The organism is Kribbella sp. NBC_01505 (assembly GCF_045040285.1).
Classification (GTDB): Bacteria; Actinomycetota; Actinomycetes; order Propionibacteriales; family Kribbellaceae; genus Kribbella.
Genome location: NZ_CP109425.1, coordinates 230,687 through 286,817, shown reverse-complemented (window position 1 = coordinate 286,817; position 56,131 = coordinate 230,687). Strand labels below are relative to the sequence as shown.

Annotated in this window: 56 protein-coding genes (1 of these 56 only partly in view); 37 read left to right on the top strand and 19 right to left on the bottom strand. The window is 67.3% G+C overall.

Translation table 11 applies throughout. The features are described from left to right. The first annotated feature begins 127 nt into the window (after positions 1-127). Positions 128-661: an orotate phosphoribosyltransferase gene (locus tag OG474_RS01080; RefSeq protein WP_405060257.1), complete on the top strand. Its 534-nt coding sequence runs from the start codon at positions 128-130 to the stop codon at positions 659-661. 330 nt (positions 662-991) lie between these two features. On the opposite strand, the gene OG474_RS01075 is transcribed toward OG474_RS01080, so the two are convergent. From OG474_RS01075 to OG474_RS01065, 3 genes are all read right to left on the bottom strand, one after another. Then, positions 992-1,240, bottom strand: a complete 249-nt coding sequence (locus OG474_RS01075) for a hypothetical protein (protein ID WP_405060256.1) — start codon at positions 1,238-1,240, stop codon at positions 992-994. 37 nt (positions 1,241-1,277) lie between these two features. Continuing rightward, on the bottom strand, positions 1,278-1,775 hold the full coding sequence (locus OG474_RS01070) for an FBP domain-containing protein (RefSeq protein WP_405060255.1): 498 nt from the start codon (positions 1,773-1,775) through the stop codon (positions 1,278-1,280). A 73-nt stretch (positions 1,776-1,848) separates the two neighbouring features. Continuing rightward, the gene (locus OG474_RS01065) at positions 1,849-2,289 is read right to left on the bottom strand and encodes an SRPBCC domain-containing protein (protein ID WP_405060254.1); all 441 of its coding nucleotides are present in this window, start codon (positions 2,287-2,289) and stop codon (positions 1,849-1,851) included. Positions 2,290-2,423: 134 nt separating this feature from the next. Between OG474_RS01065 and OG474_RS01060 the strand changes: the two genes are divergently transcribed. After that, positions 2,424-2,909, top strand: coding sequence for a hypothetical protein (locus OG474_RS01060; RefSeq protein ID WP_405060253.1), 486 nt, complete (start codon positions 2,424-2,426; stop codon positions 2,907-2,909). A gap of 95 nt (positions 2,910-3,004) precedes the next feature. On the opposite strand, the gene OG474_RS01055 is transcribed toward OG474_RS01060, so the two are convergent. Further along, positions 3,005-3,556 (bottom strand): hypothetical protein, encoded by a 552-nt coding sequence (locus OG474_RS01055; RefSeq protein WP_405060252.1) that lies wholly within the window; start codon positions 3,554-3,556, stop codon positions 3,005-3,007. A 186-nt stretch (positions 3,557-3,742) separates the two neighbouring features. Between OG474_RS01055 and OG474_RS01050 the strand changes: the two genes are divergently transcribed. Genes OG474_RS01050 through OG474_RS01035 form a run of 4 tightly spaced genes read left to right on the top strand, consistent with a single transcriptional unit; the run spans position 3,743 to position 6,586 of the window. Continuing rightward, positions 3,743-4,303 (top strand): hypothetical protein, encoded by a 561-nt coding sequence (locus tag OG474_RS01050; protein ID WP_405060250.1) that lies wholly within the window; start codon positions 3,743-3,745, stop codon positions 4,301-4,303. A 12-nt stretch (positions 4,304-4,315) separates the two neighbouring features. Beyond that, entirely contained in the window at positions 4,316-5,542 is a 1,227-nt protein-coding gene (locus tag OG474_RS01045; RefSeq protein WP_405060249.1) for a sensor histidine kinase, read from the top strand. Next, positions 5,539-6,195 (top strand): response regulator, encoded by a 657-nt coding sequence (locus OG474_RS01040; RefSeq protein ID WP_405060248.1) that lies wholly within the window; start codon positions 5,539-5,541, stop codon positions 6,193-6,195. Before OG474_RS01045 ends, OG474_RS01040 begins: the two co-directional genes overlap by 4 nt. A 4-nt stretch (positions 6,196-6,199) precedes the next feature. After that, complete coding sequence (locus OG474_RS01035) at positions 6,200-6,586, top strand: MmcQ/YjbR family DNA-binding protein (RefSeq protein ID WP_405060247.1); 387 nt, start codon at positions 6,200-6,202, stop codon at positions 6,584-6,586. Here OG474_RS01035 and OG474_RS01030 read toward each other — a convergent pair. Then, on the bottom strand, positions 6,545-7,213 hold the full coding sequence (locus OG474_RS01030) for a maleylpyruvate isomerase N-terminal domain-containing protein (protein ID WP_405060246.1): 669 nt from the start codon (positions 7,211-7,213) through the stop codon (positions 6,545-6,547). The two genes, OG474_RS01035 and OG474_RS01030, sit on opposite strands and share 42 nt — an antisense overlap. A 95-nt stretch (positions 7,214-7,308) precedes the next feature. Between OG474_RS01030 and pgm the strand changes: the two genes are divergently transcribed. After that, positions 7,309-8,934 carry a phosphoglucomutase (alpha-D-glucose-1,6-bisphosphate-dependent) gene (pgm, locus tag OG474_RS01025; protein WP_405060245.1) on the top strand — a complete coding sequence of 542 codons (1,626 nt, stop codon included), beginning with the start codon at positions 7,309-7,311 and terminating at the stop codon, positions 8,932-8,934. Here pgm and OG474_RS01020 read toward each other — a convergent pair. After that, a complete protein-coding gene (locus tag OG474_RS01020; protein WP_405060244.1) occupies positions 8,931-9,314 on the bottom strand; it encodes a DUF3037 domain-containing protein in 384 nt (127 codons plus the stop codon). The two genes, pgm and OG474_RS01020, sit on opposite strands and share 4 nt — an antisense overlap. Then, positions 9,311-10,048: a HipA family kinase gene (locus OG474_RS01015; RefSeq protein ID WP_405060243.1), complete on the bottom strand. Its 738-nt coding sequence runs from the start codon at positions 10,046-10,048 to the stop codon at positions 9,311-9,313. The genes OG474_RS01020 and OG474_RS01015 overlap by 4 nt, the downstream gene beginning before the upstream one ends. 42 nt (positions 10,049-10,090) lie before the next feature. On the opposite strand from OG474_RS01015, the gene OG474_RS01010 reads away from it, so the two are divergent. Next, positions 10,091-11,149 (top strand): glutamate--cysteine ligase, encoded by a 1,059-nt coding sequence (locus tag OG474_RS01010; protein WP_405060242.1) that lies wholly within the window; start codon positions 10,091-10,093, stop codon positions 11,147-11,149. Positions 11,150-11,204: 55 nt separating this feature from the next. Here OG474_RS01010 and OG474_RS01005 read toward each other — a convergent pair whose 3' ends face one another. The 4 genes from OG474_RS01005 to OG474_RS00990 form a co-directional block, all read right to left on the bottom strand. Continuing rightward, a complete protein-coding gene (locus OG474_RS01005; RefSeq protein WP_405060241.1) occupies positions 11,205-12,986 on the bottom strand; it encodes a glycerophosphodiester phosphodiesterase family protein in 1,782 nt (593 codons plus the stop codon). 86 nt (positions 12,987-13,072) lie between these two features. After that, positions 13,073-13,801 (bottom strand): hypothetical protein, encoded by a 729-nt coding sequence (locus tag OG474_RS01000; RefSeq protein WP_405060240.1) that lies wholly within the window; start codon positions 13,799-13,801, stop codon positions 13,073-13,075. A gap of 215 nt (positions 13,802-14,016) precedes the next feature. Next, positions 14,017-14,631, bottom strand: coding sequence for a hypothetical protein (locus OG474_RS00995; protein ID WP_405060239.1), 615 nt, complete (start codon positions 14,629-14,631; stop codon positions 14,017-14,019). A 28-nt stretch (positions 14,632-14,659) separates the two neighbouring features. Beyond that, entirely contained in the window at positions 14,660-15,109 is a 450-nt protein-coding gene (locus OG474_RS00990; protein WP_405060238.1) for a pyridoxamine 5'-phosphate oxidase, read from the bottom strand. Positions 15,110-15,190: 81 nt separating this feature from the next. On the opposite strand from OG474_RS00990, the gene OG474_RS00985 reads away from it, so the two are divergent. The 4 genes from OG474_RS00985 to OG474_RS00970 all read left to right on the top strand — a co-directional run bounded on the left by OG474_RS00985 (position 15,191) and on the right by OG474_RS00970 (position 18,241). After that, positions 15,191-15,700 (top strand): MarR family winged helix-turn-helix transcriptional regulator, encoded by a 510-nt coding sequence (locus OG474_RS00985; RefSeq protein ID WP_405060237.1) that lies wholly within the window; start codon positions 15,191-15,193, stop codon positions 15,698-15,700. 2 nt (positions 15,701-15,702) lie between these two features. After that, on the top strand, positions 15,703-16,107 hold the full coding sequence (locus OG474_RS00980; protein ID WP_405060236.1) for a hypothetical protein: 405 nt from the start codon (positions 15,703-15,705) through the stop codon (positions 16,105-16,107). A gap of 99 nt (positions 16,108-16,206) precedes the next feature. Next, positions 16,207-17,319 carry a GNAT family N-acetyltransferase gene (locus tag OG474_RS00975; protein ID WP_405060235.1) on the top strand — a complete coding sequence of 371 codons (1,113 nt, stop codon included), beginning with the start codon at positions 16,207-16,209 and terminating at the stop codon, positions 17,317-17,319. Beyond that, on the top strand, positions 17,291-18,241 hold the full coding sequence (locus OG474_RS00970) for a potassium channel family protein (protein ID WP_405064529.1): 951 nt from the start codon (positions 17,291-17,293) through the stop codon (positions 18,239-18,241). Before OG474_RS00975 ends, OG474_RS00970 begins: the two co-directional genes overlap by 29 nt. Before the next feature lie 505 nt (positions 18,242-18,746). Here the strand turns inward: OG474_RS00970 and OG474_RS00965 are convergent. Further along, a complete protein-coding gene (locus OG474_RS00965) occupies positions 18,747-19,886 on the bottom strand; it encodes an LLM class flavin-dependent oxidoreductase (RefSeq protein WP_405060234.1) in 1,140 nt (379 codons plus the stop codon). 15 nt (positions 19,887-19,901) lie between these two features. Further along, positions 19,902-21,215 carry an MFS transporter gene (locus OG474_RS00960; protein ID WP_405060233.1) on the bottom strand — a complete coding sequence of 438 codons (1,314 nt, stop codon included), beginning with the start codon at positions 21,213-21,215 and terminating at the stop codon, positions 19,902-19,904. A 159-nt stretch (positions 21,216-21,374) separates the two neighbouring features. On the opposite strand from OG474_RS00960, the gene OG474_RS00955 reads away from it, so the two are divergent. From OG474_RS00955 to OG474_RS00890, 14 genes are all read left to right on the top strand, one after another. After that, positions 21,375-22,592 carry an MFS transporter gene (locus OG474_RS00955; RefSeq protein ID WP_405060232.1) on the top strand — a complete coding sequence of 406 codons (1,218 nt, stop codon included), beginning with the start codon at positions 21,375-21,377 and terminating at the stop codon, positions 22,590-22,592. Between the two features lie 206 nt (positions 22,593-22,798). Continuing rightward, positions 22,799-23,782, top strand: a complete 984-nt coding sequence (locus OG474_RS00950) for a LacI family DNA-binding transcriptional regulator (RefSeq protein ID WP_405060230.1) — start codon at positions 22,799-22,801, stop codon at positions 23,780-23,782. Then, on the top strand, positions 23,779-24,672 hold the full coding sequence (locus OG474_RS00945) for a carbohydrate ABC transporter permease (protein ID WP_405060229.1): 894 nt from the start codon (positions 23,779-23,781) through the stop codon (positions 24,670-24,672). Before OG474_RS00950 ends, OG474_RS00945 begins: the two co-directional genes overlap by 4 nt. Then, positions 24,669-25,502: a carbohydrate ABC transporter permease gene (locus tag OG474_RS00940; protein WP_405060228.1), complete on the top strand. Its 834-nt coding sequence runs from the start codon at positions 24,669-24,671 to the stop codon at positions 25,500-25,502. The genes OG474_RS00945 and OG474_RS00940 overlap by 4 nt, the downstream gene beginning before the upstream one ends. Before the next feature lie 21 nt (positions 25,503-25,523). After that, on the top strand, positions 25,524-26,792 hold the full coding sequence (locus OG474_RS00935) for an ABC transporter substrate-binding protein (RefSeq protein WP_405060227.1): 1,269 nt from the start codon (positions 25,524-25,526) through the stop codon (positions 26,790-26,792). Further along, positions 26,792-27,919, top strand: coding sequence for an ADP-ribosylglycohydrolase family protein (locus OG474_RS00930; protein ID WP_405060226.1), 1,128 nt, complete (start codon positions 26,792-26,794; stop codon positions 27,917-27,919). The genes OG474_RS00935 and OG474_RS00930 overlap by 1 nt, the downstream gene beginning before the upstream one ends. Then, positions 27,919-29,208: an ADP-ribosylglycohydrolase family protein gene (locus tag OG474_RS00925; RefSeq protein WP_405060225.1), complete on the top strand. Its 1,290-nt coding sequence runs from the start codon at positions 27,919-27,921 to the stop codon at positions 29,206-29,208. The genes OG474_RS00930 and OG474_RS00925 overlap by 1 nt, the downstream gene beginning before the upstream one ends. Beyond that, the gene (locus OG474_RS00920) at positions 29,198-30,097 is read left to right on the top strand and encodes a ribokinase (protein WP_405060224.1); all 900 of its coding nucleotides are present in this window, start codon (positions 29,198-29,200) and stop codon (positions 30,095-30,097) included. The genes OG474_RS00925 and OG474_RS00920 overlap by 11 nt, the downstream gene beginning before the upstream one ends. Further along, complete coding sequence (locus OG474_RS00915; RefSeq protein WP_405060223.1) at positions 30,094-32,082, top strand: SUMF1/EgtB/PvdO family nonheme iron enzyme; 1,989 nt, start codon at positions 30,094-30,096, stop codon at positions 32,080-32,082. The genes OG474_RS00920 and OG474_RS00915 overlap by 4 nt, the downstream gene beginning before the upstream one ends. Further along, positions 32,079-33,266 (top strand): CaiB/BaiF CoA transferase family protein, encoded by a 1,188-nt coding sequence (locus OG474_RS00910; protein ID WP_405060222.1) that lies wholly within the window; start codon positions 32,079-32,081, stop codon positions 33,264-33,266. Before OG474_RS00915 ends, OG474_RS00910 begins: the two co-directional genes overlap by 4 nt. A 20-nt stretch (positions 33,267-33,286) precedes the next feature. Continuing rightward, a complete protein-coding gene (locus tag OG474_RS00905; protein WP_405060221.1) occupies positions 33,287-34,108 on the top strand; it encodes an HpcH/HpaI aldolase/citrate lyase family protein in 822 nt (273 codons plus the stop codon). 2 nt (positions 34,109-34,110) lie between these two features. Then, positions 34,111-35,706, top strand: coding sequence for a phytoene desaturase family protein (locus tag OG474_RS00900; protein WP_405060220.1), 1,596 nt, complete (start codon positions 34,111-34,113; stop codon positions 35,704-35,706). Beyond that, positions 35,703-36,143, top strand: a complete 441-nt coding sequence (locus tag OG474_RS00895) for a TIGR03668 family PPOX class F420-dependent oxidoreductase (protein WP_405060219.1) — start codon at positions 35,703-35,705, stop codon at positions 36,141-36,143. The genes OG474_RS00900 and OG474_RS00895 overlap by 4 nt, the downstream gene beginning before the upstream one ends. Before the next feature lie 1,412 nt (positions 36,144-37,555). Further along, the gene (locus OG474_RS00890; RefSeq protein ID WP_405060218.1) at positions 37,556-38,791 is read left to right on the top strand and encodes an RNA polymerase sigma factor; all 1,236 of its coding nucleotides are present in this window, start codon (positions 37,556-37,558) and stop codon (positions 38,789-38,791) included. Here OG474_RS00890 and OG474_RS00885 read toward each other — a convergent pair. Then, positions 38,788-40,284, bottom strand: a complete 1,497-nt coding sequence (locus tag OG474_RS00885; protein ID WP_405060217.1) for an IMP dehydrogenase — start codon at positions 40,282-40,284, stop codon at positions 38,788-38,790. The genes OG474_RS00890 and OG474_RS00885 overlap by 4 nt on opposite strands. Positions 40,285-40,388: 104 nt before the next feature. Here OG474_RS00885 and OG474_RS00880 point away from each other — a divergent pair, with 104 nt between their 5' ends. From OG474_RS00880 to OG474_RS00870, 3 genes are all read left to right on the top strand, one after another. Further along, positions 40,389-41,852 (top strand): hypothetical protein, encoded by a 1,464-nt coding sequence (locus tag OG474_RS00880; RefSeq protein ID WP_405060216.1) that lies wholly within the window; start codon positions 40,389-40,391, stop codon positions 41,850-41,852. Between the two features lie 94 nt (positions 41,853-41,946). Continuing rightward, a complete protein-coding gene (locus OG474_RS00875; protein ID WP_405060215.1) occupies positions 41,947-43,263 on the top strand; it encodes an acyl-CoA dehydrogenase family protein in 1,317 nt (438 codons plus the stop codon). Then, positions 43,263-44,474: an acyl-CoA dehydrogenase family protein gene (locus tag OG474_RS00870; RefSeq protein ID WP_405060214.1), complete on the top strand. Its 1,212-nt coding sequence runs from the start codon at positions 43,263-43,265 to the stop codon at positions 44,472-44,474. Before OG474_RS00875 ends, OG474_RS00870 begins: the two co-directional genes overlap by 1 nt. A 40-nt stretch (positions 44,475-44,514) precedes the next feature. On the opposite strand, the gene OG474_RS00865 is transcribed toward OG474_RS00870, so the two are convergent. Next, positions 44,515-45,726: a tyrosine-type recombinase/integrase gene (locus tag OG474_RS00865; protein WP_405060213.1), complete on the bottom strand. Its 1,212-nt coding sequence runs from the start codon at positions 45,724-45,726 to the stop codon at positions 44,515-44,517. A 480-nt stretch (positions 45,727-46,206) separates the two neighbouring features. Between OG474_RS00865 and OG474_RS00860 the strand changes: the two genes are divergently transcribed. Then, a complete protein-coding gene (locus OG474_RS00860; protein WP_405060212.1) occupies positions 46,207-46,422 on the top strand; it encodes a hypothetical protein in 216 nt (71 codons plus the stop codon). Here the strand turns inward: OG474_RS00860 and OG474_RS00855 are convergent. The 3 genes from OG474_RS00855 to OG474_RS00845 form a co-directional block, all read right to left on the bottom strand. After that, on the bottom strand, positions 46,409-46,600 hold the full coding sequence (locus OG474_RS00855; protein ID WP_405060211.1) for a S41 family peptidase: 192 nt from the start codon (positions 46,598-46,600) through the stop codon (positions 46,409-46,411). The two genes, OG474_RS00860 and OG474_RS00855, sit on opposite strands and share 14 nt — an antisense overlap. 560 nt (positions 46,601-47,160) lie before the next feature. Continuing rightward, positions 47,161-48,237 carry an alpha/beta hydrolase fold domain-containing protein gene (locus OG474_RS00850; RefSeq protein ID WP_405060210.1) on the bottom strand — a complete coding sequence of 359 codons (1,077 nt, stop codon included), beginning with the start codon at positions 48,235-48,237 and terminating at the stop codon, positions 47,161-47,163. Positions 48,238-48,756: 519 nt separating this feature from the next. Next, entirely contained in the window at positions 48,757-49,044 is a 288-nt protein-coding gene (locus OG474_RS00845; RefSeq protein ID WP_405060209.1) for a hypothetical protein, read from the bottom strand. Between the two features lie 867 nt (positions 49,045-49,911). Here OG474_RS00845 and OG474_RS00840 point away from each other — a divergent pair. From OG474_RS00840 to OG474_RS00830, 3 genes are all read left to right on the top strand, one after another. Then, the gene (locus OG474_RS00840) at positions 49,912-50,079 is read left to right on the top strand and encodes a hypothetical protein (protein WP_405060208.1); all 168 of its coding nucleotides are present in this window, start codon (positions 49,912-49,914) and stop codon (positions 50,077-50,079) included. A 605-nt stretch (positions 50,080-50,684) separates the two neighbouring features. Next, a complete protein-coding gene (locus tag OG474_RS00835; RefSeq protein ID WP_405060207.1) occupies positions 50,685-51,734 on the top strand; it encodes a tetratricopeptide repeat protein in 1,050 nt (349 codons plus the stop codon). A gap of 325 nt (positions 51,735-52,059) precedes the next feature. Continuing rightward, positions 52,060-52,389, top strand: coding sequence for a hypothetical protein (locus tag OG474_RS00830; RefSeq protein WP_405060206.1), 330 nt, complete (start codon positions 52,060-52,062; stop codon positions 52,387-52,389). Positions 52,390-52,739: 350 nt separating this feature from the next. Here OG474_RS00830 and OG474_RS00825 read toward each other — a convergent pair whose 3' ends face one another. Continuing rightward, entirely contained in the window at positions 52,740-53,177 is a 438-nt protein-coding gene (locus tag OG474_RS00825) for a hypothetical protein (protein WP_405060205.1), read from the bottom strand. 197 nt (positions 53,178-53,374) lie between these two features. Between OG474_RS00825 and OG474_RS00820 the strand changes: the two genes are divergently transcribed. The 4 genes from OG474_RS00820 to OG474_RS00805 all read left to right on the top strand — a co-directional run. Then, complete coding sequence (locus OG474_RS00820) at positions 53,375-54,427, top strand: DUF4185 domain-containing protein (protein ID WP_405060204.1); 1,053 nt, start codon at positions 53,375-53,377, stop codon at positions 54,425-54,427. A 15-nt stretch (positions 54,428-54,442) separates the two neighbouring features. Beyond that, complete coding sequence (locus tag OG474_RS00815; protein WP_405060203.1) at positions 54,443-54,634, top strand: twin-arginine translocase TatA/TatE family subunit; 192 nt, start codon at positions 54,443-54,445, stop codon at positions 54,632-54,634. A 112-nt stretch (positions 54,635-54,746) separates the two neighbouring features. Then, on the top strand, positions 54,747-55,367 hold the full coding sequence (locus OG474_RS00810) for a class I SAM-dependent methyltransferase (RefSeq protein WP_405060202.1): 621 nt from the start codon (positions 54,747-54,749) through the stop codon (positions 55,365-55,367). A 252-nt stretch (positions 55,368-55,619) separates the two neighbouring features. After that, a protein-coding gene (locus OG474_RS00805; RefSeq protein WP_405060201.1) for a right-handed parallel beta-helix repeat-containing protein crosses the window boundary here: on the top strand, positions 55,620-56,131 show its 5' portion. 2,023 nt of this gene lie beyond the right edge of the window; only the first 512 of its 2,535 coding nucleotides appear in the window; its start codon is at positions 55,620-55,622; the stop codon falls past the right edge of the window.

Genomic DNA, 56,131 nt, shown 5'->3' with positions numbered 1-56,131 from the left:
CTTGAACAAGTTCGGGGAAGGGCTCTCGCCGGGGTTGATCGGGGTTGAGATCGTCTCGGTGGATGCGTTCCGGCGACTGCTACCGCCGGAGGAGATACGGCAGCAGCACGCGAGTTAGGGTGCGGGCGTGGAGATTGCTGAGCTGGGGCGACGGGTTTATCAGACTGCGCATCTGACCGGGGAGTTTCTGCTGCGGTCGGGGCAGGTGACGGGGGAGTACTTCGACAAGTACCAGTTCGAGGCTGATCCGGTGCTGCTGGATGAGCTCGCCGCGGCGATGGTCGCGCTGGTGCCGGCCGACACCGAGGTGCTGGCCGGGCTGGAGCTCGGCGGGATCCCGGTGGTGACGGCGCTCAGCCGGCACACGGGTTTGCCGTGCGCGTTCGTCCGCAAGCAGGCGAAGCCGTACGGAACGCTCCGGCTGGCCGAGGGTGCGGCTGTCGGCGGCCGGCGTGTGACGATCGTCGAAGACGTCGTGACGACCGGCGGTCAGATCGTCCTGTCGACGAAAGACCTCCGCGCCGAAGGTGCCGAGATCAACCACGCCGTCTGCGTCATCAACCGAAACCCCACCACGCCAACCCCCTTGACCGAAGCCGGCCTCACCCTCCACCCACTGCTTACGCCTGCCGACCTCGGTCCCACCCAGCAAGCCAAATAGGCAACCACCGCCACCCCCGCTTCGCTGTCCCGGGCCGTAACTGGTGGCCGGGCGTCGGGCGTGGTGGCTTGAGACAGGTTGTGGTGGCAGGAGACTCCGCACCACAGGTCTCCGGGCCTGACTGTCTGTCCCAGGCCATCGCTGGTGGCCGGGGCGGGGTCAGGCGCCGGTTGTCGGGGGCGTCGACATCGCGGGGTGGGCTTGAACAAGTTATGACTTGTTCACGCCCACCAGTTCCTGTTCCAACCCCCGGCTGTTCCAACCCCCGGTTGTTCTGACCCCCGGTTGTTCTGACCCCCGGCTGTGTATTCGGGCGGGGGATGTGTGCGGTCAGTCTTCGGCTTCTTCTATTTCGAAGCGGAGTTGTTTGCCGGAGCGGATGCGTTCTACGGCGGCAAGGCAGGCGGGTTCGCTCATGTGGACGCCGATCTCGGCGAGCTTGTGCAGGAGCACTCGGGCGGCGTCTTCGGCGGAGCGGGCGCTGGTCTCGTTGATCGCCTCGATGGTGGTGGCGGTGAGTCGCTCGCGGATGTCCGGGTGCGCCTCGTGAACCTCGTGGGTGATCCTGAACTCCGTCATGCGAGCAGCGTAGTGCCCAGATCGTCGGTTCAGGTGCTCAGGCCAGGACGCGTGCCACGAAGGTGTCGAGGCGAGTGCTGAGGCGGTCGACGCGGAGCTCGGACGAGATGGTCTCGCCCTGCGGTACGGCGAGCTCGCGGAGGCCGCGGAGGTAGAGGGAGCAGGCGAGGTCGGCGCAGATGTAGGAGCCGACCGTGTTGCCTTCGCGGCCCGCTGTCCCGGCGCGGCGGGCGGCGAACAGGGCGACGTCGGTGACCGGGTGGGCGGTGTTGCAGAGGTCGCAGAGGCCGGTGCCGCGACGGGGCTTGCCGGTCGCCTGGGTGCTGAGGGCGATCGCGGTCACCGCACCGTCCCGCCGTACGACGAGGTAGCCGCGGTTGGGGGCCTTCGCGTCACGCCAGCCGAGGAAGTCGAGCGACTCCCAGGGCAGCTCGGTGAAGCCGTGGGGTGGCGTCATCGCCTTCGCCTGACTCTTGGTCGAGTTGACGAAGGAGCGTCTGATCTCGTCGATGCCGATCGGTTCCACGCCGCCCATGAGACCCAACCGAGCGCCTCGGCCGCAACCGAATTAGCCGCACCACAAAGACCGCAGGTGGTTGCCGACGGCATCAGCCGTCGAGATAGCCGGTACTGCGGGAGCCGTCGTGGTTGCGGAGGTCGACCCCGAAGTCGACCCAGGCCTTGAGCCGCAGCAGGACCGAGATGTCGTCGCTGAGGTGCGGTCCGGCCTGGCCGGTCACGGTGAGGTCGGTCCCGCCGGTCTCGTCCGGGAGCAGGTCGAAGCTGAGGCTCCGCTCGCCGTGCCAGGTGAACCGGTAGCGCCGGTCCTGGATCGCTTCCTCGATCCGGGCCTCGGTGCTGTGGCCGCTGGGGAAGCTGAAGTTGATGACTCCGTCGACCTCCGGGGCGTCGGCCCAGTACCGCGACCGGCCGCCCGGCGTACTGAGCGCGCGGTAGACGTCGCTCGGGCCGGATTTGAAATGCAGTTTCCAGGTGGGCAACTGGAACACCTTTCGCTTGTCGACGTCGTCGATTGTCGCCGACCGCACCGGACGAGGTTGTGGCCTAGACCAAGATTACGCCGTTGTGTGGCGGTGCGGTCACGATCGGAGTGGCCGCGTTCGGCCTCGCGAACCGCTGGGAACACTTGACCACAAGTGCGACGAGGGCGAGGGGTCCGCCGATGTTCGACACACAAATCACACGTTGGCTGTTCGGTCGTGCGCGGGGAAGGCAGGAGCGGTTTCCGCCGCGGGGGACGAGTTCGCGGGTCAGCCGGCTCGCGGACCGGTACGACGCCGAAGTCGATGCCGCGTTGCAGCGGCTCTGGCCGAAGGCGCGGATCTATCACGACCGCGAGTTCACCCGGGATCGGGCCGACTTCCTGCTCGTCGTGCGTGGGCGCGGGGTGATGGTCGAGACCAAGGTGAAGAGCGATCCGGGCGTGTTCCGCGGGTCGACGCTGCCGCCGTTGCTCGATCGGCTGCAACGGGACGGGCGGCGGCTGATCGTCGTACTGAATCAGGGCGATCCGACTCCGGCAAGAGCGCTGGTCGCGGACAAGCTCGGCGACAAGGGATGCGTGGTGGTCTGGTCGGGACCGCAGCACGACGCCGACCTGCACGGTGCTGTCGAGGCACTCCTGCAGCAGATGGTCCGCCACCAGTAGGCCGAAGTGAAGCGGCGCGGAGAGGGGCGTCTCCGCGCCGCTGGCTTCGGACCGCGAGGTGTGCCGATTGGCGGCGAACCGAAGGTCTGACTCCGCTAGCAGGATGTCGGTGCGGTGCTGCCGCCGTCGACGATCCAGCGGGAGTTCTGCTGCTGGACGCGCATGTGGTCGAGCCAGCGGGTGGGCGTGGCGGTCGGGAGGACCGAGCGGCCGGTCGCGTCCACGGTCCGGGCGGCGGTGGTGTCGTAGCAAGCGGTCACGATGACGCCGTTGGAGGCGAGGGTGCGCTTGGCCCAGAGGACTGTGGTGACACCGGTGTTGCGCAGCTGCTTGGAGCGGTAGTACTTCGCCTGGACGCTGATCGACTGGAAGAGCTTCGTCGTCATCAGTGGTTTGAGTTGCGCGGTCTGGACGCCGCCGCTGCGCATCATCTCGTCGAGTGCGACGCGATAGTCGTAATACGCGTTGACGACGGGGTCGTCGGAGCTGACAGCGGGACCGCTGACCTGCTCGGTGAGACCTACTTTGGACACCTTCTGGGCGCCCGCGGACGAGGCGGCGACGTCGGACGACGCCTCGTTACCGCAACCGGCGAGAACCATCACCGGGACGAGAACGGCGGAAACTGCCAGACTCCGAATGCGCATGCCGATCCTCCACTCTGGCCGCGCGCCGTCGACGCAGAACGTCATTCGGCACTGACCGTGTAACGCGATCGCACGGACCGTGGTCACTGTGACCTGGGTCACATCGCACCCCCTACCGGGGTACTGGACCGGAGTTGGCTCTCTGGCTGGAGGTGCCGGCGGCGCCCGATTCCTAGGCTCGACGACATGACACAGACACTGGTGAACCACCGGACCCGGTCGGTGCCGAGGCGGGGCGCCGGAACCGCTCGCCGGGTGCTGAGCTGGATCAAGTGCGACGTACTGCTCGTCCCGACCGGAATTCTGACGATGGCCGACGCCATCACCGGCGAGACCGCGGAGACGAGCCGCCGCTGGGGCAGACCGGCCGACAAGCCGGCCCGTGGATCGGCTGTGTTCGGGATGGGGCTGGCCAGCGCGGTGATGGGACTGATGAGCTGGTTCCTGCTGATGCTCCTCCTGATCTCCGTCGTCCGCGGGCCGTTCTACGGCTTGGTCGAGCACGGCCCGTACGGCCCGGGCACCTGGGGCGGTCCGACCCGAGCAGGCGCCTGGGCGGTGCACGCGGCCGTCTCGATCCCGATCATCGTGCTGATCCCGTTCGTCCTGCGCGGTGTCGCCGCACTGCACGCCGCCCTGGTCCGCACGGTCTACGGCGCCAGTACGGCGAAGTGGGTGCTCCCGGCAACTATCGTGTTCTGCGCCGGGGGCATGCTGTTCTTCTGGTCGTGGATCCAGCAGCTGTGAAAGAGTCCGATCGTGACCGCTGAGCAGCAGACCCGCGGCGCTTGGCCGCGGGGCCGATGGCGCTGGATAGCGGCCGCGGGTGTTGTGGTCCTGTTCGGGCTGTCAGCGCTCGACCTCTACCAGCACTACACCCTGGGCTACGGGTCGTTGGCCGGGGCGTTCGATATCGACCTGGACGCCGGGCCGTTGGCGCTGGGGCTCGGTCTCGGTCGGGCGATCAGTCTGGCGCTGGCCTGGTCGCGGCCACGGCTGGGACTGCTGATCGCGTTGCTGACCACCGCTGTCACAGCGGCCGTCGGTGACGCGGTCAGCCCGAGCGAACCCTGGCCGTGGGCCGCCACGGCCGTTTTCGGATACGCGACCGTCCTCGCTATCGGTGGTGCCCGCGGCCTGACGAGAGGCCAGCTCATCCGCTGGTGGTTCGTCGCCCAGCTGCTGTCCGTCGTCGCCTATGCGCCGAGCTGGACCACCACCAACCTCGCACCCGGGATCGTCATGGCCGTCGTCTCGGCGACCGGGGCGGTGCTCGGCAGTCTGCTCAGGTCGCGGTCCGAGGCACGGTGGCGGCTGGCCGAGCAGGAGGTCATCAGTGAGACCGAACGCAGTGAGCGGGCTCGCCTCCAGGAACGCGCCCGGATCGCTCGCGAGCTGCACGATGTCGTCGCCCACCACCTGTCCGTGGTCGTCGTGCGAGCCGACAGTGCGCCACACCGGTTGACCGCGTTGCCGGCCGAGGTTCAGCAGGAGTTCGCCGAGATCGGTGAGGCCGCCCGGGCGTCGCTGACCGAGATGCGCCGCGTACTGCGCCTTCTCCGCGATGACGAGCCGGAGCCCGAACTCGAACCGCAACCCGGTCTCGCCCAGATCCCGGAGCTGATCAACAGCGCTCGCCAGGCCGGCGCCGACGTACAGCTGAAGGGTGTGGTCGTCAGCGAGGTCGACCCGGCGGTGCAGCTGACCGCGTACCGGGTCGTGCAGGAGGCCTTGAGCAACGCAGTCCGGCACGCGCCGGGGGCGACGGCCCAGGTCGCCATCGGCCGCTCCGCGAGTGCGCTCATCGTCAGGGTGGAGAACGGGCCCGGCACACCCGCGCCGATCGTGGCCGGGAGCGGGCACGGGTTGATCGGAATGCGAGAGCGCGTCGAGCTGGTCGACGGCACCATGACAGCAGGCGCGACCTCCGACGGTGGTTATCTGGTCGAGGTCGCCCTACCCATCGGAGAGGACGGCGGTTCGTGACGATCCGCGTGCTGGTCGTGGACGACCAGGAGATGGTGCGGGCGGGCTTCGGCGCACTGCTGAACGCCCAGCCCGATATCGAGGTGGTCGGTCAGGCCGGCGACGGCGCCGAGGCGATCAAAGTGGCGGCCGAGCTCAGTCCGGACGTGATCCTGATGGACGTGCGGATGCCGGTCATGGACGGTCTGGCGGCGGCTCGCGAGATCCTGTCCGGTCCGGACGCGCCGCGGGTGATCATGCTGACCACCTTCGACCTCGACGACTACGTTTACGCCGCTCTGCGCGCAGGCGCGAGTGGGTTCCTGCTGAAGCACTCGACCCCGGATGAGCTGGCAGGAGCGGTCCGGGTGGTCGCGGCCGGTGACGCATTGCTCGCGCCGTCGGTGACCCGCCGGCTGGTCGAGGACTTCACCCGCGCCCAGCCGGTCGCCACGACCGCCCCGGACAAGCTCACTCCGCGCGAGACCGACGTACTGCGGCTGGTTGCGCGCGGGCTGTCCAACCGGCAGATCGCGGCCGAGCTGGTGGTCGCCGAGCAGACGGTGAAGTCGCACGTGAGCAATATCCTCACCAAGCTCGACCTGCGGGATCGCGCGCAAGCGGTTGTTTTCGCCTATGAGGCCGGTGTCGTGGTCCCGGGTCCGCGACACTGAGGTCATGGACGTACTGGAGCGGCTCCGGGCGCTATGCCTGGCGATGCCGGAGGCGACCGAGCGGTTGAGTCATGGCGAGCCGACGTGGTTCGTGCGGGACAAGAAGGTGTTCGTGATGTTCGCGAACCAGCACCACGACGACCGGGTCGGGCTGTGGTGCGCGGCGCCGCCCGGCGTCCAGGAGTCGCTGGTCGCTGACGACCCCGAGCACTTCTACCGCCCGCCGTACGTCGGTCATCGCGGCTGGCTCGGGGTCTACCTGGACGTCGACGACGTCGACTGGGACCACCTGGCGGACCTCGTCGAGAACGCCTTCCGCCAGATCGCCCCGAAGACGCTGGTCGCGCAGCTAGTCGACGAGCGGGAGCGGCGTCTGGGGGAGCCGCGGTAGCTCGACACTCCACGCCGCGGCATGCTCGGGGTCGGTCCACGCCCAGGACTCGATCTGCGCCGGGCTGCGCCGCCCGAAGAGCGCACGGAACAGCTCGTACGACGACGTGCGCACTTCGGCAGGTGGTGCGTCGCCGGCGAGGTGGAAGGTGCCGTCCGGCGTGATCACGGTCAGCGGGCCGGACGCGTGGCTCTCGACCCAGGCGATGGTCGCGAGCCAGAGTTCCGCCGGCGGACGACCGGTCCCGAGCAGGCCGTGCAGATCCGCTTCATGGGTACCCGCGTCGACCCACGGATTACAGACCAACGGATGCGACGTCGTACCGCCCGCGACGACCTGCTCCAAGGCACGGCCGCTAAACGCCCACTCGTCGAGCACCTCTGCGATCGGGCGGTCGCGCCGCTCATCCACCTGGACGGCCGTCCAGGGCGGCTGCGGTGCTCCGTCCAGGTTGCCGGCGGTGAAGTCGGCCGCCACCCCGGCGAGGTGCGAGACGAGGTTGTGCACCGTCCACTCCGGGCAGGCCGGCACGGTCTGATTCAGGCTCGCGGCGTCGAGTTCGCGGACCGCCGCGATCACCCGCGCGCGGGCCTCGGCGTACAGGGTGACGCTGGTTGTCGGGTCCATTGGTTGCCTCCCCAAATAATCGACACTGCCCACCTGACGAACGAGCGTAGGCGAGATCGACACACACCGGCCGGATGGTGTGCTTGCATGTGGTCATGCACCCACGCGCAGGCCAGCCCGCCCAGCCCGGCGATCTCGTCGACGTCGACGCACTGCTCACGGCGTACGACAGCATCACGCCGGACGTCGAGAATCCCGCCCAGAAGGTCGTCTTCGGTACGTCGGGCCATCGTGGCTCGAGTTTGGACGGAGCCTTCAACGAGGCGCACATCCTGGCCATCACCCAGGCGATCTGCGAGTACCGGGCCGGTGAGGGGACCAGCGGTCCGCTCCTGGTCGGCCGCGACAGCCACGGTCTCTCCGAGCCGGCCTGGCGGACGGTCCTCGAGGTGCTCGCGGGGAACGACGTACAGACGCTGGTCGACAGTGAGGACCGGCTGACGCCGACTCCGGGCGTCTCGCACGCGATCCTGCGGCTGAACCGCGTCGAGAGCGCGGGGGCGGACGGCATCGTCATCACGCCGTCGCACAACCCGCCGCGCGACGGCGGCATCAAGTACAACCCGCCGCACGGTGGCCCGGCCGACTCCGATGCGACCGGCTGGATCGCCAACCGGGCGAACGAGCTGATCGCCGGCGGCAACCGCGAGGTTCGTCGCAAGCCCTTCGAGCAGGCGCGGCAGCACGCCGGTTCCTACGACTTCCTCGGTCACTACGTCGACGACCTGCCGTCCGTGCTGAACCTGGACGCCATCCGCGAGGCCGGGGTCCGGATCGGCGCCGACCCGCTCGGTGGGGCGAGCGTCGACTACTGGGCCGCGATCGCCGAGCGGCATCGCCTCGACCTGACCGTGGTGAACCCGCGGATCGACCCGGCGTGGTCGTTCATGACGCTGGATCACGACGGCAAGATCCGGATGGACTGCTCCTCGCCGTACGCGATGGCGTCCCTGGTCGCCCAGAAGGACCGGTACGACGTCGCCACGGGGAACGACGCGGATTCGGATCGGCACGGCATCGTCACCCCGGACGCCGGGCTGATGAACCCGAACCACTACCTGGCCGTCGCGATCTCGTATCTCTTCGCCAACCGGCAGTGGGGTCCGGACGTGGCCGTCGGCAAGACGCTGGTGTCGTCGTCGCTGATCGACCGCGTGGTCGCCGATCTCGGCCGGCGGCTGTGGGAGGTTCCGGTCGGCTTCAAGTGGTTCGTGCCGGGCCTGATCGACGGGTCGGTCGGCTTCGGTGGTGAGGAGTCGGCGGGCGCGAGCTTCCTGCGCTTCGACGGCACGGTCTGGACGACGGACAAGGACGGCATCCTGCTCGCGCTGCTGGCGAGCGAGATCACCGCGGTCACCGGCGAGACGCCGTCCCAGGCGCACGCCAAACTCGTCGAGCGGTTCGGAGCCTCGGCGTACTCGCGGGTCGATGCACCGGCGACCCGCGATCAGAAGGCCAAGCTCTCGGGGCTGTCGGCCGACGCGGTCACGGCGACCGAGCTGGCCGGTGAGCCGATCGTCGACCGGCTGACCAGCGCACCCGGGAACGGTGCCGCGATCGGTGGGCTCAAGGTGACGACCGAGTCGGCGTGGTTCGCCGCGCGGCCGTCCGGCACCGAGGACCTCTACAAGATCTACGGCGAGTCGTTCAAGGGCGCCGAGCACCTCGAAGAGGTCTTCGTCGAGGCCCGCGACGTCGTGTCGAAGGCCTTGGAGAGCTAGCGAACAAACGCTTCGAGTAGCCGATCCAGATCCGCGGCGGGCGCGTTGGTGAGCCCGCTGTGGATCGGGCTCGGGTGCACGACCGTACTGCGCGGTGCGGCCAGCCACCGGAATCGCTCACCGATCCGGGTTGCCGCAGCCGGGCCGCCGGCGGGATCACCGGCGCAGATGGTCCGGATGTGTTCCAGTGACGCGCACACAACCTCCACGTCAACGGCCGGGTCCAGCGCGCGGAGCCGGTCCGGTTCGACGTCCCAGGCGGCGCCGAGGAAGTCGAGCCCGCGGCAGTAGAGCACCGCGCCCACGTTGACGAACTCGCCACGATGGATGCGCGGCGCGGCGCGCAGGATCACGTAGTCGAACGGAACCAGATCGCTCATGCCGCACCACCCGGCTGCCAAGCGGCCCGCTGCTCCAGCCGCGCGAGGAGATGCCCGAGATAGCGCTCTCTGTCGCCTTCCCCGAGCCACTCGTCCGGCACCAGCGCGATCACCTCGGTGAGCAGTTCAGGCGTGATCGCAGCGGCCAACTCATCCGCGATCGCCGGTACGCCGGGAGCTGCCGACGAGAACACGTGGTCATCGGCGTCGTACGCGAGCGTGGCGAACTTCTCCTCCGACATCCAGGAGTGGTGGAAGTACAGGGCCGCGCCGTGATCGATCAGCCAGAGTTGTTTGTGCCAGACCAGCAGGTTGGTGTTGCGCCAGGACCGGTCGACGTTCGCGACGAAGGCATCCAGCCAGAGGATCTTGGCCATGCCCTCGTCACCAGGGTTGCCGGCCGAGCCGTCGTACCCGAAGGAGCCGGGCAGGAAGTCGACGGCCAGGTTGAGCCCGGCGCTGTTCGTGAGCAGCGTCTGCACCTCGTAGTCCGGCTCCGACTTGCCGATCACCGGATCGAGCAGGATCAGCTTCAGCTCCGGCACCCGCAGGCCGAGCCGCCGGAACAGCTCACCGACGATCACCTCGGCGACCAGCGCCTTCGGGCCTTGGCCGGCGCCGTGGAACTTGATCACGTACGTGCCCAGATCGTTGCCCTCGACAACACCGGGCAGCGACCCTCCTTCGCGCAGCGGCAGCACGTACCGGGTAGCGGTGACGATCGGCAGACTCACGGCGCCGAGCCTACTTCGTTTCCGGACGGGTACCGGTCACGGGTGAAGCATCCGTCCATCGGCGTCGAAGAAGAACTCCTGCTGGTGTCCGCCACCGGCGACCCGTTACCCCGCAGTCAAGCCGTCGTCGACGAACTCCCCGACCTCGACGTCACTCTCGAACTCACCCGCGCCCAGATCGAGATCAACAGTCCGGTCTGCGACTCCGCGGCCGACCTGCACCGCGCGTTGACGAGTATGCGCGCCGAGCTTGCCACCGCCGCACATGGCGAGGGCGCCCGCCTGCTGGCGATCGCCGTACCGCCGGCTGGTGAGGCTGCGCAGCTGGTGACCAAGCAGCCCCGGTACCGCGAGATGGCGGATAGGTACGGTCTGCTCGCTCGGGAGCAGGGTGTCTGTGGATGCCACGTGCATGTGGATGTGCCGGACGAGGAGGCTGCGGTCCGCGTTTCTAATCACCTGCGGCCGTGGCTGCCTTCCCTGTTGGCGCTGACGGCCAATTCGCCGGTCTACCTCGGGCAGGACACCGGGTTCGCGAGTTGGCGGTGGGTGATGTGGTCGCGTTGGCCGAGCGCCGGACCGCCGCCGTACCTGGAGTCAGCCGAGCACTATCGGGCTTTGGTCGCGATGCACGTCGCGGTCGGAACGGTCATGGACGAGCAGATGATTTATTGGGACGTCCGTCCCTCGTCCCATCTGCCCACGATCGAGCTGCGCGTGAGCGACGTACCGATGACTGTCGACGAGACCGTGTTGCTTGCGACGCTGAGTCGCGCGCTGGTGATGACAGCGCTCGCCGATGGCGGTCTGGGGCCGACCGTGCAGCCGGAGATTCTCCGCGCGGGCTACTGGTTGGCCGCGCGCGACGGACTGACCGGAGGCTCGGTCGACGTCGCGACGGGGGACTTGCTGCCCGTGGCCGAGCTGCTGACGAAACTGACGCAGTACGTCGGTCCGGCGCTGCAGGAGTTGGGTGAGGAGGAGCTGGTCGCCGACGGGATCGCGCGAGCGCTCTCCGAAGGCAATGGCGCGATTCGGCAGCAGCAGATGTTCCGCGCGGGCGGCGATGTCGTTGCGCTGACCGAGGTCGATCCCAGCTAGGTGAGCGGCTCGACACACGGGTCGTGCCGGCCGCACACCTCTACCAAGTCCGGTACTAACGGTCCCGCAGGAACGACTCGAGGCCGTGGAGGTCGTCGGTGTTGATGTGGTCCACGCCGGCTGCTGCGAGCTCGGACCAGAGTGCGTCGCGGGCGGCGCCGCGGGTGTCCGGGGTGGCCCAGAAGCGGACGCGGTAGCCGGCGTGGTGGGCGGTCAGGACGATCTCGCGGAGCTTCGCCTGCTCGGCGGTCGGCATCGGGCCGACGCCGGTCCAGGTGAAGTTGTTGGTCCAGTTGTCGCTGACCAGGGGCATCAGTGACGCAGGCATCCCCGAGCTGAGGTCGCTCAGGCGGCCGTCGTACCCGGCGTACCGGATCTTCTGGGCCTTGAGGACGTCGAGCGGCCGGTTGCCGCTGATCACCGAGGTGACCGCGCCCTTGAGGACGTGGCCGTTGGCGTAGATCGTGCTGATCCCGCGGTACTTGCGCAGGGCCGCATCGACAGCGGCGTACGTCGACGGTCCGTCGCTCTTGATGTCGATCAGCAGCTGGAAGTCGCGGCCGTGGCTATAGACCTGACCGTGGTTCGCCCGGACCCGATCAGCCAGCGGCTTCAGGTACAGGCTCTCCAGCGTGCGACCCGGCTGCGCGTCCTGCTCGTCGTGGGCGACCCGCAGCTCGCCGTCGATCAGCCAGACGTCCGCCTCGACACTGTTGAACCCGCGATCCAGCGCGTCCTGCAACGGCCGCCGGTGGTCGTAGTCGTTGTGCGCATGCGCCGACGGCAGCGCCCGAACCGCCGGAGCGTCGTACGTGCGCGGCAGCCGGAAGCCGTTCTCCTGTACGACGGCGCGCAGCCGATCGGGGTAGTCCGTGATGATCCCGTCGACGCCCTTGTCGATCAGCGACTGCATCGTGGCCGGGTCGTCAATCGTCCACGGGACAACCTTCATGCCGGCCTTGTGCGCCGACTTCACCATCTCCGCGGTCACGTACGGCTTGTAGCCCGGGTCGGTGACCTTGCCGCCCTGCGGGAAGCCGTGCACCGGCGAGATCGCCGACGCTCCGAACGACTTGGTCGCCTTGACCAGGTCACCGCCGAAGTCGTCGATGTCGAGGCCGCCCAGCCAGGGCGACTTGCCCGGCTGACCGGTCTGCAGGAAGTCGTAGTTGGTCAGCGCGACCAGCGGCAGCTCGGGCGCGACCTGGCGCATCCGCATCAGCGAGCCCCAGTCGAAGCTCTGGATCGTCACCTGGCGGCCGATCCGCGCCTTGCGGATCTCCCGCGCGACAACCTGGACGAACTGCTCGCGCGGCGCGGTCTCGCTCGGGGCGCCGGCCTCGACCTTGGTCTCGATGTTCAGCTTCACGCCGTCCGCGTGGTAGCGGTGCACGAGCGCGAAGACCTCGCGCAGCTCGGGCATCTGCGCGCCCGGGTCGGGCTGCTGGAGCGGGAACTCCGGCTGCGGCAGCGAACCGCAGTCGAGCTGCTTGACCTGCTTCAGGCTGAGCGTGTTGATGTACTTGCCGACGTACGGGAACTCAGGGTCGTTCGGCGTGTACGGCGCGGTGTCGCGGCACTTGTTCCCGCCGATCTTGCGATCGTGGGTGACCACGGCGTACCCGTCCTGGGTGATCTGGACGTCGAGCTCGAGGGTGCTGACCCCGACCTCGAGACCGTGGGCGAACGACGCGATCGTGGACTCGACGGTCAGACCGAGGCCGCCGCGGTGGCCCTGGATGTCGAAGCTGCCGCGATGGGCGCCGGCGGGCGCCGCCGGCAGCAGCAGGCCGCCGATCAGGGCGAGCGGCAGCAGCACACGGGGAAGGCGGTGCATGAGGGGTTCCTTCCGGAGGGGGCGATCGTGCTGAGCGTGTCTGGGGAAGGTAACCGACAGAAGGCCGCTAGGTAACCGTCAAGCATTCACGAAATCGACGTGATGTTCCGCGACGACTGCGCCTCGGCGACGATCGACCCTTCCTTGAAGGCAGGATCGAGCGAGCCGGTCGTCCGCCGGTACGCCGTGAGCGTGATCGTGCACGAGTTGGTGTTGCGCTGGCCGGGGGACGCCGTGGCGGCGAGCTGCCGGATCCGTCCCGCGGGGATCTGCGCGATGGTCACACCGGACGGCAGCTGGATCTCGCCCGCCTGAACGCACTGGCCGTTCCAGCTGACGGTCGTCGGTTGATCGGCCGGCGCCGAGTCGATCCGGACGGTGATCGACGACGACCGGCTGGCCGTCGTACCGACGGCTGGTGCGATCAGTTGGAGCCGCTCGGGCAGGAAGACGGTCGAGTGTGGCGCGGACTCGTTGTCGCCGTCGCGCTGCAGGTCGAAGGTGACCTCGGTGCCGGCGGTCAGATCGCCGTCGAGGCGGCCGCTGTAGTTGGTGACACCGAGCATCTTGTTCACGCCCAGCTGCACCGATGCTCCACTGGCCGCGGTGGTGATCGACTCGCCGGACCCGAGTTTCACGTAGGTGAGCGTGCCGGCGCGCAGCGTCGCGAGGACGTCGGCGCGGCGCTCGTGGTCCTTGACCGTCACCCGGAGGTCGGCCTTGATCCCGCTGGTGCGGATGTCCTTGGAATCGGCGGTCGAGCAACCGGCCAGAATCAGACCGGCCGCGACCAGCAGCACTGCGCTATGCCTCACGATCGGAAGCTAGCACCGGAGAGGGTTAAGGGCGTCGGACCGGGAAGCGCCTCACGGCGCGAGGCCGCTCGTAGCGGCTTTATTTGGGACCCGGGGCTTGCACCGGTCCGACACCTCGATCAGTGTAACCGGTGCCCAAATCCCTTGTCCTGTTGAGATCCCGGCGCGCGAGCCGCCATAACATCTCGCGGGGCGCAATGCAACTACCCTGCGAACTACCAGAGCTGCCCGGCGCGCTCGGCACGGGCCGCGGTCTGCAGCTGGTCGGCCATCTCGACCAGCTTCGAGGCGGACAGCACCTCGTCGTGCCCGTCGTCGGCCAGATGCGCCCGGCCGGTCGCGATGATCCGCGCGAACGCGGCCGCACGATCCAGTGTGGTGGCGAAATCACCGGTCGCGACACCCCGCAGTACGGCGTCGACCATCTCGCGCACTTCGGTCGGCCCGGGCGGCTCCGCGACACCGGCGACCACCGCGTGCACCTCGGCATACTTGCGGCCGGTGCTGAACTCCCGCGACACCTGGTCCGCGTTCGAGTGCACCCAGGAACGCAGCAGATACAGCCGCCACAGCGAGCCGGGCAACGAGTCCGACGGGGCGTCGGACCACAGCTCGGCCAGCTCGTCGAGACCGTAGTCGTCGGCCAGCTTCACCACGCGGGCGTGCACCTCGGCGTCCTCGGACGACCGCACTCCACGCACCAGCAGCTCGGCCGTCCGGTGCGCGACCTCGGTCACGACCGCCGGGTCGGCGGCACCGGGCAACGACTCGAACAGCTTGTTGCCGGGCAGGATCGGGCGGCGCGGATTGGGGGAGCTCACGGCCTCCATGGTGCCTGACGCCGGAAGCCCCCGCATCTCAAGCGGGCTCGTCCGACAAGTCGCTACTGAACCACCGCGTCGGTCGAACGGTGTAGAGCACGGGTGCGGACTCCGGATGGGCGAACTCGTTCTGCACGAAGCCCTGTGCGTACTCGGCCGGCATGTAGCGCTGGGCGATCTTCTCCATGTCGTCCGGCGCGGCCGGATTCGCGCTCACGATGGCGCCCTCGACGGTGACGTACTTGTACGGCATGTCCTCGGTCTGCACGGTCACGGTCAGTGCACCGGCGTCGGCGAGCAGGTCGGCCTTGCGGGTCTTGCGGCCGAGGGTGTTGGTGAAGAACGTCAGGTCGCCACCGGTCTCGTAGTGGTAGAAGACCGGCGAGGCCATCGGCGGCCGCCCGTCGGGCTGGGTGATCGACACGATCGCGACGTGGGACGCGGCCAGGAAGGCTTCACGGCCGGTGGGGCTCATCGGTCCGGGCATTCGACTACTCCTTACGAGTGGCATACACTTGGCTTGTCGAAGAGTTTGACTCTCAAAGTCTATGGTTGTCAAGGAGGGCTCGTGGCGGATTCCGTCGAGGTCCGGCTGCCGAATCACCTGGCCGGGCACGAGAATGCCGATCCGGTGATCGAGGCGGCGCTGCACCGGATCATCGAGCTCGCCCGCCGGCACGAGGAAGGGCAGCGGGCGGTCGCAGCCCGTGAGGGCCTCTCGCTCGCCGACTGCGAGGTGATCCTGCGACTGGCACACCTGGAGCCCGACGAGTGCACGCCGGGTCAGCTGGCCAAGCTGTTCCACATCACCGCGGGCAGCATGACCTCGCGCCTGGGCCGGCTGGAGTCCGGCGGCTACCTGACGCGGACGGTCCAGCCGGGCAACCGCGCCCAGATTCAGGTCGAGCTCACCGGGAAGGGCAAGGTCCTGCACCACCGCTTCGCGGACCGGATGGTCGAGATCCACCAGGACATGGTCGGTAGCGCCCTGCCGCCGAAGGACCGCGTGGTTCTCAACGACCTGCTGCAGAGAGTGTTGACCCATGTGGAGGCAACCGCCGCACCAGTAGGCTCATAGGTATGGCGGCTGGGAAAGGCCAATTGGCCAAGAACTTGATCAAGTACGGCGTGCGCTACGGACCGCTCGTCGTCGAAGCGGTCAAGCACGGCCGGGAGCCGGCCCAGCAGGCCGTGCAGGCGGCGATGGCGCGGCGGACCGGGCGCAAGAAGGCGCTCGAACACGCGCTGACGGTTCGCGACGGCTCGCTGCTGAAGGTGATCAAGGACGGGCAGGCGATCTTCTTCGTCTTCTCCGGCGACGCGATCGTGACGACGTACCCGCCGGTGCCACAGGCGACGTACCCGGAGCTTTTGCGGCACGCCGACCTGGACAAGCGGGAGTCGGCCGAGCAGTTGGCGGCCGCCCGGGCAGCCCGGAGACCACGCATCGGCGCCCGCCTGCCGAAGGTCATCCGCCGCAAGTAGCCGGGCGAAGGTTGACGCGGGCGTAACATTCGCGACCCGGCGAGGCAACAGGCCGACCGCAGAGTAGAGGGACGAAGCTCCACGAGGGAGGGCGTCCGCATGCTCTGGAAGATCAGGACCGAACTCGCCGACCGGCCCGGTGCACTGGCCGAACTCGCTGCACGGTGTGGTGCGGACGACATCAACATCCTGAGCCTGGAAGTCTTCACCGCCGAGACCGGCGCTGTCGACGAGCTGGTTGTCTCCACCGGAGTGGGTTGGTCCGCCGAGGACCTGACTGCTCTGGTCACCGAGGCCGGTTGTGTCCGGACCACGGTCCAGCCGTGTCAGGCCGACGTACTGAGTGACGCCCCGACGCGGTATCTGCGAGCCGTTCTGCGGCTGGTCGAGGACCCGCTGTCGGTGGATGACGAGCTCGGCGCGCTGCAGGGGTTCGGCGAGTACACGCCGGCCGAGTGGGCCCGGGCCGATGTCCTGGTCGAGATCGCGGGCCGGCTGGCCGAGCGACTCCAGGAGCCGGTGCTCGACGGCCCGCGCCCGGGTTCCGGCGTACCGGAGTTGAGGCGTGCCTCGGTCGAGGACGCCGAGGCCGTGGTCGCGATGCACGAGCGCTGCTCGCACGAGAGCCGTACCCGGCGCTATCACGTGCCGATGCCGAAGCTGACCACCCGCACGGCCCGGCACCTGTCCGCGCCCGCCGGTGGCGTGTCGATCGTCGCGAACGTCGACGGATCCGTGGTCGGGATGGCGACCGCCGCCCCCTGGGAAGAGCTCGGCGGTACGACGATGGAGGTCGCCGTACTGGTCGAGGACGGGTGGCAGGGGCGTGGTCTGGGTGCCCAGCTGCTCCGTCAGGTGATCGGCGCGGCGCGTGATCTGGGCGCCGACCGGGCCGTCTGCGTGGTCCAGCCGGAGAATGCGGCGATGCTGCGCACGATCGAGGGCCTGCGGATGCGGACCCGGGTCGTCCAGGACGGCGACAACCTGATGGTGACTGTCGCACTGTCCGCCGAGAGCCTGTCGCATGCGGTGGATCGGGCGTCGGTGCAATATGGTCGGTCCCGTGCCATCCCTGCCAGGTCGCAATCCGCACGGCCTTCTGGTCAACCTGCCCGCGAGCACGCGCTCGCCGCTCTTTCAGCTCTTCAGCCGGTTGCTGATCGCGCTGGGGCTGTTGACCCTGATGGTGCTGATCGTGGTGGTCGACCGTGACGGCTACAAGGACAGTTACGACGGCACTGTCGGGCTGATCGACAGCATCTACTACGCCACCGTCACCCTCACCACCACCGGGTACGGCGACATCACTCCGGTGACGCCGACCGCCCGGCTGGTGAACGCCTTCATCGTCACACCACTGCGGATCGCCTTCCTGGTGGTACTGGTCGGCACGACACTGGAAGTCCTGGCCAACGAAGGTCGCCGGATCATGCGCGACACCCGATGGAGGAAGCGGATGAAGGACCACGTCGTTGTCGTGGGCTACGGCACGAAGGGCCGGTCGGCCGTGCAAACCCTGCTGAGCAACGGGGTCAAGCGCGACAGCATCGTCGTGATCGACCCGCGCGCGCAGGCGGTCGGTGACGCGGGCAACGATCAGATGGCCGCGTTCCACGGTGACGCCACGAACCGCACGGTGCTGCGCCGGGCCGAGGTGATGTCGGCCCGCGAGGTGATCGTGACCACGGATCGCGACGACTCCGCGGTCCTGGTCACCCTCGCCGTCCGGCAGCTGAACCCGACCGCACACATCGTGGTCGCGGTCCGCGAAGAGGACAACGTGCCGCTGCTGCGCCAGAGCGGCGCCGACGCGGTCGTCACCTCGTCCGAGGCCGTCGGCCGGCTGCTCGGCCTGTCCGCGGTCAGCCCGAACCTCGGGGAGGTGATGGAGGACCTGCTCACCTACGGCGAGGGCCTCGAGGTCGCCGAACGCCCGGTCCTCGGCCGCGAGGTAGGCAAGCCGCCGTCGGCACTACCCGACCGCGTCGTCTCGGTCGTCCGCGACGGCAAGGTCCACCGCTACTACGACGCCAACGTCTCGGTCCTGGCCGCCGGCGACAAACTCATCGTCGTCCGCCCCGCCAAAGAAACCCCCTGGGCCGAACGCCCCGGCGCCGACGACAACGACGACTAACGCACGACCAGTACGTCGCCCATCGGCAGTCGGCCGTCGGCCGGGTTGGTTGGTGGCGGGTGCCGCTGGTTTGCGGGGATCTGCTGTCAGCCGGTGGGGTGGCCTCTGGCTGAGGGGGATGGTGCGGTCGGTGATCGCGTGACCGTTGCCTGAGCTTCCGGGCTTCGGTTGCCGCCAGTGACGAGGAGGCCTGTCAGGTGGCCGGTCTGCGGTGGCTATTGCGCCGGTTTGCGGGGATCTACTGCCTCTGAGCGGCAGTAGAACTCCGTGAACCGGGCATCGCCAGCTCCGCGAGGTTGAGTGTGAGGAGAGTGTCGCTGGTAATCGATTGCCAACGACATACTCGTCACACTCGCCGAGCCTGCTGGGTTAACGTCCGAAGGATCGATAGGCGTGGTCTTCGGATCTTCGGACGTTAGCGCTGGCTGTTTCGTAACGTCCGAAGGATCGGTAGGCGTGGTCTCCGGATCTTCGGACGTTAGGGTGGGGCCGCGTGAGCGGGCGGTTAGGTTGCGAAGGGTACGGCGTTCGGGGCGGCTAGGGGGTTGCCGGCGGGGTGGTGCCAGAGGTTGTCTCGGGCTAGGAGGGGGAGGACGGATTCGCCGAACCAGTAGGCCTCTTCGAGGTGGGGGTAGCCGGAGAGGATGAATTCGTCGATGCCCAGGTCGGCGTACTCCTTGATGCGGTCGGCGACTTCGCGGTGGCTGCCGACGAGCGCCGTACCGGCTCCGCCTCGGGCGAGGCCGACGCCGGCCCAGAGGTTGGGGTAGATCTCGAGGTCTTCCGGGCGGCCTTCGTGGAGGGCGAGCATGCGCTTCTGGCCCTCGGATTCGCTGCGGCGCAGGCCTTCCTGGACGCGCGCGATGGTTTCTGGGGGTAGAGCGTCGAGCAGGCGGCGTGCTTCGCGCCAGGCGTCTTCGGAGGTGTCGCGGGTGATGACGTGCAGGCGGATGCCGAAGCGGACGGTGCGGCCGGCATCGGCTGCGAGCTTGCGGATCCAGGTGAGCTTCTCGGCCACCGCGGCCGGTGGTTCGCCCCAGGTCAGGTAGACGTCGCTGTGCGCGGCGGCCACCGGACCGGCAGCGGCAGACGAACCACCGAAGTAGATCGGCGGCGTCGGGTCCGGCACCGTAACCAGCCGCGCCTGCTCCACCTGCAGATGCTTGCCGGCAAAGTCGAACGGCTCCCCGTGCTCCCACAGCCTGCGCACGATCGTGAGGAACTCGTCCGTCCGCGCATAGCGCTCGTCCTTGCTCAGGAAGTCGCCGAACGCCTTCTGCTCAGTCGGTTCGCCACCGGTCACGACGTTGAGCAGCAGCCGGCCATCGGACTGGTTCTGGAACGTCGTCGCCATCTGGGCGGCGAGTGTGGGGGAGAGGAGCCCCGGTCGGAACGCGACCAGGAACTTGAGTCGATCCGTTGAGTCGAGCAACGATGCCGTCGACAACCAAGCGTCGTCGCACCACAACCCGGTCGGCGTCAGCGCACCGACGAACCCGAGCTCCTCGGCCGCCGTGACGATCTGCCGCAGATAGCGCGTCGTCACCCGGCGATCCCGGTGTACGACGTCCGCGCCGTGCCCACCGCCGACGATGTTGCGCGAGTCGCCCGACGTGGGCAGGAACCAGTGGAAGGTCAAAGTCATGGAACAGCTCCAGTGTCAGGAACGAGCGGCTAGTGCGGGGGTGGTCGAGTCGAGGGAACGGCCGAGCGTCTCGGGGAGCGCTCTCGCGGACAGCAGGCTGACGATCGCGATCAGCACGTTGTACGTCGCCAGCCACCACAGATCGCCGCCGCCGAGACTCACCAGCCAGGCGGCAATCAACGGGGTCAGCCCGGAGGCGACGATGCCGGAGAGCTGATAGAGCGCTCCCAGCGCGGTGTACCGAACCCGGGTGCTGAACAGCTCCGCCCAGAACGCGGCGAGCGGGCCGTAGATCACCCCGTCCAGTACGCCGATGCCGATCGCGAGCGCGATGAACACGGTGACCGACGTACCGTGCTGGACGAGCGCTGCCGCCGGGAACGCGAACAGCAACGCGGCCCAGGTCCCCGCCCGGTACACCGGTTTGCGTCCGACACGGTCGGAGAGCGCTCCCGCGATCGGGATCAGCGCGACTCCGATCAGCGCGCCGACCACGATCCCGTTCAGCGCGTAACTGCGGGGCAGCTTCAGATCGTTGGCGACGTACGAGAGCAGGTAGACCGAGAACAGGTTGAAGGTGAAGCCCTCGATGTAGCGCGTACCCATCCCGAGCAGCAGCGACCGCGGGTGTTCCTTGAGCAGGTCGAGCAGCGGAACACTGGAGACCTCCTTGCGTTCGCGCACCTTCGCGAACGCCGGCGTCTCCATCACGGACAACCGGATATAGGCGCCGATGGCAAGCAATCCCGCGCTGACCAGGAAGCAGACCCGCCAGCCCCAGGCCAGGAACGCGTCCTCCGGCAGCAGACTCGCCAGCGAGAACGCGGCCGACGCCAGGAACAACCCACCCGGTACGCCGATATGCGCGAAGCTGCCGAAGAATCCGCGCCGGCCGGGTGGCGCGTACTCGACCGCGAGCAGCACAGCGCCGCCGTACTCGCCGCCGACGCCGATCCCTTGCAGGATGCGCAGCACGACGAGCAGGATCGGCGCCCAGATCCCGATGCTGTCGTACGTCGGTAGCAGCCCGATCAGGGTCGTACCGACGCCCATGATCACCAGCGTCAGCAGCAGCATCTGCTTGCGGCCGATCCGGTCGCCGAAGTGCCCGAACACCAGCCCGCCGATCGGCCGGGCCAGGAAGCCGACCGCGAAGGTCGCGAACGACGCGAAGGTGGCGGCCGAGCCGCTCAGCCCGGTGAAGAACAACTTGTTGAACACCAGCCCAGCGGCCGTGCCGTACAGGAAGAAGTCGTACCACTCGATGGTCGCGCCGACACAGGCCGCGATCGCGACTTTGCGCGGCGAGGGCGGTGGCTTGTCGGTCATCGACGGCTCCCGGGTGGCTGATTAAGCAACTAAGTCGATGAGATTAGTGGAATTTGAACGACGCTCGGCCCGGTCCCACCATGTGGTCGGCCGATGGCGGACGTTTGCGTTCTGGTGGCAAGGGTTGAGTCGCCCCGGGGAGTCGGTGACGATGCCGGGGTGACGGAGGTCGGTGGGTTCCGCGCGGCTGTCGGCGTGCCGGAGTTCCGCGGAGTGTGGGCGGGCGAGGCGCTGTCGCAGATCGGCGATCAGCTCGCCCGGGTCGCGCTCTCCGTCCTGGTCTTCGACCGCACGGGTTCCGCGGCGCTGGCCGCGCTGACGCTCGGGCTCAGCTACACGCCCGCGTTCATCGGCTCCGCGTTGCTGTCCGGTCTGGCCGACCGGCTGCCGCGTCGCGATGTCATGGTGGGCTGCGACCTGATCTGCGTCGTACTCGTGGTGCTGATGGCGATCCGCGGGATGCCGCTCGCCGTGGTGTGCGTCGCGATGGCCGGAGTGGCGCTTGTCGGCGGGCCGTTCCGGGCGGCGAGGTTGGCGCTGCTGCCGGAGATGCTGACCGGAGAGTCGTACGTGAGCGCTCTCGCGCTTCGGAGCATGACGATCCAGACCGCGCAACTGATCGGCTTCGCCGCCGGGGGCGTAGTGGTGGCGTTCGTCGGTCCGCGGACGGCGCTGGTGATCGATGCGGCGACATTTCTGTGTTCGGCGCTGATCCTGCGCTTCACGGTACGGCGACGCCCGGCGCCGGCGGCCGCGAACCGGCGGAGCTTCTGGATGTCGACGGTGCACGGCGCGCGGGTCATCCGGTCGATTCCCGGTCTGCCCGCGTTGTACGTGCTCGGAATGCTCGCCGGCCTCTACATCGGACCCGAGGGCCTGGCCGCCGCATGGGTCGCCGAGTTGGCTGCGCCACCGGCGACGGTCGGGTTGCTGATGGGCGCGCCCGCGGCCGGGCTGGTCGTCGGCGCCTGGCTCTTCACCCGGTACGTCGTACCGGAGCGCCGACCGCAGTGGACCGGGCCGCTCGCGATCGCGGCAGGCGCGGTACTCGGGGTCTGTTTCCTGCGCCCGGGAGTTGTGGTCGTGCTGGTGGTACTCGTGCTGAGCGGGGTCTTCACGGCGTACCAGATCCAGGTCGGTGCGACCTTCGGCCGGGAAACTCCGGCCGAGAGCCGAGCTCAGGTGATGGGCCTGCTCAACTCGGGCGTCCTGACCGCGCAGGGAGTCGGTGTGCTGCTCGCTGGTCTGCTGGCCGATCGCATCGGCGTCGCCCACACCGTCGCAGTCGCCGGAGTAGCCGGTGCCGTGATCGCGGCGGCAACCTCGCTTCGGGCTGCCGCCGCCTCACCTGTCAGTACTCGACACCGGGACGCATGATCGGCTCCTTCCTGTCGATGGCCAGGTCGAACCGACGGTAGGCCGCGCCCAGTCCGTCCGGCCGGGACTTGCGCCAGACCGCAAACGTTCGCGCGAACCGGCGTCGGGATGTACAAGGTGTGCCCGGCCCAGCCGTTGACGGGGGTGAACCGGCGCTTTACAGTCTGCTCTGTAAACGATTACAAGAACGATTACAGGAGTACGCCGTGAGTCGTCCGACGATCGCTGGAGTCGCCCGGGTGGCGGGGGTCTCGGTGGCTTCGGTGTCGCGGGTGCTGAATGGGTTGCCTGCTACTGAGGAGATGGCCGAGCGGGTGCGGCGGGCGGTCGACGAGCTCGGGTATGTGCCGGATTCGCGGGCGCGGTCGCTCAAGGTCGGGCGGACGTTCCAGCTGACGCTGGCCGTGGCCGATGTCGGTAACCCGGTCTACGTGACGATGATGCGTGCGGTCGAGGAGGTTGTGTCCGCGGCCGGCTACCGGCTCGTGGTGACCACGACCGGCCCGGAGATCGTCGACGAGGTCGCGCTGGTGCGGGGGATGGCTCGGGGGTACGCCGATGGGCTGGTGATCAGCCCGCTGCGTGTCGACGACGACCTGATCAAGTCGATCCAGGAGTGCGACGTACCGGTGGTTGTCGCCGGCAACGTTCCGGCCAAGGCCGGGGTTGACACGGTGCGGGCCAACTCGCCGAAGGGGATGGCATTGGCGGTCGAGCATCTGGTGTCGCGTGGGCGCCGCCGGATCGCGTTCGTCAATGGTCCCGCAGACACGGTTCCGGGCGAGGCCCGGGCGAAAGGTTTCGCCGAGGCGCTGAAGATGCAGGGGTTGCAGCCCGTCGTGGCGGTCGAGGCAGCGGACTTCACCTTCGCCGCCGGCCGCGCTGCCGCTCCGCAGTTGCTGACGTCGAAGTTCGATGCGGTGATCGCGGCGAACGATCTCCTGGCGGTCGGCCTGATGCACGAGCTGGTTGCGGCCGGTCTCGACGTACCGGCTGATGTCGCGCTGGTCGGGATGGACGACAGCGAGCTGGCTGAGCAGTGCTTCCCGCCTCTGACGAGCGTGAACCTCGGCTCGGCCGAGCGCGGGCGCCGGGCGGCCGAGCTGCTCCTGGCCCGGATCGAGGACGGAGAGCGCTCCCCGCGCCGGATCATCGTCCAGCCGACCTTGAGCGTCCGGCGGTCGACATGAGCACCCAAGTCGCCACGAGACCCAAGCAGAACAGGGAAGCGATCTTCCTCTTCCTGCCCGCGCTGCTGCCGGTCCTGCTGCTCAGCGTCTACCCGCTGATCCGGGGAATCGCGCTCGGGTTCACGAACGCGCGCGCCGGCCTCCGCGTCGACACCGACTTCATCGGCCTCGGCAACTTCGGCAAGCTGCTGCACAACGACCTGTTCTGGGAGTCGTTCCGGATCGGCGTGATCTGGACGCTCGCGGTGACGATCCTGCAGTTCGTCGCCGCGCTCGGGCTCGCGCTGCTGCTGAACACGAACCTCCGCTTCCGCGGCGTCGCCCGGACGCTGGCGCTGATCCCGTGGGCGATGCCGCCGGTGGTGGTCGCGATCATGTGGCGGCTGCTGCTGCATCCGACCAACGGCCCGGTCAACAAGATCCTCCAGGACCTGCATCTCACCGATCATCCGATCAACTTCCTCGGCGACTTCAGTACGGCGTTGCCGGCCGTGATCGTGGTCGGGATCTGGGTCGGGATGCCGATGACCACCGTCACCCTGCTCGCCGGGTTACAGGGGATAGACCGCTCTCTCTACGAGGCCGCGGCCGTCGACGGCGCGAGTGCCTGGAGCCAGTTCTGGAACATCACGCTGCCGCAGCTCAAGACCGTCGTCGTCGCGATCACCAGCCTCGATCTGATCTGGAACTTCAACTCGTTCGGCCTGGTCTACGTGCTCACCGCGGGCGGCCCCGGCGGCAAGACCATGCTGCCGATGCTGTTCGCCTACAACGAGGCCTTCCGGTACGGGAACTTCGGGATGGCCGCCGCGATGGGTGACGTGATGGTCGTGGTGATCATCGTGTTCCTGGCGTTCTACCTGCGCAACCGCCTCCGGAGCCAAGCATGAGAACGCGTCCGGGTGTCCGCGCTCTCCAGTACGTCGCTGTCCTCGGCTACCTGATCTTCCTGGCGTTCCCGCTGCTCTGGCTGATCTCCAGTTCGCTGAAGTCGCCGCGCGAGTTCGCCACGATCTCGCCGACCCTGTTCCCCAAGGACCTCGACTTCTCGAACTACACCAGCGCCCTCGAGGAGCAGGGCCTGGTCCGATCGCTCGGCAACAGCCTGCAGATCTCGATCCTGACCACGGTCCTGGTGCTGATCGTCGCGCTCCCGGTCTCCTACGCGCTGGCCCGGTTCCGCAGCCGGCTGCGGCCGATCACGAACGGCTGGATCCTGGTCAGCCAGGTGTTCCCGGTGATCCTGATCGTGATCCCGCTCTTCATGATCCTGCGCCCGTTGCATCTGACGAACACGATCCCCGGTGTGGTCCTGGTCTACCTGGTCTGGTCGTTGCCGTTCGCGTTGTGGATGCTCCAGGGGTATGTCGCCGCCGTGCCGCGCGAGCTCGAGGAGGCGGCCGCGGTGGACGGTGCGAGCCGGATCCGGACCATCGTCGCGATCGTGATGCCGTTGCTCCGGCCGGGTCTGATCGCGACCGCGATGTTCACCTTCATCTCGGCGTGGAACGAGTTCTTCTTCGCTCTGGTCCTGCTGCAGGACCCGGAGCTCAAGACCATGCCGCTGGTCCTTGCCCGCTTCGTCGGCGCGGAAGGGCAGGTCCAGTTCGGCCCGCTCGCCGCCGCGTCGGTGCTGGCCACGGTGCCCAGCCTGGTCTTCTTCGCCTTCCTGCAGCGCCGGCTGACCTCCGGCCTGATGAGCGGCGCCGTCAAGGGCTGACGATCCCCTGAGGAGAAACCCATGAGGAAAGTAGTGACCGCGTTGCTCGCGGCAAGCGCTCTGGTGACGCTTGCCGGGTGCGGCGGCAACAGCGACAACTCCGGCGACGCAGGCGAGAAGGTGACGCTGAAGTTCCAGAGCCTGGCCTTCCAGAAGACGACTGTCGCCGCGACCAAGAAGATCGTCGCGGACTGGAACGCGACCAACCCGAACATCCAGGTCGAGTACGTCCAGGGCAGCTGGGACTCGGTGCACGACCAGCTCGTCACCCAGTTCCAGGGCGGGACCGCGCCGGACATCATCCATGACGAGTCCGCCGATATCACCGGCTTCATCAATCAGGGCTACCTTGCGGACCTCTCGCCGTACCTGAGTCAGGCGACCAAGGACGCCGTACCGCAGGGTGTTTGGGACACGGTCTCCAATGACGGCAAGGTGTATGCGGCGCCGACCCTGCTGCAGTCGTACGTCGTCTTCGCCAACACCGCCGCGTTGAAGCAGGCCGGGGTCACCGCGGCGACCGAGCTCACGTGGGACGACCTCGCGGCCAACGCGAAGAAGCTCACGACGGGTGGGAAGTACGGGATCGGCTGGGGTCTGAAGAGTCCGACCGCAACCGTCCTCAACCTCGGCATGAACTTCGACGCGAAGTTCTTCGACGGCACCGGCCGCGATGCCAAGGCCGCGATCGGCGACGCCGAGCTCGAGGTGCCGAAGCGGATCCACGAGATGGCCTATACCGACAAATCGATCGACCCGACCTCGTTGACGCAGAGCGGCGCCGACGTCCTGCCGGGGTTCTACGCCGGCAAATACGCGATGGTTGTCGGTGGCAACTACGCGGCCCAGCAGATCCTGGCCGAGGCGCCGAAGGGCTTCCAGTGGGAGGTGCTGCCGCCGCTCAAGGGCACCAGTGCCAAGCAGGCAGCGAACCCGCAGACACTCTCGGTCCCCGCGGAGAGCAAGAACGTCAAGCAGGCCGCGCAGTTCATCGATTACTTCATGAAGGCCGACAACTTGGCCGCCGTCGGCCAAGGCGACTGGCTGATCCCGACCACCCAGGCTGCCCGGGACGCGATCCTGAAGACGACCGGTGGCAAGGACGGCTGGCAGCAGACGCTGGCCAGTGGGGCCGAGCTGACCAAGGCGCCTTTCCAGAGTGTGGAGAACTACCCGAAGTGGAAGGACCAGATCGCGACTCCCGCCTTGCAGGAGTACTTGGCGAACAAGACCGATCTTGCTGCCCTGGGCAAGAAACTCAATGACGGCTGGGGACAGGTCAACGGCTGATGCTTGAAGACAAGTCGACAGGTGCCCTCGTCGGTTCCGCGGTCGGTGACGCGATCGGCGGTGCCGTCGAGGGCTGGACCCCGGAGGCGATCCGCGAACGGCACGGCGGTTGGGTGACCGGCATCGTCGGACCCTGGTACGACGATTGGCGCACCGCCCGGCCGATTGCGCCGTACCACAAGGGGGATGGGCACATCACCGACGACACCTTGATGACGCATGCACTGGTCGAGGTGTACGACGAACGCCGTACCCATCTGGATGCCTACGCGATCGCCGAGTCGCTGGTGCCGAAGATGATCACCGGCCGTCGTTGGATCCCCGAACTGGAGACCGACGCGTTGTTGCTGCAGCGCGTCTTTCTGGCCGAGAAGTGGCTCGTCACCCGGCTGCACTATGGACATGTCGACCCGCGCGAGGCCGGTGTCGGCAACATCGTCAACTGCGGAGCGGCGATGTACATGGCGCCGGTCGGGATCGCGAACGCCGGAGATCCACGAGGGGCCTACGAGGAGGCGATTGAGGTCGCCGGCGCGCACCAGTCGAGCTACGGACGCGAGGCGGCTGGAGTATTCGCGGCCGCGGTCGCCGCCGCAATGGTGCCGGGGGCAACGACCGCTCAGGTCGTCGAGGCGGCAATCGGCCTGGCCAAGGACGGCACCCGGAAGGCCATCCAGGCGGTGGCCGATGCGGCGAGTGGCGTGACGGATTGGGAGCAGGCGATTCCCATGCTGCGGCAGGCGATCGAACCCTTCGACAGCGTCGGCCCGGACTATCGTGACCAGTCGCTGGATGCCAGGAGACCGAGCCGGACGAAGGCGATCGAGGAACTGCCGGTCGCGCTCGGCATCGTGCTCGTCTCCGAAGGCGACGTACGGCGGGCTGTCCTCGGCGGCACGAACTACGGCCGGGACGCGGACTCGATCGCGTCGATGGCCGGCGCGATCACCGGTGCGCTCGGTGGACTGAGCGGCGTACCGGCGGACTGGGCGAGTGAGGTGGCCGAGGCGAGCCGGACCGACCTCCAGCGGCCCGGGGTGCTGATGGCGGCGGTCGCGAGGGATTTACATGCTTCTGATGCGCGTCGATGGGCGCGTCGGAGCGAAGTACTGGAGAATTTGAGCTGATGAGATTGACGTGGGTGCAGCCGGAGGATCTGCTGCCGCACCAGCTGGTGCAGTCCCGGTCCGAGGGCATCGAGGTCGCTGACGTCGAGGCCCGCTGGATCGCCGCCGGCGGGACGGTCGAGGCACCGGTCTCGGGAGCGTCCGACAAGCCAGCCGGTTCCGAACTGCGTGCCTTGGCGCGTGACCTGATGAGCGAGCTGGATGCGCGCACTCCGGAATGGATCGAGCCCGAGATTCCGATGCTGCCCCGGCTCGGCGTCTCGACCGATCGGATCGCGGATGCCTGGATCGGGCGAGCCGCCGGGAATCTGCTCGGCAAACCGGTCGAGAAGATCCCGCGGGAGGGGATCCGCGAGATCCTGCAGTCGTCGGGCCAGTGGCCGCTCACCCAGTACGTGACGGCGATCGGCGTACCGGCGGAGGTCCTGCAGCGCTGGCCGTGGAACCGGGCGTCCGCGCCGACCAGCCTGCGCGAGGTCATCGACGGGATGCCGGAGGACGACGACCTCAACTTCGCCCTCCTCGCCTTGCGCATGCTCGAGACCTACGGCGATGCGCTGACCACCGAGGACGTGGCGCAGACGTGGTTGCGGGATCTACCGGCGGCAAGGGTTTTCACTGCCGAGCGCGTTGCCTACCGCAACCTTCTCGACGGCATCGACCCCTCGAAAGCAGCGGTTGTCGGCAACCCCTTCCGGGAGTGGATCGGCGCCCAGATCCGGACCGACGTCTACGGCTGGACACACCCAGGAGACCGTACGGTGGCCGCCCGGCTCGCGCTCGTCGACGCGCGGCTGAGCCACACCGGCGCGGGGGTGGACGGCGCGTTGTGGGTGGCCGCGATGTCGGCCGCGGCGATGGTGGTCGACTCGCCGATCGAGGCTGCGCAGGCCGGGCTCGCGGTGATACCGGTGGACGGTGCGATCTCCCGAGCGGTCCGGTTCGGGCTGGCCCTGGCCGACCACCCGCTGGACGACGCCCTCGACGCGCTGCACGAGGAGTACGGCGGCCTGCACTGGGTACATGCCGTGAACAATTCGGCACTGACCGGATATGCGCTGACGGCACCCGACTTCACGACCGCGATTGGCCGGGCCGTCATGGCAGGGTGGGACACGGACTCGGTCGGGGCCACCGTCGGCGCCGTATTTGGCGCTGTCCGGGGGGTTCCGGCAGAGTGGTCTGTACCACTGAAGGACCGGCTGGCCACCAGCCTGCCGGGAATGAACCGAATCGCGTTCGGCGAGCTGGCGGACAGGACTGTGGAGGTGGCCCGGGGTGGAGTCTGACGTTGTCGTCGTGGGGAGCGCGAACGTGGATCTGGTGCTCCCGGTCCAGCGCATCCCGCGCCCCGGCGAGACCGTGCTCGCGGGCGTGATGACCCGGGGACCCGGCGGCAAAGGCGCCAACCAGGCGGCGGCAAGCGCCCGGGCAGGTGCGCAAACAGCCATGGTCGTCTGCCTCGGCGCGGACGACGGCGGAGCCCTGCTCCGCGACACGTTGGCCGGTGCCGGTGTCGACCTCTCGCTGGTCACGACCTCGGACTCCCCGACCGGTACGGCGATCATCACGGTCGACGAAAGTGGTGAGAACTCGATCGTGGTCGCTCCGGGTGCGAACGGTGAGCTGGCGCTGACCGCGGAAGCCGCCCATGTCATCGGCGGCGCCAAGATCGTGCTCGCCCAGCTCGAGATCCCGATGGCGACCGTCGAAGAGGCCGCGGCGACCAGCTCGTACTTCATCCTGAACGCGGCCCCGGCGGCCGAGCTGCCGAGCGCTCTGCTCACCGATATCGACCTGCTCGTGGTGAACGAGAGCGAGGCCGAGGTGATCGCGGGTCCGGACCGGGCCGCGCTGCTGAAGCTCGTTCCGGCCGCGGTGGTCACGCTCGGCGGCGCCGGCGCGGTGATCCTGACCCGCGGGAACGACGAGATCACGGTCGCCGGCGTACCGGTGGACGTGGTCGACACCACGGCCGCGGGGGACACCTTCTGCGGGGTGCTCGCGGCAGCACTGTCTTCCGTGTCAGCTACCGAGTCGATTACCCCCCGCGACCTGACGAACGCGGTCCGACGCGCTAACGTTGCTGCTTCACTGAGTGTTCAGACCGCGGGAGCCATTGCCTCGGTGCCTCACGGGGATGCGATCGACGCGCGTTACGCGGAGGTGTATCTGTGAGTCCGCTCGAACCGCGGCCCATCGATCTGCCCTCCCGGGTGGATCTCGGGCTCCGAGCCGACCTGTCCTTTCTCGACGATGCCAAGATTCTCGGAGCGCCGGACGACCCGGCGGATCTGCCGCGCTGGCGGGCCAAGCTGGCCGAGTGGCTGATCGGGTCGTACGACCGGACGCCGTACAACGGAACACAGTACGAGCAGGCCGGTCGGGAGTGGACCCAGACGGCGTACTCGGTGGCGCTCGTCTGGCTCTGGGACGACCTGCTGTACGACGTGTCGACCGGGCGGTTCACCCCGGACAAATTCGTGCGGCACAGTGCCGAGCAGTTCGGCGGTCATGACGCGATCGTGTTGTGGCACGCGTACCCGGTGATCGGGATCGACTCGCGCAACCAGTTCGACTTCTATCGCGACGTTCCGGGCCTGCGGCAACTGATCGACGACCTGCACCGGCTCGGGTTGAAGGTGTTCTTCGACTACAACCCTTGGGATGTCGGGACGCGCCGCGCTGCGCGGTCGGATGCCGAGGAGTTCGCCGCGCTTGTTACGGAGTACGCCGTCGACGGGGTCTTCCTGGATACGTTGAAGGAAGGCGATCCGAAGTTCACCCGGGCGCTGCGCGCGGCGAATCCGGCGATCGCTCTCGAGGGCGAATCACGGTTGCCGATGGCAAGGGTCAGCGACCATGCGTTGTCGTGGGCGCAGTGGTTCGCCGACACGCACGCGCCCGGTGTGCTGCGCGCGCACCTGTTCGAGCGCCGGCACATGATGCATCACACCCGTCGCTGGCACCGCGACCACAGCGCCGAGCTGCAGTCCGCCTGGATCAACGGCGTCGGCGTCCTGGTCTGGGAGTCGGTGTTCTCGAGTTGGGTCGGTTGGAACGCTCGCGACCGCTCGACCCTGCGCCGGATGGTGACCGCGCAGCGCGCCTTCGCGCCGGTGCTGATCGACGGGGACTGGATCCAGCTGACCCCGGAGATCCCGGACAAGGCGCGCGTGCACGGCATCTACGGTTCGCGGTTCGACCTGCAGGACATCACGTTCTGGACGCTGATCAATCGTGGCGAGGACGACTTCGAAGGCATCGTGCTGCGGTCCGAGGACCAGGTCGGTGACTGGTACGACGTGACCTCCGGCGTACCGATCACCGCGAACGACGACGGGGTGCATCTCGTGGTGCCGGGTCGTGGCGTGACCGGCATCATCCGGGTCGGCGCGACGGCGGGTGCGAGCTGCCGGGCGACCGCGCGCAAGCTGGGCACGTTGCCGCGACCGCACGTGTCCGACTCGGCGTTCCCGATGCGCCCGGCGGAACGGTCGCCGTTGCCAACAGTCGCTGGTACGGCGTCGATCGGCGCGGTGGTCGCCGTACCGGCTGGGCCGCAACGGCTGACCGTGCGGCACCGGCGACGCGAGACCGGTCTGTACGACCAGGCGTCGTACGTGGATGAGTGGAAGCCGTTGCCGCCACGCCTGCACGACCTGCGCACGATCACGCGCGAGGTCGAGCTGCCGGGGATCTCGGTGGCGACCTCCGAGGTGACGAACGCCGAGTACTTCGAGTTCTTGACCGCGACTGGCTATCGGCCGCTGGTCCCGAACCGGTTCCTCGCGCATTGGGTCGCCGGTGCGCCTGCGGACGGGACTGCGGATCAGCCGGTGACGTACGTCGAGCTGACGGACGCCCGGGCCTATGCCGCGTGGCGCGGTGGGCGGTTGCCGACCGAGGACGAATGGCAGGTCGCGGCCGGGCTTTCCGGCTTCGTTCGCGCCGAACCGCTGGTGTGGAACCTGACCGAGAGCGAGCATCGCGACGGCCGCAGCCGGTTCTGCATCCTGAAGGGCGGCTCGCATTATGTTGCCCAAGGCTCCGATTGGTACGCCGACGGTGGGCCGCGCGAACCGGAAGTGAGCTTCAAGCTGGTGCTCACCGGTGGTGGGCTCGACCGGTCGGAGACCATCGGCTTCAGGTGTGCCGGATGAGGCCTGCTCCTCTCGACGGGGTGAAGGTGCTCGAAGCGGCAACGCTGTTCGCGGGGCCGCTGGCGGCGACGTTCCTGGGTGATTTCGGTGCCGACGTCACGAAGATCGAGCACCCGGCGCGACCCGATGCGGCCCGGACCCATGGTGCGTCGAAGGACGGCGTCGGGTTGTGGTTCAAGACCCTCGGCCGGAACAAGCGGCTCGCGACGCTCGACCTGTCGCAGGGGCGTTCCGTCTTCCTCGATCTCGTGCGGCGGAACGACGTACTGGTGGAGAACTTCCGGCCGGGGACGTTGGAGCGCTGGGGGCTCGGACCTGAGGTGTTGTTGGCGGCGAATCCGCGGTTGGTGATCGCGCGGGTGACGGCGTTCGGCCAGGTCGGGCCGTGGTCCGGGCGGCCTGGGTTCGGATCGTTGGCTGAGGCAATGAGTGGGTTCGCCGCCGTGACTGGCGAGCCGGAGGGGCCGCCGACGCTGCCGCCGTTCGGGCTCGCGGACGGGATCACTGCGCTGGCCACCGCGTACGCCGTACTGGTGGCGTTGCGTGAGCGGGATCGATCGGGCGCCGGGCAGGTGATCGACATGGCGATCATCGAGCCGATTCTGATGATGCTGGGTGGCGGAATCACGGCGTACCAGCAGACGGGGTATGTGCAGCCGCGGCTGGGGAATCGGTCATCGAACAACGCGCCGCGCAACGTGTATCGGACCGCGGATGGGCGCTGGGTGGCGGTCTCGACGAGCTCGCAGAGCATTGCCGAGCGGGTGATGACGCTTGTGGGACGCGGTGATCTGGTGGCCGAGCCGTGGTTCGCGACCGGCCGCGAGCGGGCCGAGCATGCGGACGAGCTGGATGACGCAGTCGGGTCGTGGATTGCCGCGCGACCGCTTGACGAGGTGATGGACGCGTTCGAGAAGGCCGAGGCCGCGGTTGGCCCGGTCCATGACATCCGCGGCATCGTGAGCGATCCGCAGTACGCCGCTCTGCAGACGATCGTTGCCGTTGACGACGATGAGCTGGGTGGACCGGTGCAGATGCAGAACGTGCTGTTCCGGCTGTCGGAGTCGCCGGGGTCGATCCGCTGGGCGGGGCGGCGGCACGGCGCGAACACCGACGAGGTGCTGGCCGAGATCGGGGTGACTCCGGAACAACTCGACGCTTTGCGGGCAGCCGGGGTGGTCTAGTCGCTGTAGGGGGAGAGCTTGTGCTGACAGGGTTGTACGTACCGGCGAATCGGCCGGATCGGTTCGCCAAGGCGGTTGCCGCGGGCCCCGATCTGGTGGTGTTCGATCTGGAGGACGCCGTACCGGTCGATGCGAAGGCGACCGCGCGGGAGTGGGCGGTGGCTTGGGTTGCCGCTCATCGGCAGGGTTCGGAGCTTCGGGTGAACGCGCCGGGGACGCCGTGGTTGGCGGACGACCTGGCGGCGGTGGCCGCCGTACCGGAGATTCGGCTGCGGGTGCCGAAGGTGGAGAGTGCGGCCGATGTGCTGGCTGTGCTGGAGCGGGTGCCGGCGGCAAGGATCACTGCGCTGATCGAGTCGCCGCTCGGGCTCGAGCGAGCGTTTGATATCGCCACGGCGGATCCGCGGGTGGTCGCGGTCGCGCTTGGGGAGGCCGATCTGCGGAGCTCGCTCGGCGTGGACGGGTCCGAGGGGCTCGCCTGGGCGCGTGGTCGGTTGGTGTCGGCGTCACGCGCGGCCGGGCTCGGGGCGCCGATGATGTCGGTCCATCCGCGGGTCGACGACGAGGACGAGCTTCGGCGGACGAGTCTGGAAGGGCGGGCGCTCGGGTTCGTCGGCCGGATGGCGATCCACCCGAGACAGCTCGCCACGATTGTGGAGTGCTTCACACCGAGCGCCGTACAGGTCGCTGAGGCGTTGGAGCTGTTGACCGCGGTGGAGAAGGCCGGAGTGTCCGCTGGAGGCGTGATTGTGCTGCCGGACGGCCGGATGGCGGATCCGGCGATGATCGGGCGCGCCCAGGAGGTCACAGCGCTCAGCCGGGAGATCGAGCTAAGGTCATAGGCATGTTGCCGCGCAGTGTTGATGCTGTGGTGATCGGTTCGGGGCCGAACGGGCTGGTGAGCGCGATCGCGCTGGCCGACGCCGGTTGGGACGTGCTGGTGCTGGAGGCCGCGGACACCTTCGGTGGTGCCGTCCGGTCGACCACCAGTGACGGCTGGGTCAGCGATCGTTTCAGTTCGAACTATCCGCTGGGCGTCGCGTCGCCGGTGATCCGCGCGCTCGAGCTCGAGCGGTTCGGGCTGAAGTGGGGGCAGGCGCCGCTGCCGCTCGCGCATCTGCTCGATGCGGACGAGGGCACGGCGGTGGCGATCCACCCCGATCCCGAGGACACCGCGAAGTCGGTCGGCGCCGACCATCCAGGTGATGGCGAGGCGTGGCTGCGGCTCTATCAGCAGTACGTCGCGCTGCGTGAGCCGCTGCTGAAGTCGCTGCTCACGACGTGGCCGCCGGTGTTGCCCGCGATCAAACTCGTCCGCAAGCTCGGCTCGGCGGGGGAGTTGCTGCGGTTCGCGCGGTTCATGGCGATGCCGATGCACCGGATGGGCAAGGAGCTGTTCGCCGGACCGCGGGGCTCCGCCTTGCTGGCCGGGAACGCGCTGCACGCCGACTCGCCGTTGTCGGGCAGTGTCAGCGGCACGATGGGCTGGCTGCTGGCGATGCTCGCGCAGGACGTCGGGTATCCGGTCGCGGTTGGGGGGTCGAGCGCGTTCTCCGGTGCGCTGGTGGCCCGGGCCGAGCGGGCAGGCGTGCTGTTCGCCGCCTCGATGCCGGTGACGTCGATCGAGGTGACGGGTGGGCGGGCGACCGCCGTACTGACTGGTTCGGGAGAGCGGGTCGCGGTGTCGCGGGCTGTGATCGCTGATACGTCGGCACCGGCGCTGTACGACCATCTGTTGTCGGGGGCAACTATCCCGGCGGGGTTGCGGCGGGATCTGGACGAGCGGTTCGAGTGGGACTATCCGACCGTCAAGCTGAACTTCCGGCTCAGTGGGCCGGTCCCGTGGAAGGCGGCCGAGGCGCGGTCCGCCGGTGTCGTGCATCTTGCGGGTACGGCGGATGACCTGGTGCACGTGTCGGCCGATCTCGATACCGGGCGGATGCCGTCGCAGCCGTTCCTGCTGATCGGGCAGACCACGAAGTCCGATCCGTCCCGATCGCCGGCGGGGACCGAGGCGATGTGGGCGTATGCGCACCTGCCGCGGGGGATCGCCGAAGACGAGGCCGCGGAGAAGCTGGCTGGGCGGATGGAGCGCGCGATCGAGCGGTTCGCGCCTGGGTTCGGGGCGTTGGTTTTGGACCGGGAGCTGCAGCGGCCGAGTCTGCTGGAGGCGGCGAACGCGGCGCTGGGGTTCGGCGCGCTGGGTGGTGGCACGATGCAGTTGCAGCAGCAGTTGATCTTCCGGCCGACGATCGGTCTTGGGAGCCCGCGGACGTTTGTTGACGGCCTGTATTTGGGGAGTTCGGCGATTCACCCGGGTGGTGGAGTGCACGGTTCGTGCGGTCACCTTGCTGCACGGACGGCGCTGCGTGATGCGTCGGTGCTTGGTCCGGTGACGCGATCGATCCCGACCGCGGTGCTGCGCCGACTGCAGAAGTGAAGTTCTCCTCGGTGGATTGTCGGGCCCGCTTTGTGGCAGCGCGGGTGGCGAGGTTGGCGACGGTCGGGGCGGATGGGGTTCCGCATCTGGTGCCGGTGACGTTCGCGGTGGCGGTTGCGGCGGATGAGGTCGTGATCGCGATCGACCAGAAGCCGAAGAGCACTGTGGACCTGCGCCGGTTGCGGAACATCGCGGCGAACCCTTCGGTGGCGTTGCTGGTCGACTCGTACGACGAAGACTGGACCCAGCTGTGGTGGGTGCGCGCCGACGGAACCGCCACGGTGCTGGACGCGCCGCCCTCGGTTGCTACGAGCGCCTCGCATTCTTCGGCGGTGGAGTTGCTGGTGGCGAAGTACCCGCAGTACGCGGCTGATCCGCCGCGGGGGCCGGTGATCGTCGTACGGGTCAATCGGTGGAGCGGCTGGTCATTCGCCTGAGGTTTTTGGGTGACGCGGCCTCGGCATTCCGTCTATCGCCGTACCGACGAACGGGCAGTAGTCGGCCGATCCACCCGCCGCCACGCTCAGCATCCCGCCAATTCCGGCTTTGGCGCCACCACGACCCGTCCGTCGGTACGCCCGGCCGCCTTTGTGGGGATCTGCTGCCACCCAGCGGCAGTAGATCCCCGCAAAGCTGCACGGTCGGAGGTTTGCGGGGACCCACTGCCGCTTCGGTGACAATAGGTCTCCGTGGATCTCCGCTGGGGCCGGTCAAGGACCCCGCCTTCCCGAATGTGCTCGTCCCATCCCGCCGCTCGGATTCGGCCGGTGGGGTTGGCGGTGGCTGGTCGCCGCTGCGGCCGGTATTACTGAGGCGGGTGGCTGAGCGGTTCTACGGCTGAGGGGGATGGCTCGGCCGGCGACCGAGGTTCCGGTTGCCTGAGGTTCCGGGCTACGGCTGAGGTCGGCGGGGTGACGGTAGTCGGTAAGTTCCGGTCGCCATCCCCAGAAAAAAGTACCGGCCAGCGAGCCGGGCGGGCGGTCGGTCTCGCGCCGGCAGTGGTGGCGTGAGACACCTTGTGGCGGCTGGAGACCTGTTGCCATAGGTCTCCGGCCACGACTTCTTGTCTCCGGCCGCCAGTGGTGGCGCGGGTCATCGGGGCTGGGGAACCTTACCTGTCGTTTTCGGGGGGTAAGGTTCCCCAGCCCGACAATCACCGCCCCGGCGAGTGGGGCCACCGTGCGATCAGCATCCGAGTGGGGGGACCGTGCCGCCGGATATCGATTTCCAGCGACATTCTCCTCACACTCGGCGCCCCACTCCTCACACTCGCACGATGGCTTCACTCGCGGGCAGCACAGGGTCCACTCGCCGAGGCCATCACCCGGCCGACTGGTTTTGGCGGCAGCAACCAGCGCGGCGGGTCACCTACAAAGCCTCCCGATCGTCGGCGGAACCACAGCCCGCCAGCCCAAAGCAACGGGAACCGCGGTCGCCGACCGAACCATCCCCGTCAGCCATAGACCTGCTCAGCCACCCGCTTCAGTAATACCGGCCGCAGCGGCGATCAGCCACCGCGTACGTCGTCGGCCGAATCCGAGCGGTCGGATGGGACGAGCACATTCGGGAAGGCGGGGTAACTGGCCAGCCAAAGTGCCCAGCCACCGCGACCCTCGCCAGATCGCAACAGGCTCCCAGCGGCAGCAGAACTCCGCGAAGGTGCATGGTCGGATGTACTAGGGCATGACGCCGAGCGGTCGATGGATCATGGGCCCGGCGCTGGTCGATGGCGTGGCAGTGGGGTGCCTACGCGGTCTGAGTCGCGATCCGGTGCGCATTCTGCCACCGCTTGCCGCGCTAAAGTGCCGTCTATGGCGGACAGCACCGGGCGAACCCCTGAGGGGGTGAAATGGCCGGCATGGACGAGTTGCTGCGTGAGCTGACCCCGCAGGTGCTCGGGTACCTGACTCGGCGGCACGGACAGTTCGACCTGTGCGAGGACGCGGTGCAGGAGGCGCTGCTGGCGGCGGCGACGCAGTGGCCGGAGGACGGCGTACCGGCTAATCCGCGCGGCTGGTTGATCACCGTAGCGACGCGGCGGTTGACGGATCAGTTCCGCAGCGAGAGTTCGCGCCGTCGCCGTGAGGACTCGGTCGCCGCGATGGCCGGGGTCGACGAGTTGGTGTCTCCGGGCGCTGACTCCCCTGAGGCTCCGGAGGAGGACGACACCCTCACGTTGCTCCTGCTCTGCTGTCACCCGGCCGTCACGCCGGCTTCGCAGGTCGCGCTGACGCTGCGCGCGGTCGGCGGCCTCAGCACCGCCGAGATCGCGCGCGCGTTTATGGTGCCTGAGGCAACGATGGCGCCGCGGATCAGCCGGGCCAAGAAGAGCATCAAGGCGGCCGGGAGCTCGTTCGAGCTCCCGCCGGCCGAGGAGCTCGCCGACCGGGTTCGGGTGGTGCGGCAAGTGCTCTACCTGATCTTCAACGAGGGGTACACGGCGAGCTCCGGCGAGACGTTGCAGCGCGTCGAGCTGACCGCCGAGGCGATCCGGTTGACGCGGATGCTGAGCGCCGCCCTGCCCGACGACGGCGAGGTCGGGGGCCTGCTCGCGTTGATGTTGCTGACGGATTCCCGCCGTACGGCGCGCACGACCGCCGACGGCTCGCTGATCCCGATCGACGAGCAAGATCGCGCTCTCTGGGATCACGCCCAGATCTCCGAAGGCGCCGAACTGATCCTCGCGACGATGGCCCGCGGCGGCGTCGGTCCGTACCAGGTGCAGGCCGCGATCGCGGCGATCCATGCCGAGGCGCCGAGCGCCGCGGACACCGACTGGCCGCAGATCCACGCGCTCTACGTGATCCTCGAGCAGCTGACCCCCAACCCGATGATCACCCTCAACCGGGCGATCGCGCTGGCCCAGGTGGAAGGCCCGCAAGCCGGGCTGGATCTGTTGGCCACCCTCGAAGACAACAAGAGCCTCACCGAAACCCACCGCCTGGACGCCGTCCGCGCCCACTTGCACGAACGCGCCGGCAACCTCACCGAGGCCCACGAGCTCTACCTCGCCGCGGCCCGCCGTACGACGAGCCTCCCTGAGCAGCGCTATCTCACCGCCAAGGCCGCAGCGCTTACGTCCTAGGCGACGGTCGCAGGTGTGTCTCGCACGACGACGGTGGCGTGGCTCTCCTGGAAGCTCTGCTCGGAGACCAGGGTGAGCCGCGCGGTCGACTGGAACTCCGGCAGCGTCGTGGAGCCGCACGAGACCATCGTGGTCCGGAGCTTGGCGATGGTCACGGCGAGGCCCTCATTGAGGTCGCCGGCGTAGGGCACGTAGCCGTCGACGCCTTCCTCGAAGATCAGCCCCTGGCCGCCCTGACCGTAACGCTGCCAATTGCGCGCACGGTTCGAGCCCTCGCCCCAGTATTCCTTCATGAAACCGTCCCGGGTGGGGAGTTTCGCACCGGCAGCCTGGTCGAACCGGGCGAAGTAGCGGCCCATCATCACGAAGTCGGCGCCCATCGCCAGCGCTAGGGCCACGTGGTAGTCGTGCACCAGCCCGCCGTCGGAGCAGATCGGCACATACTCGCCGGTGCGATCCCGGAAGGCGTCCCGAGCCGCGGCAACATCCAGTACGGCGCTCGCCTGGCCGCGGCCGATGCCCTTCTGATCGCGGGTGATGCAGATGGAGCCCCCGCCCACGCCGACCTTGATGAAGTCGGCACCGGCCTCGGCGAGGAAGGTGAACGCCTCGCCGTCGACCACGTTGCCGCCGCCGACCGGAATCTCGGGATAGTGCTTCTTCACCCAGGTCAGGGCCTGCGCCTGCCAGTCGCTGTAGCCGTCTGAGGAGTCGAAGCACAAGGCGTCCGCGCCCGCTTCCAGCAACGCGGGAACGCGCTCTTGGTAGTCGTGGGTGTTGATGCCCGCGCCGACGCGCAACCGCTTGGCGGCGTCCACGACCTGGTTCGGGAAGCGCTTGTTGTCCGTGTAGTCGGATCGAAACACCAGATGCTGCAGGCGGCCGGCGTCGTCCACCACCGGGAGACAGTCGAGCCGGTCGTCCCACAGCCGGGCGTTGGCCTCGGAGAGCGTGATCTCGGGGCCGGCGTGGGCGAGATCGGCGATGGCTGTCATCCGGCCGCTGACCGGTCCGTCGAGGTCGTGCCGTTGCGGGTGGAAGTCCCGGGACGTCACCAGGCCGAGCAGTCGACCAGTGGCGGTCCCGTCATCCGTGACCGCGGCGGTGCTGTGGCCGGTACGACGCATGACGTCGCCCAGCACGCCCAACGTGTCGTCGGGCCGGACGTTGGTGTCGCTCGTGACGAACCCGGCCTTGAAGTTCTTCACCTGCCGTACGGCGGCCGCCTGGTCCTGGATCGACTGGTTGTGGTGCAGGAAACTCAGCCCGCCGTTACGAGCGAGCGCGATCGCGAGCTCCGGCGTACTGACCGCCTGCATGATCGCGGACGTGAACGGTGACTGCAGCTCGATCGCCGCTGTCTCACCCACCCGGTGCCGCACCAGCGGGGTGCGCAGATCGACGGTCGCCGGCGAGCAATCGGTCCGGGTTCGGTTCGGCAGCAGCAGAAACTCGTTGAACGTCCGCGAAACCTCCGCGATGACCTGTGCCACGCGTTCCTCCTGAACCAGCTACGGAGCCCGGCTGCCCCGCCGTGAAGTTCGTACTGTGCCAGAAGCGGATAGCCGTCGGTCTTCCGGCCAGGCATCATGGAGGGGTGAGGTTCCGTTGGTGGCGTGGCCGGGCAGATGTTCAGGACGTGCTGGGTGCTGCTGTCTACGAGCATGACCGCCGGGCCCGGGAGCGGATCGACCGGTGGTGGGCGGCGGGTGGAGAGCGCCGCGATGAGGTTTGGCGCGGTGCCTGGTTCCTGCTGACGGCGGCCAGTTTTCGGTTCGGGAACCATGAGCGGCCGGGGCGGGTCGTTCCGGTGCTGGAGTTCCTGCTCGAGGCCGACCACACGTCGCCGTACCGGCCGCAGAATCGGCTGACCGCCTGTCTGCCGCAGGCCGCCGGCCGTCCGCCGAGCGGCTTGTACACGGGCGATCCGTGGGTGCAGCGGCTGGTCGAGGCCGCGCTGGGGTTCCCCGATCTCGCGGTGCGCCAACGGTTGGTCGACTTGATGTCCGGCACCGATCAGCCTGGCTTGCTGGATGCGCTGGAGATCGCGTTCCGGCCGCGTGCGGAGCTGGGCTCGACCTATCTGGGCGCGGCGCCGACCGGCCATGAGACGAAGGTCAACCTGTGGCATGCGGGCGAGCCGGATGCGTTGCTGAACATCGTCCGCGCCAATCCGAATCTGCCTCGGCCGCCGGTCGAGTCCGGCGATGTCGACCTGGCTTTGCTTGCGCTGCTGAAGGATCGGCTCGACCTGCTGCCGGCCTTTGACCAGGATGCGCTGGTCGTGCGGTTGCTGGAGTATCTCGGCACCTGGCTGCCGGAAGAGGTCCACGATCGATGCCGCCGCGCGCTGCGGGAGCTGTCGGCGCCGGAGGCTGTCAGAGCCCTGTGCGGCCAGGCCGTCCTCGGTGACGACGAGGCCGTTGCCGCAGTCCGTGACGTCGGATACCGGCCGGCCGATCCCGCCTGGACACCGCTTCTCCTGCTGCTCACCCGGCAGTTCGCGGACTATCGCGAGGCCGATCCGGAGGGGCATGTCCTGCAGTTGGCGTGCTCCGCCAACCACCCGGCGGTCGACGAGGGCGCGGTCATCGACCGGATCCTGGCGCTCCTGGGCACTGACGTTCCGGACGACGTGACCGCCGCCGTACGGCGGTCCCTGCGCGACCTCGGTCTATCGAGCGACGCGTCGGTCGCGGCCCTCCGCCGTAGGTGGATGCGACGGGCCGTCCTGGCTCGCGCTCTCGAGCTCGAGCCGGAGGCAGTCGGGGCCGTGGTCGATGCCGGGTACCTGCCCGAAGACGGCGATCCGAAGCTGCCGTTGCTCTTCCTGACCGAGCAGTTCGACCTGTACGACGAGGCTGACCCGGACGGCACCAAGCTGCGCGTCGTCCTCGCCAACGAGCGGTGGCGCTACAAGCACCAGCATTTCCAGACCATCGCGAAGCGGGCCGAGCGGCCGGATCCTTGGCCGCCCGCGGCGCCGGCGTCACCGAGGGACCGGCCATCGATCCGGCATGCCACCACGTGGCCGAGCAGCTACGGCGGCGGCCACTTCTGATCCGGAGCTTCCGGCACCGGCATCGGCCGGCGCTGGGTCCGGTGTGGCCTGGGTCACGTGACTCGGGTTGTAACTTCGGTTTACAGTGACGGGTATGAGCCTTCTGGAGCGGACGCGCGGTCGGGAACGGCGACGGGACGTCATCGGCGTCGGGGTCGCGTGGCTGAACCGGCTGGCCAAGTCGCGGACGATCGACCGGTTCGGCTGGCGCAAGCAGACCGAGCGGGTGGTGTTCGAGGCCACCAAGAGCGGTTTCCGGACCGCGGGAGCGCTCTCCCGGAGTTTCTCGGCCGCCTCGAAGCTGGCGAAACCGTCGCGGCTGCCGTCGGCGCGGGGGAGCGGCAAGTTCGACCTGACGCCGACCGAGGACCAGCAGACGGTCGTCGAGGTGGTTCGCGACTTCGCGGCCGAGGTGCTGCGCCCGGCCGCCGCCGTCGCTGACACGGAGTGCGTGACCGAGCCGAAGGTGCTGACGTCGTCGGCCGAGCTCGGGCTGAGCCTGATCGAGGTTCCCGAGGAGCTCGGCGGCATCGTCACCGAGCGCTCCGCGATGACCGGCGTACTGGTCGCTGAAGCGCTCTCTCACGGTGACATGGGTCAGGCCGTCGCGTGCCTGGCACCGGCCGCCGTCAGTACGGCGATCTCGCTGTGGGGCGACGAGACCCAGCAGGCGACGTACCTGCCGGCCTTCACCGGCGACTCGGTTGCGGCGGCCGCTTTGGCGATCCTGGAACCGCGTCCGCTCTTCGACCCGCTCGACCTCCGGACCCGAGTGGTCGGCGGCAAGCTGACCGGGGTGAAGTCGCTGGTCCCGCGCGGCGCCGAGGCTGAGCTCTTCGTCATCGCCGCTCAGTTGGAGGACCGCGGCCCGGCGTTGTTCCTGGTCGAGTCCGGTCATCCCGGCATCACGATCGAGGCCGAGCCGTCGATGGGCTTGCGCGCGGCTTCGCTCAGTCGCGTGATCCTGGACGACGTACCGGCTGTTCAGCTCGGCACCTTCGACGACTACCTGGAGTGTGTCCGGCTCTCGCGGCTCAGTTGGTGCGCGCTCTCCCTCGGTACGGCGAAGGCCGTGCTCGACTACGTGACGCCGTACGTGAACGAGCGTGTCGCTTTCGGCGAACCGATCAGTCATCGGCAGTCGGTCGCCTTCATGGTCGCGAACATCGCGATCGAGCTGGAGGGGATGCGGCTGGTGACGTATCGGGCCGGATCCCGTGCTGAGCAAGGGCTTTCGTTCGCCCGCGAGGTCGCGCTCGCCCGGCGGCTGTGCACCGACAAAGGCATGCAGATCGGCACCGACGGCGTACAACTCCTTGGTGGACACGGTTTCGTGAAGGAGCATCCAGTCGAACGCTGGTACCGCGATCTGCGGGCCATCGGCATCATGGAAGGCGCGGTGCTGGTCTGATGATCAACCTCGAGACGCCCCGCAAGTTCCGGGCCTTCGTCAACCAGGCGCACCAGGTCGCCGCCGAGATGCTCCGGCCGAACTCGCGCCGGTACGACCTCGCCGAGCACGAGTACCCGGTCGAGCTGGACATGCTCGCCGCCATGGTCGACGGATTAGGGGCCTCGGGCACCAGTTCCGGCGCCGGCGCGGCCGGAGTACGCCGTACCGAAGGCAGTGAAGACAGCGGTGTGAAGAACGGCTCGAACCTGTCGTCGGTCCTGTCCATCATGGAGATGTCCTGGGGTGATGTCGGCCTGCTGCTCTCGATGCCGCGCCAAGGCTTGGGTAACTCCGCGATCGCCTCGGTCGCCTCCGACGAACAACTCCGCCGCTTCGACGGCGTCTGGGCCGCGATGGCCATCACCGAACCGGAATGCGGCTCGGACTCGGCCAGCATCCGCACCACCGCCCGCCGCGACGGCGACGACTACCTGATCGACGGCGAGAAGATCTTCGTCACCGCCGGCGGCCGCTGCGACGCCGTCGTCGTCTGGGCCACCCTCGACAAGTCAGCCGGCCGCGCCGCGATCAAATCCTTCGTCGTCCCCAAGGACACTCCCGGCGTCACCGTCGAGCGCCTCGAACACAAACTCGGCATCCGCGCCTCCGACACCGCCACCATCCGCTTCGAGAACGTCCGCGTCCCGGCCGCCAACCTCCTGGGCACCCCCGAGATCGACCCCGGCAAAGGCTTCGCCGGCGTCATGCAGACCTTCGACAACACCCGCCCCCTGGTCGCCGCCATGGCCGTAGGCGTAGCCCGAGCCTCCCTCGAACTAACTCGAGATCTCCTGTCCGAGGCCGGCATCGAGATCGACTACGACCGCCCCACCCACCGCCAACCAGCAGCCGCGGCCACCTACCTCCAACTCGAAGCCGACTGGGAAGCCGCCCACCTGCTTGCCCTCCAAGCCGCCTGGATGGCCGACAACGGCCGCCCCAACTCCCTCGAAGCCTCCATAGCCAAAGCCAAAGCCGGCCGCACCGCCAACGACGTAACCCTCCGCTGCGTAGAACTCACCGGCTCCCTCGGCTACTCCGAGCACCACCTCCTGGAGAAGTGGTCCCGAGACAGCAAGATCCTCGACATCTTCGAAGGCACCCAGCAGATCCAGCAACTCATCGTCGCCCGCCGCCTCCTCGGCAAGACCTCGGCCGAGCTGAGATAGCCTTGTAGGTAAGGGGAATCGTGGCTGCTCCGACCGAGCATCAGACCAGACCCGGTCCTGGATCCGGCTCGTCGTATCCGGTCCCGATTTGAGGCCTGCTCCGTCGCTGCTCCGTCAGCCGCAATCCGAGTCGCTCGAGCCGACGGTCCACGGCCTGACGAGCCCGGTCGTGGGACGAGGCAAGCATATGCGTGTACATCTGCAGAGTGAAGCCCGGATCGTAGTGACCGAGGTACTCGGAGAGCTCTTTGATGTTGACTCCGTCCGCGAGGGTGATGCTGGCGAAGTAGTGGCGTAGCGCATGCATGCCGGCTGTGTAGTCGGCCTGGTAGTGCTTCCGGCCTCGCTTGTCCTTAGTCGGTGGTGGGATGACGCCGGCAGCCACGATCGCCGGCTTCCAGACCAGAAGGTTGTACAGATCAGCTCGGAGCGCCCTGTCGTCACCCCAGGTGAAGAGGAGCGCATGCGTCCGTGGGGCGCCGTCGACTCGTTCCCACGGCAGCGTGATGTTCTTCGTGCCAAAGGTTTTGATGTGTTCCTTGGCCAGCTCGGCCAGGCGCGGTGACATCGGTACGACGCGCTCTTTGTCGTTCTTCGGCAGTGCATAGACCCAGGTCTGTCCGAGCCGCTTGATCTGACGGCGGACTCTGATCACGCCTTCGTCGAAGTCGAAGTCCTCAAGCGCGAGCCCGAACAGCTCACCCTGACGCAGGCCCGCAGCCGACCCAATCGTCGGGATGAGCCGATACCGCTCTGGGTGAGCCTCGATGATCTGCTCGACTGTCTCGTCCGCCCAAGCAACGACCTGCGAGAACCGCCTGGGCGGCTTCTTCACGACCTTCGACTGCCCCGGATTCCGCTTGATGAGCTCATCAGCCGCCGCGAGCTCAAGACACCCGTTCAACACCAGAAACGCGCTCCGGGCCGTCGACGGCCCGTAGGTCGTCATCAAGTCGGTCAGCCACACCGCAATCTCGGACGGCAAAATGCTCTTGACCATCCGCTTCCCAAAGGTTGGCGCAACGTGAAGTCTCCACTTGGACTCGTACTGAATCGCGCTGGCCGGGTCGATCGTCCGCGACTTGATCCACCGTGCCCAGACCTCCTCGAGCCGAACCTTCCCAGCATTCGGATCCAGGTAGTCTCCCCGATCCCGATCAGTCTCCTTTCCTGACGCGTACCGCAACGCCTCCGCCTTCGTCGCGAACGCCTTCGACCGCTCGTCCCCCTTGGGATCGATCCAAACCCCCAACCACCGCTTTCCCCGCCCCCACCGCGCCTCAACCCGCTCCCGCGTGACCTTCCCATCCGCCTGCTTAACTGCCCGAGTCCACTGATCCTTCGCGTGCGCCACCGAGTGTCTCCCAGATCGCCGAGCCAACGACGCTCAACGCCTGAGACCAGGAGACTTTGATGTGCTGACGTGGACAGGCCGGCCAGGCGCTGCGGGGCAGGGATGTGCAGCAGGATGGCCAAGTTGCGGATCACGCGCTGCATCACCCAACTGACCGATCGAGCCCAGACGCGTCGGCCGCCGGTGGCGTAAGCGATGGTGCGTGGCGCTTGGGTAAGAGGGGCGGTTAGAAAGGACTCGAACTCCGAACCACCGCTTTATGAGGCCAGGGTTGCCGATGTATCGCATCGCTGATCAGATGATGCCGCTGACCTGCTTACTCTCCTTGGAGAGTGATTGTCTTTGACCACAGAGAGCCAACAAATGCCGTTCAATCCAATGAGTAAAACCATGGGCTGCGGCGTGGCTGAGTACCTACGCACCCTCGATACCGAGATCGAGTTCGGCAGCCGTGCGATCGCCGGTCATCTCCAGAACGGTTCGAGTGCGGCCACCGCCGTCTCGATTACTGGTTCGCGGGGGCTGATGACGTCTGGCACGACGCCGACGCCCTCCCAGTTGGTGCCGGTGACGCTGTCGACTACGTGGGCCTGAGGCAGGTACGCCAGAACCGTCGGCGAGAGCCGGATGGTGTGATGTGATCGGCGGCGCCAGGCGTGGTCTCGCCTACGACCGTAACCCGGCCCCGCACCCGCAGGTGATATGCGAGCGCTTCGCCAGACGAGAAGGTGCCCGGGCCGACGAGGACGGCGACCGGCTGCCGCAGACTCATACCGGACGGTAGGCAGTTGGCATCACAGCATCGTGGAACGCACGCATCTCCGCGCCGGTGCGCCATACCTCGTATACGCAGAACCCATCACCTATGGGCGCGGTCAGGGCCACCATCAGCCCTTGAGGTGCCACGAACCTTCCGGACAGTGACCCCAACTAAGATTGGGTTGTCTGGAAAAGGGAAGATGTTGCCGCGTCCGAAAAAGAATTTCGCTCCGGAGTATCGGGGCGAAGCCGTGAATTCGGTGATCGAGACTTCACGTGCTGTCGCTCAGGTCGCCAGGGAGCTGGGTATCAATCCGGAACCCTCAGTAACTGGGTGATTGCCTATAAGCGTGAAAATGCCGATGGTGCGATCTTCCACTCCGACCGGGGCAGTAATTACACATCCGCCCAGTTTGCCGAGGCAGTGAAGAATAACAACATTCGTCAATCAGTCGGCGGACCGGTATCTGTAGCGAAAATTACAGTTACTAGGCTGTCCGGAAACGCGTGGCACCTCACTGCCGTGCTAGCGAGCCTTGGCGGATGCCATTACGGTAGCGCGGCCCACAATGTCTATTCGATCGGCGTGGGATATGTGCTTCGGGAATGATCGGATCGGAGCGCTCGATCGAGGAAGGCGTGGATCGTGTCGAGGGTCGGCTGAGGCGGTTGGTCGTGGGGGTCGACGGGGCGGCAGTTCCGGGTTGAGGTGACTGCTGCGGGCGGGTTGTCGGGGAGAACGATGTCGGGGCTGTGGCCTACACCGGGGACGGAGTAGAGCGTTGCCGGACGGCAGGCGTGCTTCAGGGCTCGGATGAGTAGTTCGCTTTGGTGGTGGGGGACGATCGTGTCTGCTTGGCCGTGGGCGATGAGGAACGGTGGGTCGTTGGGGGAGACGTAGGTGATGGGGTTGGCCGCTCGGGCGCGGTCGGGACATGTTTGGATCGCGCATCCCACGAGGAGCGATTCTGCTGACCCTGGGTCGTCGTGGCAGTTGCTAAGCCCGAAGATCTGGTTGAACTCCGCACACGCCCCCGGCAGCATGTGGTCGTCCATCTGCAGGAAGTCGGTGGGTCCGTAGATGTCTACGACGGCCTGGACCTTGCTGGACACCCCGGTGACACCGACGTTGCCTTCCAACCGCCGTACGTCGCCGGTAACGCCGGCCAGTGCGGCTGTCCAGCCTCCGGAGGAGTCGCCCATGACCGCGAAGCGTGACGGATCGATCCCGTAGGTGTGGGCGTTGGCTCGTAGCCAGCGGATGGCGGCCTTGACGTCGTGGACCTGTGCGGGGAATTGGGCCTGCAGGCTTGAGCGGGTCGAGACGCCCGCGACGACGTACCCGGCATCGTTGAAGTATGGCGCGAGGGCCTGGGCCTCCTCCTTGCCGTCGTCTCGGAGCCAGCCGCTACCGCCCATGAAGATGAGCAACGGACGCTTCGACGTACCGTGCTGGCTTGGCACGTACAGGTCCAGCAGATGGCCTCTGCTGGAGCTGGGCTGGGCCGGCGCATAGGCGATGTCGGTGTGGACCTGGACCTTGCTCGGCGGAGGGACAGCCGACGAGGGCGGAGCGGTTGCGAGCCCCACGAGCAGCAGGGCAGCAAGTGCCAGGCAGGTCGGACGTGCTCGACCTGAGGTGCGAGACATGGGCCCTCCATGATGTTGATATGAACGACCGCCGCGGTCGTCGCTCAAGGCCAGTAGGACGGGTAGGGATTCAAGTGCGGTGAGGGATGGATGTTGGTTTGCCTAGGCCAACTCGGTGGTCGGGAAGAGGGTCTTCTTGGTCTGGGTGCGGAGGCGATGGTAGAAGTCATCCATGGTCAGGACGGTTGCAGCGTGCCGGTCGATGATGCTGGCCAGTTCTGGCGAGACACCGTCGGGTCTTCGACCTGCGGTCCAGTCCCTGAGGAATGCTTCATGGTCGGTTTCGATCCGGATGCCGTCAGGCAGGTGGTGGCGGAGGAGATGAGCTCCTGTATAGGCGCGGTCGTAGCAGAGGTGGCGTGAGAGGAACTCGGACTCGGGCGCTGGCAGGTCGAACCCGCGGTACAAGGCAAGGCCGAAATCGGCGAAGTAGATCTCTTCGCCGTCGGTGAGGAGATTGTTGAAGTGGGCATCGAAGTGGACGAGCCCCCCATGTGCTCATGAAGTCAGCCCCGCTCATCAGGGCTTCCTCTGTCCATGGGTACATCCTGGGTCTTGATGGTCATTGAGCCAGCTGCTAAGCGTCCACGGCACGAATTCCAAGAAGACGACTAGGCTGTGCGAGGAGCTGGCGATCGCTTCCACTCGCCGATGGACCGCCTCCGAACCCTCCCAGTGCGCGACGGTCGCCTCGACACCACCCATGCCGTCCGCGATTCCTTCCGGCGCGGAGTCGGGCTGGATCCGCCAGTGGTACATCAACGGAAAGCCCGTGTACTGGTTCGCGAGCACCCAGTTGGTGGTCATGGTATGCACCGCTAGTTCACGCCAGGCGCCGAACCCGGCCGAGCCCACGCCGTACTCGTAGAACAACGGAAGTTGGAGCAGGTTCGCCGTCGATCGCGCGTTGCTCGGGAGCAGTTTTCAGGTCCGTCAGCGCGACCCGCTTGACGAAGACCCGACGTCCGGCCACCCCCAACATTGCCAACCGACCACCGATTCCGGACTCCAGCGGCTCTCCGGCAGCAACGATCTGAGCAAGTTGGTGATCGCTCAGCAGCGACAATCGGGTGGACATGGACTCATGAGCAGCTAGTCGCGGTGCAAGGCGACCACTTGGTCGCTCCATGAACTTCACCATTCCTGTCATCGGCCGCGTTGCCGTCGCCGTAGCAGCGGGGCGTCGCCGTAGTGGATGTGACCTGCTGCCCAGGTCGACCTGCTCTGCTTCGCGGGCTGCGCGCGGCATGGTTCCTCCAAGAATGCCAAGCCAACGCCTTGCCCGGACCCTAGCCTTCCGACCTGTGAAAGTGCTGGGACGCAGGAATGGGGGACAGGGGCTGTCCCGCTCAGGGTGGATCGGCACGGTGTGTGTCACCGGCCCACAGAGAACCTTCAGGGCACCAGAACGTCTTCCATCCATCGTCGCTGCTGAGAAGTGGCGGCCTGGCGTGGGGCCGAAGACGCTCTGCGAACGCACAGGAGAACGAACTGATGTACAGAGGAGTTTCTTCGCGGCGACATATATCGCGGCGATATCGGCGCCCGCACAGCCGCCCTGTTCAGCGACACCCTGGCAGTCGTCAACGCAAAGTTCGACACCGGCCTACCACCTACCGCAGATCAGTACGAAGTCGTCCTGACCGGTGCCTGACCGACCTGATGGAGGCAGTGATGAGAACGAGCAGAGTGCGGATTGGGCAGATCACCGCAGCGTTGCTGGCAGTCGTCGCGATGCTCGGCGCAATCGTCGGGAACGGTGCCGGTCCTGCGAATGCAGGCGAAGAACCCGCTCACGAACCCCCAGGAGGCATCTTGAACCACAACCAGGTCCTGCTCTAGCAGGCCGGGCGGATCTGCCCAGCGTCGCCCTAGAGAGAGTATGCAGGCTTGGTCGCCTTCTACGTCTACGACCCCGTCAAGTGACGTCACTTGAGTTTCGCCGGACAGGTCGCGGTCAGAAATCTATTCAACCGAACGAGAACGAGGGGTCATGTCAGAGACAGTCAGGGCGGGCAGGACTGACGCAGCTGCCGGACAAGGTTCTGTGCGCACGCTGCGGATCGCATCGCTCGCAGTTGCTGCCGGGATTGCTGTCCAGTTGATTGGAGTCAGTGAATCCTCGGCACGTGTGATCTGCACGGTTGCCGAGTGCGGAACCAACCACAACGAGCGGGCGGCCCGGGATGGAATGCGCCTCACATCGCTCCTGGGGGTGGTCGCGTCTCTGGGGGCTGCGGGCGGTCGCGTCTCTAGGGGCCTATCGCTGCCTTGGTTGTGCAGTCGCCCGGTGTCGTGGTCACGCTCGATGCTGCGCGGGGCTCTGTGAGTTTGGCTCGTCGGATGGACGAGGAGCCCAATGATCCTCCTGAAGATCCTGAGCCGTGTCCGCCGAATGGTTGCGGTGGGAACCACAATGAGTCGGTCGTGCGAGATAGCCGGCTGGAATGAGCGACAGACCGCAGGATGGCCAGGCTGTGGTGCTCATTGAAGAGGCCACGGCATTGGCGGCTCATGACACGCATGCGGCAGGAATTGTTGCACTGCGGGCGGCTGCGTATCTGGAGAGCAAGGAGCGGTACGACACGCTTGTAGCGGCCGCGCGACTCTTCACTGCTTCGACGTCCTGGAGCGAGGCCGCGATCGCTTGGAAACTCGCGGCCGACTCGACAGATCACGGGGGTGCGAAGGTTGGGCTCCTGTCGAGCCGCGCCAAGACGGAGAGATCGGCAGGCCGTTGGGGGGACGCGGTGTCCACATACAGGGAAGCGCTGGACTTGGCGGTTCAGGAGTTCGGCTCGGGCTCTCCAGAGACCGCGGCTATTCGGCATGATCTGGCTATGACGCTGAAGTACACCGGCGGCTTTGTCGAGGCTGAGCGGCACTACCGGGACGCCTTGAACTACGCAACGGCTGCTGGGGATTCAGCCTTCGCCGCCGTGATCTATCACAACCTCGGTGGACTCGCGCATGCGTGTGGCCGGCCGACAGAAGGCGTGGAGTGGGCTCGTCAGGGACTGACGATCCGCAGGACGCTCAAGCCGAATCCCGTTGCTGTAGCCGCCGATGAGGGAGCGCTAGCAGCCTTGCTGATTGACAGCGGCTGCGGCGAAGAGGCCGAATCACTACTGAGCCGAAGTCGGGAAGTCTTCACCGAGCTCCTGGGGCCTGATCACTATGAGGTTGCGGTGATAGATGGCAACCTCGCGACCATCTCGCTCGACTGTGGTGATCTGGCGGTCGCGGAGCATCGTGCGTTGCGTGCACTTTCTGGAAAGGAACGGGCCTTGGGGGAGCAGCATCCCGAACTCGCGCCGACACTCACGACGCTAGGGACGATTCGTCGTCGCCAAGGCGACGTGTCCGGTGCGATCTCGTTCCACCAACGTGCGTTGAGCGTGCTTGCCGAGCATGTCGCTCCTGATCATCCGCTGCTGGTTACGGTCATCAGCAACCTCCAATTTGCCCAGTCGGCCAGGGATGATGGTGAGCGATGAGCGGAATGTTGGAGGGGGCCCGGGATGGATGACACTCCGCAGAACGCCCCGACTGTGCTGCCTGTGTTGCGTGCAGCAGCGCTCGATGCTGGCTTCGTGATGTCTTGTGACGAGCGCACCGGCAGCTTGTTGGCTGTGCTGGCCGCGACTCGACCGGGCGGTCGCACTGTCGAGCTTGGTACAGGGGTGGGTGAGGGTACGGCGTGGCTGCTGAGCGGGATGGATTCGACCTCCCAGCTGGTCTCGGTCGAGCTTGACAGGGCCGTTGCGGCGGTTGCGAGCGAGCAATTGGGAGACGATCCTCGACTGAAACTGGTGACCGGCGATGGTGGGAAATGGCTCGAAGCGTACGCCGGGCCTCGTTTCGACTTGGTGTTCGCAGACACCCGGCCGGGAAAAGTCTACGCACCTGGAGCAGGCCCTGAATCTCGTTGCCTGGGGTGGCATCTATCTGATCGACGATCTCTCTCCACAGGTCGGCTGGCCGGAGGGTCACGAGGACTCGGTCAAGCGCCTGTTCGCCGAGCTCGAGGGGCGTGACGACTTCCATTGTGTGCGCCTGGCGTGGTCGAGCGGACTGCTGATGGCAGTCCGCTCGCAGGCGGCCGGTAGGCGTGCTGGGGACAGCGATCGTGAGGGCGTTGCTGAGATCTGAGTCGTGGCCAGCGGTGTCTTGAACCGCGACCGTGACGGTGTGGGTGCTGCCGGGGTCGAGAACCCCTCGTTGTTGATCAGGTCTCATAGCCGCAATGAGGTATCTCCTGTGATGGTGAGGGCGCAGCTGCCGCGTGCGTCGAAGGTGGAGAGGATCGTGCGGTACGTCGTACCTGGGCGAAGGTAGCGTCGAGGGTGACGTGGTACCCGACGACACCGAAAATTGTCCTGGGCCGCGTCTCAGGCGAGGGACAGAGTGCTCCCGGACGCCGCGGTCGCGCGGAAGTTGGCCGTCGTCGATCCGGTCGTTGCGGCCCCCGCCATCGTGAACGGCATTGTCTGTCTCAGCTGTCAACTGGCCGTCGGCGAAGCCGAACAGGTTGTCGTCGCCACCGCGACCTCGCAGCGTGTCGCTGCCGGTGTCGCCGTTGAGCTCGGACACGATTCCGGGACAGACGATGCTCGACGCAACGATGTCGTGAGGTCGCCGAGGTCGATCCGTAGCTTGCTGAGATTGAGGATCGGGCAGCGGACTGTCTTGGCATCGACTGCGATACAGCCCGACGACGGGATCATGCTGTCCGACTCGTCGTGCGCGAGGGCCGACTCACGGTCGCTCGTCGCAGTGGTCTGATTGGCTTTGCCGGGAGCGGCACTCACCATCAGTACGCCCGTCTGTGGCTGAACCACAGTGGCGGCGCGCGCGGGTGGTCCAGCGTTGACGATCAGGAACGTCAGCGGCAGGACAACGCAGAACTGCAGGCCGATCCGAAGCACTCTTCGAGACATCGCTTCCCTTCCGCGGGTTGACTTTGGCTCGAAGCATCCCGCCTGCCCCTGGGAATCCGCTGGATTCGCCGACGCGGAACCCACAGGTGACCTTCACGCTAGTTGAAGGAGAGAACAGTCAACTCATGTTCTCCGAGCGGTTACCCAGGGGGGTTTCCTAGCGTCCTGGTACCTGGAGAGAAAGTGGGGCAAGGCATATGAAGTTGGGGCGTCGAGCGTTCCTGGGGACGGCATCCGCCGCCGGGCTGGCCGTCGTGATCCCGCACGTCGCGCGAGCGGAACGGCCGGGCGGTGCGGTCTTGCAGATCCGGTTGACCGGTGTCGGGACCCAGGCTGCGACCCGGTGGGGTGTGGTGGGTTCCGAGCTAGGCGTTCCGTACGCCGTCGGCGACGAGGAGGTGCGGTTCCTTCTCGGTGACACTTTTGGAACACCGTGGCCGCAGAACGGCCGCGAGGCCATGCCGATGGTGATGCTCAGGTCAAGGACGCAGCCGGGCGTCATCGTGTTCGACGGCGTGGTCCACGACCGACCGGCGGTCCGGATGGAAAGCGGACGGCAGGGGGTCGGCATCGACGGAGTGTGGGAGGAGACGGCACTTCCGACCGATGGTATCTGCCTACCGGACGGTCGTCATGTCATCTCGTACGTCAGCGTCGCTCAGCGGGACGGAGCATCGTACCAGTCGAGCTACGCGGGACTGGCCACGTCGGACAACGGCGTCGACTTCCGCCGTACCAACGTGAAGTGGTGGAACAACCCGACTCATGACGACCCCTATCAGTTGCGAACGATGCAGCAGGACGGTCGATGGGTCTATGTGTTCTCGGTGCCGTCCGAGAGACGACCCGGCGGCATGATGCTGCGTCGCGTGCGCTGGGACAGTCTGCTGGATCCGGCGGCTTACCAAGGCTGGAACGCGCACGAACGAGCGTGGGGGAGGCCGTGCAGCCCGATCGTCGACGGATCTTTCGGTGAGCCGTCGGTACGGCGCCTGAAAGACGGCACCTGGGTGATGTCCTACCTGAACGCGGACACCCACCGCATCGTGACCAGGACCTCGGCGAGTCCGATCGGACCTTGGTCGCCCGAGAAGGTTCAAGTGACCTCATCACAAGAGCCGGGTCTGTACGGCGGTTTCGTTCACCCTTGGTCAACGCTCGACAATCTGCACCTCGTTGTGTCCGCGCGACGTTCCGTCGCCGGCATCTCGACCACCTATCGCGTGAGCCAGTACGCCGGCTCGGCCTAGCCCGAAGGAGTACCCATGATCCCGTACCTCGGCATGCCCCAGGGTGGTGAGTGGCTCGTGATCCTCGCCATCGTCATCCTGCTCTTCGGCTCGGCCAAGCTCCCGAGTCTGGTCCGCCAACTCGCCAAATCCAAGAAAATCTGGGAGGAGGAAGTCATCACGAAGGGGCCCGACGCAACCGAAATCGCATCGGACCGTCAGATGTGAGTATTCGATGCGCATTACTGAGTAGGGCTTAGCTCATGATCAATGACCATGGTTGGCAGTAGGAATCTCTTGAGAAAGGGAGGCGATTGACGATGTTGATCGAGAGCAGGAGATGACGACCGTCGCGCAGAAGTCCTTGGCCGCGATCTATGATCCGTTCGTTTGGCTGGGGGAGCGTCGCGGGATGCGACGGCATCGCTCAGACCTGCTGAGCGGCGCTCGTGGGCGTGTGCTCGAGATCGGAGCCGGGACCGGGCTGAACGTTCCGCACTATCCCAATGCGGTTCAGGAGATGATTCTCACGGAGCCAGTGCCTGGGATGTTCGAACGTTTGCAGCGCAGGGCAGGCCAGGACGCTCGGGCGACGCTGATGCCGGCTGTCGCGAGCTCACTTCCGGTCGAGTCTGCAAGCGTGGATACGGTCGTTTCTACGTTCGTACTGTGTACCGTTCCGGACGTGGACGCAGTCCTGACGGAGGTGCGCCGTGTTCTGAAACCGGGGGGACGGTTCCTATTCTGCGAGCATGTACGCGCCGATGATGCCCGGAGTGCCGCGAGGCAGGACCGTTGGGCGGATGCCTGGGCGGCATTCGCCCAGCAGTGCCGCTGCAACCGCGACACGATGGAAGCGCTGCAGAGCCACTTCCAGCTGACGCGCGTTGAGCGACGCCATTGGCTCGGCATGCCAAGCCTCGTGAAGCCAGTGATTGTCGGCGAGGCCGTGGTGAGCTGAGCCGCCGAACCGACTTGAGCCACCGCGCTCCCCGAACTCCAGATCGAGGATGAGCTCGGCTGCCGCTCTCCCCGGTCACCACCGAGACCCCGAAGCCTGCCTCGCCTACACCCCGCCCTCGGTGGCTCAGCCGTCAGTCAGCTCTTCGCTCCCATTTTGGAGCGAAGAGCCGTGGGCCGGTCGGCTTCCCAGCGGCTTCCCAGGACCGGATGACAGGTTCCTCAAGAAGGCGACAAGGGGAATGGGAGTCAGATGTCTTCGAGGGTGCGCGATCTTACGCGAGCCGGATCCAGGTTGGCAGTCCTAGTGACCAGCCTAGGACTTGTGGCAGGCAACTTATGGGCGAGCCCTGCCTACGCGGACAAGCCAGGACTGGACTGCCTTTATGGAGCGCAAGTGCAGTCATTCAGCGTCAGCGCGGGCGCGATCAACCTCGGCGACAGCATCACTGTCTCCTGGAGTGCGACATTGCCACCGAACTGCTCCAACTTCGTGCACCTCAGCATCTACTCCGTCCCCGAGTTCAAGATGACGGTTCCGACGACAGGAACCGTGATCCTCACTCCCAATGCGGACAAGGAGTACCAGCTCTTGGTGACCTCCTTGGATGGCACGAACCGCTCGCTGGCACGCAGACCCGTGACGGTGGCACCACCTCCGAAGGAGGTGACGATCTCGTCCGACACCCAGGCCGACCTTTTCGTTCGGGCTGTCGAGATCCCGAACACAGTCGTGCGGCTCTGGGCCGACGTCAACCTCAACCT

What these genes read in the sequence shown, in the direction of transcription:
- OG474_RS00940 (WP_405060228.1), top strand. Translation starts at nt 24,669, where the DNA reads ATGAGAACGCGTCCGGGTGTCCGCGCTCTCCAGTACGTCGCTGTCCTC.
- OG474_RS01050 (WP_405060250.1), top strand. Translation starts at nt 3,743, where the DNA reads ATGACACAGACACTGGTGAACCACCGGACCCGGTCGGTGCCGAGGCGG.
- OG474_RS00830 (WP_405060206.1), top strand. Translation starts at nt 52,060, where the DNA reads ATGGTGGGAAATGGCTCGAAGCGTACGCCGGGCCTCGTTTCGACTTGG.
- OG474_RS01005 (WP_405060241.1), bottom strand. Translation starts at nt 12,986, where the DNA reads ATGCACCGCCTTCCCCGTGTGCTGCTGCCGCTCGCCCTGATCGGCGGC.
- OG474_RS00970 (WP_405064529.1), top strand. Translation starts at nt 17,291, where the DNA reads ATGGTGCTGATCGTGGTGGTCGACCGTGACGGCTACAAGGACAGTTAC.
- OG474_RS00840 (WP_405060208.1), top strand. Translation starts at nt 49,912, where the DNA reads ATGAGAACGAGCAGAGTGCGGATTGGGCAGATCACCGCAGCGTTGCTG.
- OG474_RS01060 (WP_405060253.1), top strand. Translation starts at nt 2,424, where the DNA reads ATGTTCGACACACAAATCACACGTTGGCTGTTCGGTCGTGCGCGGGGA.
- OG474_RS01055 (WP_405060252.1), bottom strand. Translation starts at nt 3,556, where the DNA reads ATGCGCATTCGGAGTCTGGCAGTTTCCGCCGTTCTCGTCCCGGTGATG.
- OG474_RS00890 (WP_405060218.1), top strand. Translation starts at nt 37,556, where the DNA reads ATGGCCGGCATGGACGAGTTGCTGCGTGAGCTGACCCCGCAGGTGCTC.
- OG474_RS00980 (WP_405060236.1), top strand. Translation starts at nt 15,703, where the DNA reads ATGGCGGCTGGGAAAGGCCAATTGGCCAAGAACTTGATCAAGTACGGC.
- OG474_RS00975 (WP_405060235.1), top strand. Translation starts at nt 16,207, where the DNA reads ATGCTCTGGAAGATCAGGACCGAACTCGCCGACCGGCCCGGTGCACTG.
- OG474_RS00995 (WP_405060239.1), bottom strand. Translation starts at nt 14,631, where the DNA reads ATGGAGGCCGTGAGCTCCCCCAATCCGCGCCGCCCGATCCTGCCCGGC.
- OG474_RS00820 (WP_405060204.1), top strand. Translation starts at nt 53,375, where the DNA reads ATGAAGTTGGGGCGTCGAGCGTTCCTGGGGACGGCATCCGCCGCCGGG.
- OG474_RS00815 (WP_405060203.1), top strand. Translation starts at nt 54,443, where the DNA reads ATGATCCCGTACCTCGGCATGCCCCAGGGTGGTGAGTGGCTCGTGATC.
- OG474_RS00855 (WP_405060211.1), bottom strand. Translation starts at nt 46,600, where the DNA reads ATGAGTCTGCGGCAGCCGGTCGCCGTCCTCGTCGGCCCGGGCACCTTC.
- OG474_RS01020 (WP_405060244.1), bottom strand. Translation starts at nt 9,314, where the DNA reads ATGAGCGATCTGGTTCCGTTCGACTACGTGATCCTGCGCGCCGCGCCG.
- OG474_RS00870 (WP_405060214.1), top strand. Translation starts at nt 43,263, where the DNA reads ATGATCAACCTCGAGACGCCCCGCAAGTTCCGGGCCTTCGTCAACCAG.
- OG474_RS00850 (WP_405060210.1), bottom strand. Translation starts at nt 48,237, where the DNA reads ATGTCTCGCACCTCAGGTCGAGCACGTCCGACCTGCCTGGCACTTGCT.
- OG474_RS00965 (WP_405060234.1), bottom strand. Translation starts at nt 19,886, where the DNA reads ATGACTTTGACCTTCCACTGGTTCCTGCCCACGTCGGGCGACTCGCGC.
- pgm (WP_405060245.1), top strand. Translation starts at nt 7,309, where the DNA reads ATGCACCCACGCGCAGGCCAGCCCGCCCAGCCCGGCGATCTCGTCGAC.
- OG474_RS00810 (WP_405060202.1), top strand. Translation starts at nt 54,747, where the DNA reads ATGACGACCGTCGCGCAGAAGTCCTTGGCCGCGATCTATGATCCGTTC.
- OG474_RS00930 (WP_405060226.1), top strand. Translation starts at nt 26,792, where the DNA reads ATGCTTGAAGACAAGTCGACAGGTGCCCTCGTCGGTTCCGCGGTCGGT.
- OG474_RS00900 (WP_405060220.1), top strand. Translation starts at nt 34,111, where the DNA reads ATGTTGCCGCGCAGTGTTGATGCTGTGGTGATCGGTTCGGGGCCGAAC.
- OG474_RS00825 (WP_405060205.1), bottom strand. Translation starts at nt 53,177, where the DNA reads ATGTCTCGAAGAGTGCTTCGGATCGGCCTGCAGTTCTGCGTTGTCCTG.
- OG474_RS00910 (WP_405060222.1), top strand. Translation starts at nt 32,079, where the DNA reads ATGAGGCCTGCTCCTCTCGACGGGGTGAAGGTGCTCGAAGCGGCAACG.
- OG474_RS00935 (WP_405060227.1), top strand. Translation starts at nt 25,524, where the DNA reads ATGAGGAAAGTAGTGACCGCGTTGCTCGCGGCAAGCGCTCTGGTGACG.
- OG474_RS00960 (WP_405060233.1), bottom strand. Translation starts at nt 21,215, where the DNA reads ATGACCGACAAGCCACCGCCCTCGCCGCGCAAAGTCGCGATCGCGGCC.
- OG474_RS00860 (WP_405060212.1), top strand. Translation starts at nt 46,207, where the DNA reads ATGAGTAAAACCATGGGCTGCGGCGTGGCTGAGTACCTACGCACCCTC.
- OG474_RS00990 (WP_405060238.1), bottom strand. Translation starts at nt 15,109, where the DNA reads ATGCCCGGACCGATGAGCCCCACCGGCCGTGAAGCCTTCCTGGCCGCG.
- OG474_RS01035 (WP_405060247.1), top strand. Translation starts at nt 6,200, where the DNA reads ATGGACGTACTGGAGCGGCTCCGGGCGCTATGCCTGGCGATGCCGGAG.
- OG474_RS01070 (WP_405060255.1), bottom strand. Translation starts at nt 1,775, where the DNA reads ATGGGCGGCGTGGAACCGATCGGCATCGACGAGATCAGACGCTCCTTC.
- OG474_RS01030 (WP_405060246.1), bottom strand. Translation starts at nt 7,213, where the DNA reads ATGGACCCGACAACCAGCGTCACCCTGTACGCCGAGGCCCGCGCGCGG.
- OG474_RS00925 (WP_405060225.1), top strand. Translation starts at nt 27,919, where the DNA reads ATGAGATTGACGTGGGTGCAGCCGGAGGATCTGCTGCCGCACCAGCTG.
- OG474_RS00875 (WP_405060215.1), top strand. Translation starts at nt 41,947, where the DNA reads ATGAGCCTTCTGGAGCGGACGCGCGGTCGGGAACGGCGACGGGACGTC.
- OG474_RS00945 (WP_405060229.1), top strand. Translation starts at nt 23,779, where the DNA reads ATGAGCACCCAAGTCGCCACGAGACCCAAGCAGAACAGGGAAGCGATC.
- OG474_RS00835 (WP_405060207.1), top strand. Translation starts at nt 50,685, where the DNA reads ATGAGCGACAGACCGCAGGATGGCCAGGCTGTGGTGCTCATTGAAGAG.
- OG474_RS00845 (WP_405060209.1), bottom strand. Translation starts at nt 49,044, where the DNA reads ATGACCACCAACTGGGTGCTCGCGAACCAGTACACGGGCTTTCCGTTG.
- OG474_RS01075 (WP_405060256.1), bottom strand. Translation starts at nt 1,240, where the DNA reads ATGACGGAGTTCAGGATCACCCACGAGGTTCACGAGGCGCACCCGGAC.